Source organism: Aquella oligotrophica, assembly GCF_002892535.1.
Classification (GTDB): Bacteria; Pseudomonadota; Gammaproteobacteria; order Burkholderiales; family UBA11063; genus Aquella; species Aquella oligotrophica.
This window is the reverse complement of record NZ_CP024847.1, coordinates 1,384,114-1,441,784: the sequence shown is the minus strand read 5'-3', so window position 1 is coordinate 1,441,784 and position 57,671 is coordinate 1,384,114. Positions and strand designations below refer to the sequence as shown.

56 protein-coding genes and 1 tRNA gene (1 of these 57 running past the window's edge) are annotated in these 57,671 nt (G+C 36.1%); 19 read left to right on the top strand and 38 right to left on the bottom strand.

The annotated features are described in order from the left end of the window. From CUN60_RS06585 to CUN60_RS06570, 4 genes are all read right to left on the bottom strand, one after another. Positions 1–233, bottom strand: partial view of an ABC transporter ATP-binding protein/permease gene (locus CUN60_RS06585; protein WP_102951273.1) — the 5' portion only. 1,453 nt of this gene lie to the left of the window's left edge; the window shows 233 of its 1,686 coding nt (coding positions 1–233); it begins with the start codon at positions 231–233; its stop codon lies beyond the left edge, outside the window. Between the two features lie 13 nt (positions 234–246). Then, positions 247–1,617: a DNA repair protein RadA gene (radA, locus tag CUN60_RS06580; RefSeq protein ID WP_102951272.1), complete on the bottom strand. Its 1,371-nt coding sequence runs from the start codon at positions 1,615–1,617 to the stop codon at positions 247–249. Beyond that, complete coding sequence (locus CUN60_RS06575) at positions 1,618–2,151, bottom strand: DNA-3-methyladenine glycosylase (protein ID WP_102951271.1); 534 nt, start codon at positions 2,149–2,151, stop codon at positions 1,618–1,620. Positions 2,152–2,248: 97 nt separating this feature from the next. Continuing rightward, positions 2,249–3,046: a helix-turn-helix transcriptional regulator gene (locus CUN60_RS06570; RefSeq protein WP_102951270.1), complete on the bottom strand. Its 798-nt coding sequence runs from the start codon at positions 3,044–3,046 to the stop codon at positions 2,249–2,251. Positions 3,047–3,409: 363 nt separating this feature from the next. On the opposite strand from CUN60_RS06570, the gene CUN60_RS06565 reads away from it, so the two are divergent. From CUN60_RS06565 to mnmC, 3 genes are read left to right on the top strand one after another with little or no spacing between them, the layout of a single operon-like run. Continuing rightward, complete coding sequence (locus tag CUN60_RS06565; protein ID WP_158649319.1) at positions 3,410–4,030, top strand: class I SAM-dependent methyltransferase; 621 nt, start codon at positions 3,410–3,412, stop codon at positions 4,028–4,030. Next, positions 4,015–4,449: a ribonuclease HI gene (gene rnhA / locus CUN60_RS06560; protein ID WP_102951268.1), complete on the top strand. Its 435-nt coding sequence runs from the start codon at positions 4,015–4,017 to the stop codon at positions 4,447–4,449. Before CUN60_RS06565 ends, rnhA begins: the two co-directional genes overlap by 16 nt. After that, a complete protein-coding gene (gene mnmC, locus CUN60_RS06555) occupies positions 4,446–6,419 on the top strand; it encodes a bifunctional tRNA (5-methylaminomethyl-2-thiouridine)(34)-methyltransferase MnmC2/FAD-dependent 5-carboxymethylaminomethyl-2-thiouridine(34) oxidoreductase MnmC1 (protein ID WP_102951267.1) in 1,974 nt (657 codons plus the stop codon). Before rnhA ends, mnmC begins: the two co-directional genes overlap by 4 nt. Here the strand turns inward: mnmC and CUN60_RS06550 are convergent. The 3 genes from CUN60_RS06550 to CUN60_RS06540 are packed head-to-tail and all read right to left on the bottom strand — an operon-like array spanning position 6,412 to position 10,436. Then, on the bottom strand, positions 6,412–7,893 hold the full coding sequence (locus tag CUN60_RS06550; protein WP_102951266.1) for an efflux transporter outer membrane subunit: 1,482 nt from the start codon (positions 7,891–7,893) through the stop codon (positions 6,412–6,414). The genes mnmC and CUN60_RS06550 overlap by 8 nt on opposite strands. Before the next feature lie 11 nt (positions 7,894–7,904). Beyond that, positions 7,905–8,870, bottom strand: a complete 966-nt coding sequence (locus CUN60_RS06545) for an HlyD family secretion protein (RefSeq protein WP_102951265.1) — start codon at positions 8,868–8,870, stop codon at positions 7,905–7,907. A gap of 57 nt (positions 8,871–8,927) precedes the next feature. Next, complete coding sequence (locus tag CUN60_RS06540; protein ID WP_102951264.1) at positions 8,928–10,436, bottom strand: MDR family MFS transporter; 1,509 nt, start codon at positions 10,434–10,436, stop codon at positions 8,928–8,930. Positions 10,437–10,620: 184 nt separating this feature from the next. Between CUN60_RS06540 and CUN60_RS06535 the strand changes: the two genes are divergently transcribed. The 6 genes from CUN60_RS06535 (at position 10,621) to CUN60_RS06510 (ending at position 15,785) form a co-directional block, all read left to right on the top strand. Continuing rightward, positions 10,621–11,202: a chorismate mutase gene (locus CUN60_RS06535; protein ID WP_102951263.1), complete on the top strand. Its 582-nt coding sequence runs from the start codon at positions 10,621–10,623 to the stop codon at positions 11,200–11,202. 27 nt (positions 11,203–11,229) lie between these two features. Continuing rightward, positions 11,230–12,651, top strand: a complete 1,422-nt coding sequence (locus CUN60_RS06530) for a circularly permuted type 2 ATP-grasp protein (RefSeq protein WP_102951262.1) — start codon at positions 11,230–11,232, stop codon at positions 12,649–12,651. After that, positions 12,651–13,565: an alpha-E domain-containing protein gene (locus CUN60_RS06525; RefSeq protein WP_102951261.1), complete on the top strand. Its 915-nt coding sequence runs from the start codon at positions 12,651–12,653 to the stop codon at positions 13,563–13,565. Before CUN60_RS06530 ends, CUN60_RS06525 begins: the two co-directional genes overlap by 1 nt. Further along, positions 13,562–14,374: a transglutaminase family protein gene (locus tag CUN60_RS06520; protein WP_102951260.1), complete on the top strand. Its 813-nt coding sequence runs from the start codon at positions 13,562–13,564 to the stop codon at positions 14,372–14,374. Before CUN60_RS06525 ends, CUN60_RS06520 begins: the two co-directional genes overlap by 4 nt. A gap of 14 nt (positions 14,375–14,388) precedes the next feature. Next, the gene (locus tag CUN60_RS06515) at positions 14,389–15,123 is read left to right on the top strand and encodes a proteasome-type protease (RefSeq protein ID WP_102951259.1); all 735 of its coding nucleotides are present in this window, start codon (positions 14,389–14,391) and stop codon (positions 15,121–15,123) included. Positions 15,124–15,188: 65 nt separating this feature from the next. Continuing rightward, the gene (locus CUN60_RS06510) at positions 15,189–15,785 is read left to right on the top strand and encodes a TetR/AcrR family transcriptional regulator (protein WP_102951258.1); all 597 of its coding nucleotides are present in this window, start codon (positions 15,189–15,191) and stop codon (positions 15,783–15,785) included. Positions 15,786–15,856: 71 nt separating this feature from the next. On the opposite strand, the gene tyrS is transcribed toward CUN60_RS06510, so the two are convergent. From tyrS to CUN60_RS06450, 12 genes are all read right to left on the bottom strand, one after another. After that, positions 15,857–17,053, bottom strand: a complete 1,197-nt coding sequence (gene tyrS, locus CUN60_RS06505) for a tyrosine--tRNA ligase (protein ID WP_102951257.1) — start codon at positions 17,051–17,053, stop codon at positions 15,857–15,859. 26 nt (positions 17,054–17,079) lie between these two features. Beyond that, entirely contained in the window at positions 17,080–17,829 is a 750-nt protein-coding gene (rlmB, locus tag CUN60_RS06500) for a 23S rRNA (guanosine(2251)-2'-O)-methyltransferase RlmB (RefSeq protein ID WP_102951256.1), read from the bottom strand. A gap of 3 nt (positions 17,830–17,832) precedes the next feature. Further along, a complete protein-coding gene (gene gspN, locus CUN60_RS06495; protein WP_102951255.1) occupies positions 17,833–18,558 on the bottom strand; it encodes a type II secretion system protein N in 726 nt (241 codons plus the stop codon). A 247-nt stretch (positions 18,559–18,805) separates the two neighbouring features. Then, complete coding sequence (locus tag CUN60_RS06490) at positions 18,806–19,129, bottom strand: YbjQ family protein (RefSeq protein WP_102951254.1); 324 nt, start codon at positions 19,127–19,129, stop codon at positions 18,806–18,808. Positions 19,130–19,182: 53 nt separating this feature from the next. Further along, positions 19,183–19,734 (bottom strand): MFS transporter, encoded by a 552-nt coding sequence (locus CUN60_RS06485; RefSeq protein WP_102951253.1) that lies wholly within the window; start codon positions 19,732–19,734, stop codon positions 19,183–19,185. Then, positions 19,731–20,552, bottom strand: a complete 822-nt coding sequence (locus tag CUN60_RS06480; RefSeq protein ID WP_102951252.1) for an MFS transporter — start codon at positions 20,550–20,552, stop codon at positions 19,731–19,733. The genes CUN60_RS06485 and CUN60_RS06480 overlap by 4 nt, the downstream gene beginning before the upstream one ends. Positions 20,553–20,669: 117 nt before the next feature. Next, positions 20,670–21,833 (bottom strand): molecular chaperone DnaJ, encoded by a 1,164-nt coding sequence (gene dnaJ / locus CUN60_RS06475; RefSeq protein WP_102951251.1) that lies wholly within the window; start codon positions 21,831–21,833, stop codon positions 20,670–20,672. Positions 21,834–21,993: 160 nt separating this feature from the next. Beyond that, a complete protein-coding gene (locus tag CUN60_RS06470) occupies positions 21,994–22,482 on the bottom strand; it encodes a methylated-DNA--[protein]-cysteine S-methyltransferase (protein WP_102951250.1) in 489 nt (162 codons plus the stop codon). A gap of 3 nt (positions 22,483–22,485) precedes the next feature. Continuing rightward, positions 22,486–23,283, bottom strand: a complete 798-nt coding sequence (locus CUN60_RS06465; protein WP_102951249.1) for a hypothetical protein — start codon at positions 23,281–23,283, stop codon at positions 22,486–22,488. A gap of 26 nt (positions 23,284–23,309) precedes the next feature. Then, positions 23,310–23,606 (bottom strand): hypothetical protein, encoded by a 297-nt coding sequence (locus CUN60_RS06460; RefSeq protein WP_102951248.1) that lies wholly within the window; start codon positions 23,604–23,606, stop codon positions 23,310–23,312. Positions 23,607–23,619: 13 nt separating this feature from the next. After that, entirely contained in the window at positions 23,620–24,894 is a 1,275-nt protein-coding gene (gene serS / locus CUN60_RS06455) for a serine--tRNA ligase (RefSeq protein WP_102951247.1), read from the bottom strand. A 45-nt stretch (positions 24,895–24,939) separates the two neighbouring features. Continuing rightward, on the bottom strand, positions 24,940–25,761 hold the full coding sequence (locus CUN60_RS06450; protein ID WP_102951246.1) for an HAD-IIB family hydrolase: 822 nt from the start codon (positions 25,759–25,761) through the stop codon (positions 24,940–24,942). A gap of 405 nt (positions 25,762–26,166) precedes the next feature. Here CUN60_RS06450 and ssb point away from each other — a divergent pair, with 405 nt between their 5' ends. Beyond that, positions 26,167–26,598 (top strand): single-stranded DNA-binding protein, encoded by a 432-nt coding sequence (gene ssb / locus CUN60_RS06445; RefSeq protein WP_102951245.1) that lies wholly within the window; start codon positions 26,167–26,169, stop codon positions 26,596–26,598. 125 nt (positions 26,599–26,723) lie between these two features. Here the strand turns inward: ssb and CUN60_RS06440 are convergent, their stop codons facing one another. The 3 genes from CUN60_RS06440 to aspS form a co-directional block, all read right to left on the bottom strand. Further along, complete coding sequence (locus CUN60_RS06440) at positions 26,724–27,173, bottom strand: universal stress protein (protein ID WP_102951244.1); 450 nt, start codon at positions 27,171–27,173, stop codon at positions 26,724–26,726. Positions 27,174–27,272: 99 nt separating this feature from the next. Beyond that, positions 27,273–28,625 carry an adenylosuccinate lyase gene (purB, locus tag CUN60_RS06435; RefSeq protein ID WP_102951243.1) on the bottom strand — a complete coding sequence of 451 codons (1,353 nt, stop codon included), beginning with the start codon at positions 28,623–28,625 and terminating at the stop codon, positions 27,273–27,275. 39 nt (positions 28,626–28,664) lie between these two features. Beyond that, on the bottom strand, positions 28,665–30,428 hold the full coding sequence (gene aspS / locus CUN60_RS06430) for an aspartate--tRNA ligase (protein WP_102951242.1): 1,764 nt from the start codon (positions 30,426–30,428) through the stop codon (positions 28,665–28,667). A 240-nt stretch (positions 30,429–30,668) separates the two neighbouring features. Here aspS and CUN60_RS06425 point away from each other — a divergent pair, with 240 nt between their 5' ends. Continuing rightward, positions 30,669–30,932 carry an RNA recognition motif domain-containing protein gene (locus CUN60_RS06425; protein WP_102951241.1) on the top strand — a complete coding sequence of 88 codons (264 nt, stop codon included), beginning with the start codon at positions 30,669–30,671 and terminating at the stop codon, positions 30,930–30,932. 91 nt (positions 30,933–31,023) lie between these two features. Continuing rightward, a tRNA-Arg gene (locus CUN60_RS06420) sits at positions 31,024–31,098 on the top strand. Between the two features lie 60 nt (positions 31,099–31,158). Here CUN60_RS06420 and CUN60_RS06415 read toward each other — a convergent pair. Further along, positions 31,159–32,733 (bottom strand): hypothetical protein, encoded by a 1,575-nt coding sequence (locus tag CUN60_RS06415; protein ID WP_102951240.1) that lies wholly within the window; start codon positions 32,731–32,733, stop codon positions 31,159–31,161. A 212-nt stretch (positions 32,734–32,945) separates the two neighbouring features. Here CUN60_RS06415 and ppk2 point away from each other — a divergent pair, with 212 nt between their 5' ends. Beyond that, positions 32,946–34,106 carry a polyphosphate kinase 2 gene (gene ppk2, locus CUN60_RS06410; protein ID WP_102951239.1) on the top strand — a complete coding sequence of 387 codons (1,161 nt, stop codon included), beginning with the start codon at positions 32,946–32,948 and terminating at the stop codon, positions 34,104–34,106. Between the two features lie 41 nt (positions 34,107–34,147). Here ppk2 and purD read toward each other — a convergent pair whose 3' ends face one another. The 8 genes from purD to CUN60_RS06370 form a co-directional block, all read right to left on the bottom strand. Continuing rightward, on the bottom strand, positions 34,148–35,434 hold the full coding sequence (purD, locus tag CUN60_RS06405; RefSeq protein ID WP_102951238.1) for a phosphoribosylamine--glycine ligase: 1,287 nt from the start codon (positions 35,432–35,434) through the stop codon (positions 34,148–34,150). Between the two features lie 70 nt (positions 35,435–35,504). Then, entirely contained in the window at positions 35,505–35,708 is a 204-nt protein-coding gene (locus CUN60_RS13445; RefSeq protein ID WP_425266152.1) for a YhjD/YihY/BrkB family envelope integrity protein, read from the bottom strand. A 40-nt stretch (positions 35,709–35,748) separates the two neighbouring features. Beyond that, the gene (locus CUN60_RS06395) at positions 35,749–36,237 is read right to left on the bottom strand and encodes a YhjD/YihY/BrkB family envelope integrity protein (protein WP_279639060.1); all 489 of its coding nucleotides are present in this window, start codon (positions 36,235–36,237) and stop codon (positions 35,749–35,751) included. 98 nt (positions 36,238–36,335) lie between these two features. Next, entirely contained in the window at positions 36,336–37,406 is a 1,071-nt protein-coding gene (locus CUN60_RS06390) for an ABC transporter substrate-binding protein (protein ID WP_102951235.1), read from the bottom strand. 48 nt (positions 37,407–37,454) lie between these two features. Continuing rightward, positions 37,455–38,531, bottom strand: coding sequence for an ABC transporter substrate-binding protein (locus CUN60_RS06385; protein ID WP_102951234.1), 1,077 nt, complete (start codon positions 38,529–38,531; stop codon positions 37,455–37,457). Between the two features lie 9 nt (positions 38,532–38,540). Then, positions 38,541–39,317, bottom strand: a complete 777-nt coding sequence (locus CUN60_RS06380; RefSeq protein ID WP_102951233.1) for an ABC transporter permease — start codon at positions 39,315–39,317, stop codon at positions 38,541–38,543. Next, positions 39,304–40,215 carry an ABC transporter permease gene (locus CUN60_RS06375; RefSeq protein ID WP_245866375.1) on the bottom strand — a complete coding sequence of 304 codons (912 nt, stop codon included), beginning with the start codon at positions 40,213–40,215 and terminating at the stop codon, positions 39,304–39,306. Before CUN60_RS06375 ends, CUN60_RS06380 begins: the two co-directional genes overlap by 14 nt. A 1-nt stretch (position 40,216) precedes the next feature. Then, positions 40,217–41,305, bottom strand: coding sequence for an ABC transporter ATP-binding protein (locus CUN60_RS06370; RefSeq protein ID WP_102951232.1), 1,089 nt, complete (start codon positions 41,303–41,305; stop codon positions 40,217–40,219). A gap of 362 nt (positions 41,306–41,667) precedes the next feature. Here CUN60_RS06370 and CUN60_RS06365 point away from each other — a divergent pair, with 362 nt between their 5' ends. The 4 genes from CUN60_RS06365 (at position 41,668) to CUN60_RS06350 (ending at position 47,235) form a co-directional block, all read left to right on the top strand. Next, on the top strand, positions 41,668–44,166 hold the full coding sequence (locus CUN60_RS06365; RefSeq protein WP_102951231.1) for a glycoside hydrolase family 31 protein: 2,499 nt from the start codon (positions 41,668–41,670) through the stop codon (positions 44,164–44,166). Positions 44,167–44,241: 75 nt separating this feature from the next. Beyond that, on the top strand, positions 44,242–45,588 hold the full coding sequence (locus CUN60_RS06360) for a glycoside-pentoside-hexuronide (GPH):cation symporter (RefSeq protein ID WP_102951230.1): 1,347 nt from the start codon (positions 44,242–44,244) through the stop codon (positions 45,586–45,588). A gap of 17 nt (positions 45,589–45,605) precedes the next feature. Further along, complete coding sequence (locus CUN60_RS06355; protein WP_102951229.1) at positions 45,606–46,433, top strand: SDR family oxidoreductase; 828 nt, start codon at positions 45,606–45,608, stop codon at positions 46,431–46,433. A 58-nt stretch (positions 46,434–46,491) separates the two neighbouring features. Further along, a complete protein-coding gene (locus tag CUN60_RS06350) occupies positions 46,492–47,235 on the top strand; it encodes a helix-turn-helix transcriptional regulator (protein ID WP_102951228.1) in 744 nt (247 codons plus the stop codon). Here the strand turns inward: CUN60_RS06350 and CUN60_RS06345 are convergent. The 6 genes from CUN60_RS06345 to CUN60_RS06320 form a co-directional block, all read right to left on the bottom strand. Beyond that, complete coding sequence (locus CUN60_RS06345; RefSeq protein ID WP_158649317.1) at positions 47,232–47,960, bottom strand: hypothetical protein; 729 nt, start codon at positions 47,958–47,960, stop codon at positions 47,232–47,234. The genes CUN60_RS06350 and CUN60_RS06345 overlap by 4 nt on opposite strands. Before the next feature lie 35 nt (positions 47,961–47,995). Next, complete coding sequence (metA, locus tag CUN60_RS06340; protein ID WP_102951226.1) at positions 47,996–48,934, bottom strand: homoserine O-acetyltransferase MetA; 939 nt, start codon at positions 48,932–48,934, stop codon at positions 47,996–47,998. A gap of 348 nt (positions 48,935–49,282) precedes the next feature. Continuing rightward, positions 49,283–52,708: a DUF1566 domain-containing protein gene (locus CUN60_RS06335; RefSeq protein ID WP_102951225.1), complete on the bottom strand. Its 3,426-nt coding sequence runs from the start codon at positions 52,706–52,708 to the stop codon at positions 49,283–49,285. Positions 52,709–52,979: 271 nt separating this feature from the next. Next, positions 52,980–55,502 (bottom strand): choice-of-anchor D domain-containing protein, encoded by a 2,523-nt coding sequence (locus tag CUN60_RS06330; RefSeq protein ID WP_102951224.1) that lies wholly within the window; start codon positions 55,500–55,502, stop codon positions 52,980–52,982. A 326-nt stretch (positions 55,503–55,828) separates the two neighbouring features. Beyond that, on the bottom strand, positions 55,829–56,104 hold the full coding sequence (locus tag CUN60_RS06325; RefSeq protein ID WP_102951223.1) for a type II toxin-antitoxin system RelE family toxin: 276 nt from the start codon (positions 56,102–56,104) through the stop codon (positions 55,829–55,831). After that, positions 56,091–56,300 carry an anti-toxin gene (locus CUN60_RS06320; protein WP_102951222.1) on the bottom strand — a complete coding sequence of 70 codons (210 nt, stop codon included), beginning with the start codon at positions 56,298–56,300 and terminating at the stop codon, positions 56,091–56,093. The genes CUN60_RS06325 and CUN60_RS06320 overlap by 14 nt, the downstream gene beginning before the upstream one ends. 173 nt (positions 56,301–56,473) lie before the next feature. Here CUN60_RS06320 and CUN60_RS06315 point away from each other — a divergent pair, with 173 nt between their 5' ends. Together CUN60_RS06315 and CUN60_RS06310 are read left to right on the top strand one after the other, a co-directional pair. Further along, complete coding sequence (locus CUN60_RS06315; RefSeq protein WP_102951221.1) at positions 56,474–56,701, top strand: TA system antitoxin ParD family protein; 228 nt, start codon at positions 56,474–56,476, stop codon at positions 56,699–56,701. Between the two features lie 96 nt (positions 56,702–56,797). Further along, positions 56,798–57,127, top strand: coding sequence for a hypothetical protein (locus tag CUN60_RS06310; protein ID WP_102951220.1), 330 nt, complete (start codon positions 56,798–56,800; stop codon positions 57,125–57,127). A 289-nt stretch (positions 57,128–57,416) separates the two neighbouring features. Here the strand turns inward: CUN60_RS06310 and CUN60_RS13300 are convergent, their stop codons facing one another. After that, on the bottom strand, positions 57,417–57,539 hold the full coding sequence (locus CUN60_RS13300) for a hypothetical protein (protein WP_279639058.1): 123 nt from the start codon (positions 57,537–57,539) through the stop codon (positions 57,417–57,419). Positions 57,540–57,671 lie beyond the last annotated feature (132 nt).

Below are 57,671 nucleotides of genomic sequence, written 5' to 3'. Positions count from 1 at the left end.
GAACCTTTTACTAAGGCATGCAGAAACCCAACCTTGTCATAATTCTGAATTGTATTATAAAATTGTCCGTTCCATTCATTGAGCCAAACTGCGATATATACCGAAATAATGCTGTTTGCAAGAATTAGAAACAACCAGAATAAACCCCTCTTTTTTTCAGAGCTTTGCCAGTAAGGCTTTACTAATGACCAGACTTCTTTAACCCAAGCCAAACGTTTAATCGACCATTGCATAAATTATACCCATTTAATGAAAGCAATAATTAACCACCTGTACCAAATTATCTACCGGAATTATCTCTACCCCTTTGTATGTTTCCTTTGGTTGATTTGCTTTAGGCACAATAATTCTTACAAATCCGAGTTTTACCGCTTCTTTAATTCGATCCTGTCCTTTTTGTACCGTACGAATCTCTCCCGATAAACCAACTTCACCACAAACAGCAATCTTTTCTGCTAGTGGCTTATTTTTGAATGAAGATATAATCGAAAGTATAACCGCCAAATCAAGCGCGGGTTCGGTGATTTTTAACCCACCAACAATATTTAGAAAAATATCCTGATCATACAGCTGGATTCCTAGGTGACGCTGCATAATAGCAATTAACATCGAAAGACGATAACCATCCATCCCTACTGCCAAGCGCTTAGCTGGCATCATATGTGATTGATCAACCAAAGCTTGTACTTCAACCAGTAAGGGGCGAGTTCCTTCTTCACTAATTAAAATACAGCTCCCGGGTATATCATGGCGATAGGAAGAAAGAAATAATGCAGAAGGATTATTTACTTCCCGTAAGCCCTTATCGGTCATGGCAAAAATACCAAGCTCGTTTACCGCTCCAAAACGGTTTTTGACACTACGCAACATCCGAAAATTTGAATGCTGTTCACCTTCAAAATAAAGTACAGTATCAACAATATGCTCCAATACCCGAGGTCCGGCAATCGCGCCATCTTTCGTTACATGCCCAACCAAAATTACAATTATTTGACGACTTTTTGCTAATCTTGTCAAAATACTGGAACACTCACGTACCTGAGCAACCGAGCCCGGCGCTGATTGCAGCATATCAGAATATACAGTCTGAATGGAGTCAATAACAACCACATCAGGTTTTTCAAGATCGATTTGCGGTGTAATTGATTCAAGTCTTATTTCTGACATTAAGCGTAAATTAGGATAACTTGGAATCTCAAGCCGCTTGGCACGTAACGCCACCTGCTGGACTGATTCCTCACCAGTTATATAGAGTACTTTATTATCTTTAGCAATAAATGCCAAAGTCTGCAATAATAGAGTCGATTTTCCAATTCCCGGATCACCACCCAATAAAATTACTGAGCCACGTGCCAAACCACCACCAAGAACCCGATCAAGCTCATCAATATTGGTTGCCTTGCGTTCAACATCTTCTGCACTTATCTGATCCAAATTAACTACTATTGACGACTGGTTTAATGCATTAAAGCGATTACTATTCGCTGTTGCTTTTACTGGCTCATCGATTGTCTCAACAAGACTATTCCAAGCACCACAACCATTACATTTACCCTGCCATTTGCTATGTTTTTCACCACACTCACTACATTCAAAGATAAATTTTGTCTTTGCCATCTATTTGTCCCTAATTTTATCTGTAAATATAAATCGCCACGGTTTTAACGCACATTCACCTGCATAATCAACGCCAACACGCGGTGTAGCGATAATACTACCCTTATCATGAAGAAAACCATCATCCTCAATCCATAAGCCTGAGCGATAATCAGCAATAGCTCCATTCAATGTTTTATCAATTTGTAATTGCTTGGTAACCCTGCCCGGCCCGCTTATATTAGTTACTCCACGAATCAATATTGCTGAAGGAAAATCTTTTTCACCTGTCACAATATTAAGAAGCCAATGAATCCCATAACAAAGATATACATACCAAATCCCACCTTCCTGATACATAATCTGATTGCGCTCTGTTTTACCAAATCTTGCATGGCAGGCTTTATCATCTTCACCATGATAAGCTTCGGTTTCAGTAATTCTATGCCTACTAATTAGCCCATTCTTTAGTGTCCTAACTAGCATCTTCCCCAAAATATCCTGCGCTAGAAAAACCGTATCACTATTGCTAAAATAACGTTTATCCAAAATCATATATTTTATTAAACTAAATAATCCAAAATTGTAACTTACCCTCAAGTAAAATTACTTTGCTTTATTCAAAAACCCAAATATCGACAGTTAAAAATTTCTATAATTCCGATTCGACAATCATCTCAGATAAATCATGATTCAGAATAATCAAAGATGGACGCCACAATGACTGTGGTATATTTTTATACATTCCAGCATTGATTGCTGCTTCCATCAATAGCTTGGTATTAGCACCAGCAATATTAAATTTTGGGCACAGTTGATTGGAAACTACCGCTGCTATTGTTCCTCGTGAAATATTTAGAATCTGTGCAATTTGATCCTGTGTTGCACCGTTACTTAATAGAAATAATATTTCCAGCTCACGGTTTGTAAATTTCCCTTTTATGTCTGTCTGATTGCCACCATTTGGATCACTAATATGTCCCTGGAATCTTAACACATAGCTTTGAATTGAATAAGATTGTATCGCAACAACAGTCCCATCTGGATGTAACAATGGAGTATAGGTAGTTATATAATTAATGAACTGTTCATTATAGGGAAGCATATCAATAAATTGAACCACCCTACAACTTTCAAATACTATTTTCTGCAAAGTAATAAGCTTACGCGCATATTGCTCAATGTCATTTTGAAGTACTGAAAAATAAGCTTTTTTGAAAATTTTGCTAATAGCTTCCTTATCGCTAAAATTCAAAAATGAAAAACCACGTAAATCTTCCCAAGTGTTTAACCCAACTGATTGCGCCGATTTATTAGTACATATTTCAATTTGATGGCGTTGATTAATGATTAAGGAATATATATCTTTATCAATAATTTTTTTAAAGTTGGCAATTATGTGATTCTGCAAATAATCAGCATAATCATTATCTATGTCAGTAGACTGCATTGTAAATACTCACAAATACTCTAGCTAGCTATTATAATTGAGAATACACCAAAGAAAGATACTAAAATTGGTAGCTAGCAATTGATGCTAATTAGGAAGTCTGTTTATGATAACTAATTGTATGATATTTGTTCAAACCAAAGTTTACAACAGCTTCAGTTTTATTCAATAGCAGAAATGATATAATATCCCTCTTGATAATTAAACTTAATTGGTAACCCAGCAATGCCTCAATCGCAAAAGAAACAAAAGCACTTTTCCAACCAAATGGGGTCAGCTCTAAATTACGACTGCCATCAATTACAGCATTGGCTTTTGCATACTCCAATGGGTAGAGAGATACTACGTAAGGAACGATTTTTTTTGCATAATAATGTCCCAGGTATCTTTGGCTTGAACTCACTACAAATAGGCTTAGGAGAAATTAATCTTCTACAGGGAAATAAAATTCCAAATCATTATACAATCAACATAGATATAAAAGCTGACTTAAGATTTATCCCTCTTGCAACGAATAGTATTGATCTCATTGTCTGCCCACATGTTCTTGAATTTACCAATAACTATCATCATGTCCTACAGGAGTTTCATAGAATACTTTCCCCACAGGGAAAATTAATTATTACCGCATTTAATCGCTATAGCTGGTTTGGACTTTTCAAATCAAAAATAGACATATTAAAAAAGGCTAGATTAATAAAACTTGGTCAATTAAAAGATCAATTACAAACGCTAAACTTTCATCTTGAAGGTGGTAAATTCTTCAGTTATACCCCTCCATTTAAAGAGGCTAGAAAAATTCACAAATATCGCTGGATGAATAAAGTCGGCGATCGCTGGTTTCCTACTCTAGCAAATAGTTTTACAATTATTGCTAGCAAAGAAGTAATTACACCAACGCTAATCAAGCGAATGGACCGCGAAGCCTTCAAAATCCCTGAAACGGCTAATCTAGGCACTGCAAAAATATGCAACAAAAATTAATCATTTATACTGACGGCGCATGTAAAGGAAACCCAGGAATAGGTGGCTGGGGGGCAATACTTTTTTATGGCGAACATAAGAAAGAACTGTATGGTTATGCTAGTGATACAACAAATAACAGGATGGAATTAACTGCGGTAATCGAAGCACTAAAAGCTTTAAATCGAAGCTGTGAAATAGAGATTTATACAGACTCTCAGTATGTAAAACGTGGTATAACGGAGTGGATACACGGCTGGCTACGCAAAAACTGGAAAGATGTAAAAAACCCAGACCTATGGCAAGAATTGCTCAAACAAACTAAAGCACACACTATAAGCTGGCATTGGGTTCGTGGACATAATGGCGATATAAATAATGAACGAGCGGACGAGTTAGCCAACCTAGCAATAACAGAGGCAGGATCATCAGGCTCATGACATATTATGCAGAAATAAGTTGGAAAAATGATATCCCTATTTCCCAAAAATTTGGTGATGTATATTTTTCGAAGGCATCTGGGTTCGAAGAAACTAGATATGTTTTCCATAAACATAACTACCTAGAAGAGCGTTTTGCCAAATTAAGCGAAAATGAGGCTTTTACAATAGGAGAGACTGGGTTTGGTAGCGGGCTTAATTTTCTCGCAACACTACAGCTCTGGCAAGAAAAGGCTATAAATAATGCCAAGCTTCATTATATAAGTATCGAAAAATACCCGCTAAAGCCAAAAGATCTGGCGATAATCTTATCATATTTCCCTGAACTTAAATCTATCTCTATGGATTTAATAAATCAATACTACCTGCCATTACCAGCGATGCACCGGATTAGCTTTGCCCATAATGTCGAATTAACCCTAATTATTGATGATATAAAAGATGCACTGCCCAAAATAAATAGCAAAGTTGATGCTTGGTTTCTTGATGGATTTAGCCCAGCAAAAAACGCTGATATGTGGAACGAAGAAATTTTTCACCAGTTATCGCGACTAAGTACCCAAACAACAACTTATGCAACTTTCACATCTAGCTCACTAGTGAGAAAGGCTCTTATCGCAGCAGATTTTTCCGTCAATAAAACCAAAGGATTTGCCTTCAAACGCGAAATGATTTATGGAAAATATTTAGATTCAGGCACGCCTCCAAAATTAGATCAACCTTCATCCAAAAGACTAAAAACGTGGTTAAGTAGACCAGTTACGCAAACCACTACAAAGCATGCAATTATTATTGGTGCCGGGATTAGTGGAGCAGCTACAGCCTATAGCCTCGCTAAACGAGGTTACCAAGTAACGGTATATGAAAAAAATGCAGAAGCAGCAATGGAAGCCAGTGGTAATCATCAGGGTATGCTCTATGGCAGTTGGTCAGCATTTCCTTCGCCGATGATGGAATTAAGTTATGCTGGTTATCGCTATAGTCATGCATTAATCAAAAAGGTCTTGCAGGCAAATAAAGATTATGCAGAATGCGGTCTTATCCAGCTAGGATATAATGAAGAACAAGTAAAACGTCAGCAACAATTACTCAAAGCTTCATTACCGGATGACTTTATTAATGCAGTAGATGCAAAGGAAATTGAGGCACTAATTGGTCAAAGTTTTTGTTCTAATTTAGACGGAATATATTTTCGCTCTGGGATGTGGCTAAAACCAGCTAGATTGGTTAAATCACTATTAGACCATCCATTAATTACACTAAAATTAAACTCCGCAATTAGCTCTATCGATTTTATTGAGAACAAATGGCACATATACAATGATATCAATCAGATAGATAGTAGCCCTATTCTGATACTTGCAAATGCACATGCAGTTAATAATTTTAAACAGACCAGACATTTGCCACTAAGAAAAATTCGCGGACAAATAAGTTTAGTTAACGAAAAACATTCGGTTACTAGTGTGGTATGTGGTGATGGTTACCTTACCCCCGCAATAGATGGGAAATATACGATTGGAGCAAGCTTCATTTTTGAAGATGAATCCCTTGAAATTAGGGAGTCGGAGCATCATGAAAATATCAACAAATTTCGCACACTTCTTCCTAAGCTGATTAGCCAGATAAAAATTGATGAATTAAATGGACAAGTTAATTTCAGAACTAGCCCACATGACTATTTACCACTTCTGGGACCAGTTGCAAATTTTGAAACTTTCAAAGAAGTATATGCTAGGCTCGCAATAGACAGGAAAGCAAGGATTACTACCCCATGCCCCTACCTACCCAATCTTTTTATAAATGTCGGACACGGAGCCAAGGGGATACTTACCGCACCAATTTGCGGTGAGATACTAGCTGATTACATAGATAATACACCAATACCCTGTAGTGAAGAATTAAGGCAGGCGATTCATCCCAATCGCCTATACGCAAAATTAGTTTATACAGAATCACCTACTAGTTAATATCGTGATCGTCATTGAACTTCTTGATGGTAGTCAAACTGCTTTCATAGTTATAGCCACCACCAAGAACCTGATACAAATTAACAATACTATTTAGCTGCTGGATTTTTAACTGATTTAACCCAGCTTTAGTATAATCAATATTAAGTTTGAAACCAACTGTATTTGCTAGACTAATTGCGCCATTTTTATACTGTTTCTGTCCTATTGCATACATATTTTGGGCTTTCTGATAACCAGCCTCTTGAATTTTATACTGTTTGGTAAGGCTATCGTGTTTAGATAAACCATTATCAACCTGAGAAAATGCATTTCTCACTGTTTGGATATAATTATAGTATGCTGCATAATAGCCACCTTTAGCCTTATCTACATCAGCATATAATCCAAGATTAAATACTGGCATTGCCGCACCAAGAGCACCAAACCAGAAGTCGCCGCCAGCATTAAATAGATTACTCAATTGCATTGTCATTTGCCCCACATTTCCGGTCAAAGAAATTGTTGGAAAAAACTGGGAAGTAACAGCACCTATATTAGCATTATTAACTTGCAACTGATATTCAGCAACTGCAATATCAGGACGTGATTTTAATACCTCGGAAGGTAAATTAACCGGGATTATCCCATCAGTATTTATATTATCAAAGGTATTTCCCATCTGGATTTTACCAGGATTATTATTGGTTAAAACCTGAAGGGCATTTTCTGTTTGGGTAATACTATCTTCTATTTCAGGTATTTTAGCTTCAAGACTTGAAATAAATTGATCAAGACCTTCAAGATTTAACTGACCAATGCTACCTTTACGATACTGAATCTGGTTATACTTACGCAGGTCTCTTGCATCTGCAAGCATTTGCTGCTGTAATTCAAGCTGTTTATGCAAACCCAGAAGTGTAAAATAACTATTTGCCACCTGACTTATTACAGCAAGGCGCATCGCATTCACTGACTGTTTCTGCAAAGCAACATTTAATTTAGCAATCTCCCCCTGCTTGATAAGACTAAATACATTCAAGGTATAACTTGGCATAGCTCCAAAAGCATAGCCATCAAAATTCTGAGGATTATTCTGACTTACAGAATTCAAAAGTGGATAACTACTGTTATTTTGAAAGCCGGGGTTAAAATACTGACCCGCAAATCCAGTTCCACCTATGCTTAGCGTTGGCACCCATCCCATCTGGGCTTTTTTCAACGAAGCCTGTGCTTGGAGTAAATTACCCATTGCTACCTGAAGATTATTATTATGAACTAAAGCACTTTCAATTAACCTATTTAGCTGAGAATCATTAAATTTTTGCCACCAAGCCATATCTGGCATACTTTCAATTGACTGAGCTGTATTCCCATCTCTAGCACTCCATGCTTGCGGTGCATTTAACTGTGGCTCATGATAATCTGGTCCTAAAAGTGCACATGACGAGAGAATAATCGAGCTACTGATTAGAGCTATCTGTTTAAGTTTCATATTAATTCTCGCTATTTACTAACAGTATCAACTGTCACTTCACTACTTGCACCAACTCGCAATGGATATTTAGAATCATCAGCAAGTTTGACCCTTACAGTAAAACGTTGGGTAACCTTTACCCAGTTGCCAGTGGCGTTTTGAGCAGGTAATAAAGAAAAAGTATTACCGCTTGCCCGACTAATACTATCTACAACTCCAGTATATTCGTGATCATACATATCAAGCTTAATCATAGCTTTCTGTCCAGGCTTGATTCTTGCTAGCTGAGTTTCTTTGTAATTAACATCTACCCACCAGCTACTATCATCAACCAGCCCAAACAACATCTGACCTGGCTGTACTAATTGTCCTGGAATCAGATTAAGATTAGTTACGTAGCCATCAGCACTAGCCCTTACCTGAGTATAACCGCTATTATTCTGTGCATTAGCTAATTCAACCTTAGCTACATCAATTTGTGTTTTAGCTGCAGCATACTGGGAGTTAGCTTGCGCCAAAGCGACTTTTGCCTGATCCATAGCCTGTTTAGCTTGAGTTGCCTGATTTACATACTTTTGCATATCCTGTAAGGATCCAGCATTTTCTTTGTATAGCGCAGTATAGCGCGTTGCCATATCTGAAGCAAATTTATAATCTGACTTAGCCGATGTCAAAGTAGCCTCAGCGTTGGCTATTTGCTGCTTCACTGTATCTGCCTGCTGCTGCACCAGTATCAGATTTTGGTTAGATTTATCTACCTGTAGGGAGTAATCTTGTGGATCAATATCGACCAAAAGATCTCCTTTATGAACCACCTGATTATTTTTCACATAAACATTACGAACAAAACCACCAACTTTTGGCGAGATATTAATAAGGTTTGCATTAACATAAGCATTATCCGTACTGGGATAATTTATCGTATACCGATAATAACCATAGATAGCAGCAAAGGTAACAACAATAATTCCGCCGCCAATTAAAGCTTTTTTCATTTACTTGTCCTCATATATAAGTTTGCATTTATAGTTATAAAACTCTTCAAATTTAATTTAGTGCCCCATATGTGGTTTAGCATTCGGGTCCGGGCGCTTCAAAAATAAGGGCATCCAGCATAGCGCGATTAGTATAATCCCTGTCAGATAAAACATATCTAAATATGATTGTAATACGGCTGCCTGACGAACAAGAAGTGCACTAACCTGAATTTTTGTGTCAGAACTAGATAAGCCAATCAGACTTTGCGACCAGTAGCGAAACCCAGTAGCATATTCTGATACCTTAGATGAAAGATCATTCCAAACAACTTGCTGATTGCGTGCGATCATAGTTGCTGCAACAGCAGCGCCGATTGAACTCGAAAAATTACGAGCAAAATTGAATACTCCAGAACAATCACCACTTTCTGCATCAGGAACACCTATATAAGCAATAGACATCAGAAGTACAAAAACACCAATCATACCAAACCCCTGAAGTATTACCAATGTCAAAATCAAAGCATAACTGGGTAATGGACTCATAAAACTCATGGCAAGCGAAGATGCCCCTGTCAAAATCATGGCAAAAATCATCAGAATTCTAGCATCAATTTTTTTACTAAGCCCCATATATATCGGAGCACCAATGATAGCAGCGACTCCACGCGGAGCCTGTAAATAACCTGCTGTATCAACAGGCATCCCATAAACATTTTGTAACATTGCCGAAAAATAAGTTAGCCCGCCAGATAAAAGCGAGAAAAACGCAAACATAACAAAACATGAAAACACAAAATTAAAATTTGTAAATACCCTGAAATTTACTACACAGGAACCTAGTAAACCACGCCAGATAAAAAAACCAATAAATATAATTGCCAAAGCAAGAAAACAGATCATTTCAAAGGACTCAAACCAGTTATTGGTATTACCTTCATCAACAAAATATTCAAGGCAACCAATACCAATTGCCATAAACGCAAAACTAATATAATCAATCTTGATATCTTTTGTAACCACTTTATCCATAAAAATACTGATAAGTGCAAATCCAGCAATACAAATTGGTACATTTACATAAAATATCCAACGCCAATTCATATTCTGAACAATATAACCGCCCATAACTGGGCCAATGATAGGACCAAGAACAATACAGATTGTAATTACCGACATTATTTTAGGCTGTTCCTGCTCAGTATAATTCTCAACAACATAAGCCTGAGCAAGTGCAGGTAAAAATGCACCACCAATTCCTTGTATAAGCCGATAAATTATCATCTGGTGCAGGCTTGTAGCAGTTCCACACAATACTGACGAAATACCAAAGATTAAAATTGACATTAAAGCAACATTTCTTGTGCCATACTTAGTTGTCATCAAACCAGTTAGAGGGATACATATTGCAGCAGCTACAATATAACTTGTCATTGTTAGCGAGATGTCATTAATATTAGCTTCAAGTGCCCCCATCAGATCAGGAATAGCAACGGAAACGATAGTAAGATCAATAATCTCAGCCAATGCCAGCAGACTTAATGCATAGGCAACAATAGTTCGGCGTTCTGTCCACATACTCATACTAAATCAACTTTTAAACTAACAACGTTAATAAACTAGATTTTAAAACAAACGTTTGTTTTTTGTCAAATAATTATCAAATTTATATAAACACAATACCGACTATAGCTTATAATTGATGTTCACAGATTAAAAAAAATAAGTTTTTATTTTCAACCAGAACTACAATTTTCAGGATAATTAAATGTTATCAAAATGTTACAAAAAAACCACTAAGTTTATAGCTATTACTCTACTAGCCTTTAGCGCAAATTCCTATGCAGCACAATGTAACACCAAATCCCTTGATTCCATGTTTAGCCTTATGGCACAGCGTAACTCATTAATGATGGGTGTTGCAGCATACAAATATGTTAAAAAATCTGGGGTGTATGACGCAAAACAAGAGCTCAGTGTACTACAAAATAGCCTAAATATAGCAGATAGGTATCAGTTAAATGCAGATAAATTAATGGTTTTCATCCAAATTCAGATGGATATTTCAAAACAAATCCAAACTCAATTAATTGAGCATTGGAAAACTGTGCCAGCCGATGCCCCTGACCCGGCAATTACCCCAGACTTAACTACACTTCGCAGTCAGATAGCCGCAATTGATGCTAAGCTGTACCCACAAATTTCAAGCAATATTACCAATCTGAAACAGTGTAGTCAAGATACCATCTTGAAGCGATACACCAAAGCAATGCAAGATATAAAAGGTATTCCAGCTGACCCGGACTATAATTTGATTGTAATTGCAGCACTTAAAAACATCAGTAAATAATTAACATCTTTTTTTGGGGATTAGATCATGTTTGATGAGATTTTTAATAGTAGTGGTGATGCACGAGCTCACTATGTTCCCTACCTAGACTGGCTTAATAGCCACCCATCAGGCTACCTGAATGGAAAAATGGCTGAAGCTGATTTGTTATTCCGTAGAATTGGGATAACTTTTGCTGTATATGGTGAAGAACAAGGTACGGAACGATTAATTCCATCAGATCCGGTTCCAAGAATTATTGATACTAAAGAATGGGCTTTTCTAGAAAAAGGACTTGAACAACGGGTGCAAGCGCTTAATATGTTTCTTGACGATGTCTATCATGAAGGTAGAATTCTTAAAGAAAATGTAATTCCAGCCGAAAAAATCTATAATAACGCCCAGTTTCAGGCATGCATGGTAAACCATGATTTACCGCATAAAGTTTATTCTCATATTTGTGGAGTAGATTTAATACGTCATAGTGATGGTAACTATTACGTTCTAGAAGATAATCTAAGAGTTCCAAGCGGCGTTTCTTACATGCTACAAAATCGCAGAATGAGTCAGCGCCTATTTCCCGAACTCTTTAAAAACTATAATGTAGCACCTGTGGATCATTATCCACTATTGTTACAAACTACATTAAAAGAATGTGCATTTAGTGAAAATCCGACTATCGCAGTGCTAACACCTGGACCATATAATAGCGCTTATTATGAACATGCATTTTTAGCCAAAGAGATGGGCTGTGAATTGGTTGAAGGACGAGATTTATTTGTAAGAGACAATCGAGTCTGGATGCGAACAATTTATGGTCCCAAGCAAGTTGATATCTTATACCGTCGTGTTGATGATGCTTTCCTTGATCCATTGGCACTCAATCCAAACTCACAATTGGGCGTTCCTGGATTAATTGAAGTATATCGTTCAGGAGGGGTTGCGATTGCAAATGCTCTAGGTACTGGAGTCGCAGATGATAAATCAATTTACCCATATGTACCGCAAATGATTAAATTTTATCTTGATCAGGAGCCGATTTTACAAAATGTACCAACCAGAATTTTGAGTAATCCTGAAGACCTAGCTTATACCCTTGATAATTTGGATAAACTGGTAGTTAAAGAAGTTCATGGTGCCGGGGGCTATGGAATGCTAGTTGGACCTGCAAGCACTAAAGCTGAGCGAGAAGAGTTTGCAAAAATTCTCAAGACAAAACCTGATGGCTATATTTCCCAGCCAACATTAAGTCTTTCTACATGTGGGATCTGGCTTGATGAAGACCTAAAACCACGCCACATAGATTTGCGACCATTTGTACTATCCGGTTCAAAAACCAGAATCACGCCAGGAGGCTTAACCCGAGTCGCGCTAACTGAAGGCTCTTTGGTTGTAAATAGCTCTCAGGGTGGAGGAACTAAAGATACATGGATACTAAATGATATTAATCAAGCTAAGGAGGTTTTCTGATGTTAAGCCGTACCGCATCAAATTTATTCTGGTTAACACGTTACCTTGAACGAGCTGAATCTACCATCCGTTTATTAGACGCATGCTTTCAGCCGGGACTACCATTTGAAGGTGATATTAATCAGCTTTATTCTTTACCGTTACAAATACAGACCGCAGATGCTGATTTTAGAGCACAACACCCTAATGATCAGAATGACCTAAATATAGGTAAAGTTAGTAATTTTCTACTTAATGGGAATACTAACTCATCAGTTAGATTCTGTCTTGAAGCTGCACGCGAAAATGCCAGATCAGAACGTAGCCGTCTAAGTACTGAATTATGGGAAGCAATTAATCAAACTTGGCTTGAATTCCAGAAAACCCAGCATCTTCCATTAAAAGCAGTCAAAGAATGGTTACAACAATCACTATTCCTAATACAGGGAACTATCGATGTTACCATGCCAGAAACACTAAGTTACCGCTTCCTGAAACTGGGTACCTATCTTGAACGTTCGGATCAAACCTTACGAGTACTGGAAGCGCAAACAAAATTACAAGATATTGGTAACTACTCTGAATATTATACCTGGAATATGTTATTAAAAGCGGTAAGCTCATTTGAGGCATATCAGGAAACATTCATGGAAGTACCTTCTCAACAAAGAGTATTTAAATTTTTGTTATTTAATCGCAGCATTCCAAGAAGTTTACGTTACTGCAACGAAAGAATTCACACCATAGCTGATATAATTGGGGGTGATAAACGCAGGAATGTTATGCGTGTCAGTTCCCAGCTGCTTACAAAACTTCGTTATGACCAGCTGGAAGACATTGAAACGGCAACACCTGCAGAATATATCAAACAACTACAGAATGACGTATTAAAACTGGCTATTGCCATCCAGGAAGGATATTTTGTCACGGTATGATTTTGACGATTAAGCACACGACCAATTATAGCTATAGTGAACCTTTACGCGAAAGTATTCAATTATTGAGGCTGACTCCCTTCAATCACCACCGCCAAAGTATCATTGAATGGCATCTGGAAACCCCAGGTGCCCTTATTCCATTTGTTGACTGGTTTAATAATAAAAGCCACCTTTTAAACATTAACCGCCAAATCAATCTAATTGAAATAATCGCTTCAGGAAAAGTTGAGGTTGATAAAGACAAGCCCAATCCGGAAAAAGGAACTTTACCACTTGAATACTACCTTAATCATACAGAACTATCAAATTTACACTCAGGAATGATAGAGCTTAGCAATCAGATTAAATTAAGGTACCAATATTGTAATACTACCGATCTAGGTACAAAAGTATCAATGCTTGACTACTTATCAGCACAAATACTGGAGATTGTTCCATATACTAGAGGTGTTACACACTCTGCAAATACAGCCAGTGAAGCATTCATCCTTGGTGGAGGCGTTTGTCAGGATCACACACATATTTTTATTGCTTGCTGTAGGCTAATGAAATTCCCAGCCCGCTATGTAAGCGGATACCTATATACAACTGATGAAAGCCACACAGCAAGCCATGCATGGGCTGAGGTCTGGCTCAATAATGCTTGGTATAGCTTTGATATAAGTAACCAATGCCGAGCTGGTGAACATCATATTGAAATGGCTTATGGGCTTGATTATCTTGATGCTGGTCCAATTCGGGGTTGCAGAATTGGCGGCGGGAGCGAGCAAATTACTGTATCGTCATTAGTAAGTAATAATCAATAGAGGAAAAATTAATAATGACTTATTGTTTAGCAATGAAACTTGAATCTGGTCTGGTATTTGCTTCGGATAGCCGAACTAATGCCGGAATTGATAATATTTCTTTATTTTGCAAAACCCATATATTTTCACTGCCAGGAGTAATGGAAATTGTGGTATTGAATTCAGGTAATCTGGCAACAACACAAGAAATAATCTCCACTTTAAAACAAGATATTGAAAATAAGCAGGAAGGAAACTTATATACACTGGAATCAATGTTTGACGTAGCCAAAACAATTGGAAATTTAACCCGAAAAATTATTGAACGTCATACAAGGAGAGATAGTGGTACTGACTTTAGTTGCTCTTTACTCGTAGGTGGACAAATAAAAGGTGAAGTACAAAAATTATTTATGATCTATCCTGCTGGTAACTTTATCGAAGCAACACCTGAAACACCATTTTTTCAGATTGGAGAATTAAAGTACGGCAAGCCAATGCTTGATCGAACCATACACCATAACACATCGGTTGAAGATGCCATCAAGTGTGCTATTGTTTCCTTTGATGCAACAATGCGTTCCAATCTATCTGTTGGACTCCCGATAAAGATCAGCTACTTGCCAGATACAAAAACAGGAGAAAACATACCCTCAGTTCTCAGTTACACTATAGAAGAAGATGATGAAACACTTAATCGTATCCGGAAACAATGGAAAGAAGGATTAAGAAATGTCTTTAAAAGTATTGAGGCACCAAAATGGTGGTAAACCTGTCTTTCCAGATATGTGTGTTATAATAACTAGAAAATTTTACAGGCAGTACACAATAAATTATGGATAGCACATACAATAAACTGATTGATACAGGAATAAAACTCTTTGGCGAATATGGTTATGACACTGTATCGGTTCGTGATATCGTAAATGACTCTGGCGTTAACCTTTCAGCCATATCCTATCATTTTGGTGGCAAAGCAGAGCTTTATAAAGCTGTAGTTGTATTTCTGGTAGATGAGGTTGAACAATTATTAAATGAACTTAATGCTGACGCTTTTGTCTTATTAGATTCAACTCAAATGGAAATAAGACTACGTGAAATCATCTGGGCGTTTCACCAAATGTTTCTTTCAAGAAATGGACAAAGTCGCCTAAAAATCTTTGTCCGTGAAACAACATCTCCCGATCAGAATTTTTCACATCAGTATTTTACTAATATGGTAAATAATGTCAGGGACTTTTTCTATAAAATTCTTGGCATTTACTATTCGTCACGCAATGAACCTACGGAAAAAATTGATTTTGTGATTTGCGTATTGATGAATATGTTAAAAAATATTCCCCAGCAACAGAATTTGCCGTTACGCTGCCCGATAGACTTTGATGATCTCTTTGAGCGAATGATAAATCTTATTCTCTATAGCCGTATCTAAAGTAGGTGTGTTCCAGCAAAACTATATATTTATCAACAAAATAAGATTTATCACCAATAATTAAGTCAAATTCAAATTAAATTAATTCTGGCAAATTTCCTCTTGCCAACCTGAACGACAAAGTTACTACCTTTAGCTAACTGATAATTTTTATCACTAATTTTTTCGCCATCAATTTTAACTCCGCCCTGCTCTATCATTCTCATGCCTTCGCTACTTGAAGCAACTAATCCAGCCTGCTTTAATAACACACCAATAGTAATACTATCGGCTTCAAGAGCTAGTTCCTGCGTAGGTAGATCTTCAGGGATCTCATTACGCTTAAATTTAGTCTCAAAATCAGCTAAAGCAGCATTTGCCGCCTCTTCATCATGGAATCTAGCGACTAACTCCATTGCTAGTTTAACTTTTACGTTCCGTGGATTTTCGCCATTATTCACTGCAAGTTTAAGCTCACTAATTTCCTCTGGAGATTTTAATGATACCAAATCAAAATAGCGCCACATTAAATCATCGGAAACGCTCATGATTTTACCAAAGATTTCAGTAGCCGATTCTGCAATACCAATATAATTACCTAGGGATTTAGACATTTTATTAATACCATCAAGCCCTTCAAGTAGCGGCATCATTAAAACCACTTGGGATGGCTGATTATTCTGCTTTTGTAACTCACGCCCCATTAATAGATTAAACTTCTGATCAGTACCACCTAATTCAATATCAGCTTTCATCGCAACTGAATCGTAGCCCTGTAGTAATGGATACATAAATTCATGGATAGAAATAGACTGATTATTTTTAAAGCGTTTTGAGAAATCATCGCGTTCAAGCATTCTAGCAACCGTCTGACTGGCTGCAAGCTTTAGCATTCCAGCAGCTCCAAGCTCTGCTAGCCAAGTAGAATTAAAGCAGATTTCGGTTTTCTGTGGATCAAGAATCTTAAATACTTGTTTGGTATAAGTCTCAGCATTTATTTTAATCTGCTCTGGAGTTAATGGCGGGCGGGTAGCATTTTTACCAGTAGGATCACCGATCATTCCAGTAAAGTCGCCAATAAGGAACATAATATGATGCCCTAAATCTTGTAACTGACGCATTTTGGTAAGTAATACAGTATGTCCAAGATGTAAATCAGGAGCAGTAGGATCAAAACCAGCTTTTACTCTTAATGGACGGTTTTGCTTTAATTTTTCAATAAGTTCATTTTCAAGCAATAACTCTTCGACACCTTTTTTTATTATCGTTAACTGTTGATTAATATCCATAATTACAAACTATTACCCTAATTAAATTAATTTTTATTCTTTATGTATTTTGTGTATGACAAAACGACACCTGCCGCAACTGAAACATTCAGTGATTGAGTATTCCCTTCCATCGGAATACTAACCAAATAATCGCAGTTTTCAGCAACCAATCGCCGAATACCTTTATCTTCACTCCCCATGACCCAAACAATTTTTTTATCTGGAGTAAAATCAAATAACTCAACCGAGTTTTCAGCTAAGGTAGTCCCAGCAATCCAGTAATCATGTTCTTTTAATTCTTCCAATGTCCTCGCCAAATTATTTACTACAATTACTGGTACATAATTGACCGCACCTGCTGAAGTTTTAGCTACAGTAGCATTAACACTAGCCGAATTATCTTTGGGAACAATTACCGCATCAACGCCAAAACAGTCGCAAGTGCGAATTATTGCTCCAAGATTATGCGGATCAGTAATACCATCTAGAACAATAACTATAGAAGACTCATTGACTGATTTCTCTTTGAGAAAATCTTTAAAGCTAAGCTGTGGCAAAAATGAAGACTTATTTGCTACCATAGCAACTATGCCCTGATGGTTCACACCAGGTGCTTTTTTATCAAGAATATTTTTGCTAATATATTCGTATTTGATGCTAGCCTGATCTAATAACTCAACAAGCTGAATTACTCGTTTATCCTGTCTATGGTTATCAATATAAACAATCTCAATTTGCTCGGGATTATTTTTTAACAATGCTTCGACGCTATGAAGTCCAAAAATAAAATTCATAGACTAAAATACTTTAAATTGATATGAACCATCTGCCTGAGGTATTCCAAGCATGGTCATAAATTGTAATAATTGTTCTTTTTTATCTTCTTTAACTCTGGAACTCAACATTAAGCCATTAGCACTACCAGAGCCACTTATAGTGATAACTGAATCAGGATTACTATCAATATTAATACCAAGATTTGAAAGATCAAGTACAACATGATAGCTACCGATCGGATTAACTGGTGCCATTCCTGAAGCAACATTATCAAGTTTAATATCGATATTACCCTGCATTTTGTTAGATATTGTCAATTTATTTGCGGTCAAATGAACATTACCGGAAAGACTCAAACTATTTAAATTTTCAACAAGTGGAGTTATCTGATCTAGTGATAATGAAAGATTAACGTTATCAACCAACAAACCTGTTTTTGTCAATGCTGCATTTGCTATTGTCTGATTAGAAGAGGAAAAATTGATATCTATCAGCTTAGTTAGTCCGAGTCTAATTTTCCAGCCAATTACAATTAATGGAACTGCTGTTTTCCCTTCCCTATCAATTGCAATCAACATTGCTTTACCATTCCAAAAGGTTCCTTGTTCATTAATTGTATCCAATTTATGTTTGGAATACTTATAAACTAAGGTGCCAACCATCCATGCTGGCATATTTATGACAATACTACCAAGAAAAGCAAAAGCAAAAACACAAATCAGCAATATTTTTTGCCATTTTTTCATCTATAACTCTACTTTAATAATCTGTTTCTATTTATTTTTATTAAATTTTTAATTTACATTAAAATACCCCATTCCAGTATGGGGATTTATTCAATTAGTTTTATAGCTATAATTATATCATTTAGTACCAATAGCTGCATTTTTATCTACAGCAGACTGGACTTTCAATAAGATAAAAGTAAATAGTTTTTACATTTTAAATAAAGAAAGCCAGGCATTAACCTGGCTTTAGATAACTCGATAAAACTTATCTGACAATTACCGCTGTCCCATAACAGAAAACCTCATTTGCCCGAGTTTGATCACCGCCAACGCTATCAGAATCATAACGCATTGCCACAATTGCATTAGCACCCATTGCCTGAGCCTGGGCAATCATATTTTGGTAGGCATGTTCACGAGTCTGCTCACACATATCTGTAAATGCTTGATTATGACCACCAAAAATATTTTTGATATTACCCAAAAACCCCTGTGCTATGGTTGGTGTTCTAACTACGATACCATGTACAATCCCAAGAACCTGAGTAATTTCCTTTCCTGGCACGTCATTTGTGGTTGTAACTATCATAATAATTTCAATCTATAAAAAATGTATAATTACTCTATTATAACAATTCTCTACTATTTTATCCACTTTATCTCACGTTGAGAATAAAATAGACCATAAAGGAGAATATACACATAGCCAACTACAGGAACCCAGTATGAGTCAACGATATTACCAACATCGGCAATCTTACCCTGAATAACAGGTAATAGCGCACCACCAAGAATCATCATGACCAATAAAGATGCACCTTGCTCTTTATATTGCCCTAATTTTGCAATACCAAGATCGAAAATATTTGGCCACATAACTGAATTGAAAATTCCGATTGATAAGATCGCCCAAGCTGCAAACATAGTATTATGTAACATGATTGCTACAATAAGATTTGCAATATTTACAATTGAAAATAACACCAAATTTAAACGTGGGCTAGATTTACAAACAAGGAATAATATAATTGCAACTACTTGGAAGATTGCATAATATGTTAATTGTGCTTCGGCTGAACCAATTGAGTACATAAGAAATGCGGTTAATGCTGCACTAACAACGATCATCAATAACAATTTGCTGGTATTAGCTAATTTACCTAAAGCTATTGAACCAAGGAAGCGCCCAATCATAGCTCCCCCCAATAGAAAGCAAGTAATTTACCAGCTACATCTTCCTGTAACGAAACTGTTTCCGGAGATTTTAAAAACGCTACCAAATTAGTACCTATTGTAACTTCTGAACCTACATAGAAAAATATCGCGCCCATTCCAAAGATCAGATTTAGATGATTTAAGGCAAATAACTTACCACCAGTATCATGAGAAGCATATTCTTCTTTAGTGTGTAAAAATTTGTAAATCATGAGAGCCAATAGACCAAAAAAGCCTGCTAAGATAATATATGGATATTTAAGATTTTCAGAATTAGTTTTTACCTGAAGTAGTTCGTAAAACACCAATACGCCAATAATTGGTGCAATTGCCGTTGCCAGAGAATTAAACCCGCCTGCAAGATTTAAACGACTAGCGGCAGTATCTGGGTTTCCAGTGATAAGTACCAATGGATTAGCCGAGATTTGTAGAAAAGTAAAGCCAAAACCAATCGCAAAAAGCCCAGTTAAGAATATTCCATAGCTTTTATAAATTGCAGCTGGAACAAAAATTAGGCAACCAATTGCGGATAAAATCAGTCCAAAAAGAATCAGTCCTTTGTAGCCCAAATTTTCAAAAAATTTAATGCCAAATTTGGCTGCCATAACATAAATTAACGAACCGATAAAGTAAGCAGTAAAAAAGGCAAATGCTACCAGATTTGCCTGAAAATGAGAAATGGAAAATAAACCTTTAAAGATTGGCGTTAAAAGGTCATTCAGACAGGTTACAAACCCCCACCCAAAAAACAAACAGTATAAAACAATAAAATTAAGTGTATTATTTTGCTGCTTCATGAAAAAATCCTACAAAACGTTTGTAGGATTATATCATTTATGTAAAAGAATTAATCATTAATTAATGAATAACAGTTATCCAAAATTGGATAATTATTTTTAAGTATTTTCCATTACTCATTCACCAGCAAAGAACCCTTTTACCTTATCAAAAAAAGATGCTGATTTTGGATGATGTGGCGAATTTGCACCGCTACTGCTTTCTCCAAATTGCTTTAATAGATCTTTTTGTGTATCAGTTAGTTTAACTGGAGTTTCAACATAAATATGACAGTATAAATCACCAATTAATACACTACGTAGTCCCTTGATTCCTTTTTCACGGATACGTAATACTTGATTGGTCTGCGTTCCCTCTGGAATTTTAAGTTTTACTGTTTTACCATCTAAAGTTGGTACATCAACCTCACCACCAAGCGAAGCTACAATAAAAGTAATCGGTATTTCACAGTGCAGATCCTTGCCTTGTCTTGTAAAGACTTTATGCTGTTTTACAGTTACATGGACATATAAATCACCATTTGGACCACCGTTTAAGCCAGCTTCACCCTCACCTGTTAGACGGAGAGTACTACCGTTTTCAACCCCAGCTGGAATCGTAACCTTAACTTTACGATTTTCTTTGATTAAACCACTACCACGACAATCGGTACATGGGCTTTTAATTGTTTTACCCCTGCCATGACAGTCCGGGCAAGTCTGTTGTACTGAGAAAAACCCTTGGGCAAAACGAACCTGACCAACACCATTACATGTTTTACATGTAACAACATCTTCAGGTTTTTTAGTACCTTTTCCATCACAGGTACCACATTTTTCAGTGCGCGGGAATTTTATTTCTTTTTCTACGCCAATAGCTGATTCTTCAAGTGTAATTTGGATATTATACTCCAAATCGCTACCACGCATCGCACCATTAGGATTTCTTCCGCCACCGCGTCTGCCACCACCGCCAAAAATATCACCAAAAACATCAAAAATATCTTCAAATCCGGCACCGCCAGTAAACCCTTCAAAACCACCGCCACCAGCAGAGTTACCTCCAACACCGGCATGACCAAACTGATCATACATTTGGCGTTTTTGACCATCAGATAGTACTGCATAGGCTTCCTGTAGCTCTTTAAATTTGTCCTCAGCCTCTTTTTTCTCCTTATCTGGCAATGTAGAAACCCGATCTGGGTGAAATTTCATTGCTAGTTTACGATAGGCTTTTTTAATTTCATCATCTGAGGCACCTTTAGCTACACCTAAGACCTCATAATAATCACGTTTGGACATTTTATTAACCCTAATTAAATTTAATTGTTATAGTTAGACTAGATATGGTATCTTTCAAGATTTTTTCAAGAGTAAGATTTGAAATAATTTAGAAAATCAGGGAAAAATGATTTGGAGAAAAAATCCACCGATAGCAATGTGATGGAACTAAATTAAGCTATTAGGAAATAATAACACCTTCATGCTTCAACAACCATTTTTTGATATCAAGACTAAAAAATATATTACCAGAATTAAAACCACCAAGCTTGTTATTAGCAGCAATTATCCGATGACATGGAATAAATACTGGTAATGGATTTTTACCACAAGCACCACCAATAGCTCGTGGAGCAGAATGGATAAGACTTGCTGCATCGCTATAACTAATAGTATACCCGCGTGGGATCTGACGAATTATCTGCCAGACTTTTAGCTGATGAATACTACCATTAAAACGGTATGGAAGGTTGAACTGATAATCAGGATTTTGGCTATACTCATCCAGCTGTCGAATTATTTCGCTAGTTAACTCATACTTCACGCCCGAGACTTCCGGTAAAGAATCATCAGGTCTAGCAAAGTTTGCACGATAAATATAATCATGGTCATGCTCAACCTGCAACATAAATCCGGGAAAAGAGTAATTTAACCGAGTTAATGCAAACATAATTTATAGTCCTGTACAAAAATCTTTTAAAAATTTGTAATCCTGATTTTTTGGTTCTTTAACGATACTCTTAAACATCGCACAATATTTACGCCCATTACCACAAGAGTTATCATCCAGCATCACACCATCCTGATAACAGCCATCTTTAGTCGCCACATTTAGTATATCTGTTGCAGACATTTTGCCAAATTTTTGCTTAGCATCTGTAGTTTTTACCTTAGTAAGCTGACTAATTACACCATTTTCATAACGATAACTGACAGTAAAATCATCACCAAGATATGGATTATTTTGCGGCATTACCATTATTACCGAATTATTTTCCTGAATAATTGCAGTTAATGGTAAACATGAACCAAATGGCTTACTAATATCTAATTTATTGCTAATGGTCAGCATCACATATTGACGACTACACTGATTGCCACCCTGATCAAAACCAAGAAGCATTACTTGCTTATTATCAATACTAAAGCCCTTAATCAGTTCAATCTGCGAAACAGTTGTTAAGCCAGTTGGCTTATCATCAAGCATCAGCGAGTATTGACCAACACCCTTAACTTCTTCAAGCCTAGTACTTTTAATTACTCCAGCCGTGGTTTTAATTCCTGCTTCAAGCATCGTCGTTAGACTTAATTTTTCAATCGTCCCAGCACTAGCTGCCAATAATTGCGACTCAGAATGATTGACTACCTGTGAATACTCAACCGCACTAATATCCTGATTATGATTACGTAAATATAACCAAGCACCAGCAAGAATAGCCGCTACTAAAGCAACTCCAATAATTTTTTTCATTAAAATCTTACACTATCAGAAATTAATTATTTTGGCATTGGCGCCATACCTTGTGCGCCCTGCTGTTGTTGCATCATCTGACGGCGTTTAGGAAAACATTCAAGATGGCTTTCAAAAATCTGACGATTTTGCATCATTAGTTTACCCATAGTGCAAGCATCTTTTTTATCGTAAGCAGCATCAATTGCCTGATGATTTTGCTTCATTTGTTGGTGATATTGTTTACAAGAAGCAGGCACACTTTCAGCCATCATTGGTGCACTTGGTGCAGCAAATACAGATCCAACACTCATAAACCCAGCTAAAATTAATAATTTTTTCATACTAAATCCTTTATTATTTAAGAATATCACAACCCATGTACGAACGTAAAACTTCTGGTATCGTTACCGAGCCATCAGCATTTTGATAGTTTTCTAGTACTGCAACCAAAGCGCGACCAACCGCGAGTCCAGAGCCATTTAAAGTGTGAACTAGGCGATTTTTACCAGCGCTATCTTTAAAACGCGCTTGCATTCTTCTTGCTTGAAAATCAGTCATATTTGAGCAAGATGAAATCTCACGATAAGTATTTTGTGATGGAACCCAAACTTCAAGATCATAAGTTTTGGCTGAACCAAAAGTCATATCACCACCGCAAAGAGCAATAACTCGATACGGTAATTTTAATGCTTTTAATACGTTCTCAGCACATTGAACCATCGCTTCCAGCGCTTCAAATGATTTATCTGGGTGAACGATATTAACCATCTCAACTTTATCAAATTGATGCATCCGTATCATGCCACGAGTATCGCGACCATAACTACCTGCTTCACTTCTAAAGCATGGCGAATGGCAGCTATACTTAAATGGTAGCTCTTCTTCTTTGTAGATTTCGCCAGCAGCAAGATTAGTAACTGACACTTCCGACGTTGGAATTAAATACATATCATCATCACCACGTTTGGTTTTGAATAAATCTTCTTCAAATTTCGGTAATTGTCCGGTGCCATATAATGCATTTGCATTTACTAGATACGGTGAATAAATCTCAGTATAACCATGTTCAGTAGTATGTAAATCAAGCATAAATTGGGCCAATGCACGATGAAGCTTAGCAATATTGCCTTTTAGAAAAGCAAAGCGGCTACCTGAAACTTTAGCTCCAGCTTCAAAGTCAATCGCGTTATTAAGGCTAGCACCAATATCAACGTGATCTTTTACCTGAAAATCAAAATCACGAGGAACACCTACCCGACGAATTTCGACATTAGCAGTTTCATCATTACCAACTGGTACAGACTCATGCGGTAAATTTGGCACAGTAGCCAGATAAGCGTTTAATTGGTTGGCAATATTATTAAACTCAGTCTCAACAGCTTTTAATTCATCGCCCAAACCAGCAACTTCTGCCATAATTGCCGAAGTATCTTCACCTTTGGCTTTTAATTGCCCGATTTGCTTAGAGCTGGTATTACGTTTTGCCTGTAGCTCTTCTGTTTTAACCTGCAACTGTTTTCGTTCTTGCTCTAGCCGATTAAATAATTCTTTATCAAACTTAAATTTTTTAATAACCAGACGTTCAGCAATCTCATCAAGGTTATTACGTAATAAATTCACATCCAACATCTTAATAGCTTTCCACTTAATATAAATTATCAGGTAAGTATTTTATCACTTTCCTAGTATGACATTAACAACAGTCTTAAAATTAGTAAATAAATCATCATTGTAAGGAATCTGGATTTTTGCGTATTGAGATAGCTCCTGATGATGCCCAAGCATGATACTATTTGGCAGATTTTGCATTAGTTCGAGATCATTTTGATCATTACCAAACACATAGATATTATCAGGATCAGGTAAAGAAAGAATACTTAAACCGTTATATTTATTAACGTTAGCAGGCATAATATCAAAACACTTATCATAAAAATGACATTTTATGGTTAGCGATTTATCAATGATATATTGCTGAAAATGACCGAGCCATTCAAAATCAAGGATAAGTATTTTATAAGCACCATCACAAATTACATGATGTGCACTTTCGGCTTTTACTTTACCTGTTAATCTTACTATATCCTGATAAAGCCAGTGCTCTTTCGATGGGTGATAAAAATTGCTCTGCCCATCAACCAGATAGTGAACGTGATTTTTCTCAAGAAAATCAATTATTTCATGTAAATAACTTTCATCAATAAATTGCTGAAATTTTATCTCATCATTGGCAATAACTAACCCACCACCAAAAACAACACTTGGTTGACAAACTGACCACTCAGGAATTACTGGGATAAAATCACGAAATGATCGCCCAGTAGCATAAATAATCTGATGCCCGGCATCTTTGATGTCTAGTAATAGTTGATTAAATTTTTCATCTACTGGCTTACCATTATAAACTATGGTACCATCGAGATCAAAAACAAAAGTCTTAACCACTTCTTTTTTTATGATTAATTTTTCGTCAATAACCGTCTTATTCAATAACACATGAAGTCTTTCTCAGTAAACATGTAGCTGGATTATATCATATACTTAAATAAGCCGAAGTTTACTAGCTATTATTTTCTAAAATACTTCATACCTTGCCGTTTAAGGCTATTTATTTCATATTAATCAATAACAATTACAATCTATCCAATATTATCAAGAGAGGCTATAAAATTACAATAGCCATGACATAACTACTGGCAAAATCGTTACTAAATACAACGTTTTTTATTGATTTTTAATTATTTCACATGGGTATATTGCTAACCACACACAATATCATACTGATATAAAACATAATTTTAGTATAACCACCAAGTCATCAAAGTTGAGCAAAATAGTAGCTTATGATAAACTCATGTTTAGATATAAAATTACATACTTGATATAATACCTTGGGGGCTTATGGCGCGCGGATCGGTGAATAAAGTGATTTTAATTGGGAATCTGGGTGGAGATCCGGAAGTTCGATATATGACAAATAGTGAGCCAGTGACTAGCTTTAGTTTGGCCACGACAGAAGCTTGGCGAGATAAGGCTAGCGGTGAAAAAAAAGAACAAACAGAATGGCATAGAGTTGTTGTTTATGGCAAACTCGCAGAAATAATTGGTAAATTTGCCAAAAAAGGTAGCCATATGTATGTTGAAGGTAGATTACGTACCAGAAAATGGGTCGATCAGCAAAATAACAATCGGTTTACTACAGAAATTGTTGCTAATGAGGTGCATATTCTAGCAAATAGAAATAATGGGCTAGATGATAGCGTAAACGATGATGAGCTAGATGACATATCTTTTAATCAGGATTACGCACATAATTATGAATCAAGCTACTAAGTAGGTATATTTTACAGCACAGTTATTTCTGCTTGATTAATTTCAAGCATGCTTTATGCCGTGCTACTCCAAAAATTAACTAATAGAAATAGCAAATAAAAGGTAGCCGAAGCTACCTTTTATCATTATTTTTGCTTGTGTTTAGTTATTAATAAGATAGGAATTTGCGTGTCATGAGCCAATTCCTCAGCAATACCACCAGTAATAAAATGTGAGAATGAACCAAGATGATGTGACCCAAGGATAAATAGATCGGCACCAAACTCACGTGCATCTTCAGAGATTAATGTTGCGATATCTGAACCATAATTTTCAATTAGTTTAACATCTGCATTTACACCAGATTGAGAGATTTTAGCTTTTACTTGATCAATAAGAGTCTTACCAATATTTAATAGTGCATCTTTCAATTCAGCAACCCCAACCATTTCAATACCAAAGGTAATTTGCTCTAGGTTAACTACATGACTAATCCGTAATTCAGCGCCTGTTGCTTTAACCAAATCAATTGCTTCAGTTAAGACTTTATCAGAGATGTCTGAATTATCAATTGGAACATAAACTTTTCTAAACATTTTCGCCTCCTAAGGACTATATTTCATACAACATAATTATAATCAAAATTCACCATTAACATCAAACTAAATCAGGTTTATTTATTTGACCCAATTAAATCAGTATAATTTATTTGCCAATCCAATATAGTTATGTGGCGTTAGTGAAGCTAGCTTGGTTTTTTCACTATCTGGTAAATCAAGCCCAGCAACAAACTCCTTAATTCCTTCGGCATTAACTTTTTTACCACGAGTAAGTTCTTTCAACTGTTCATAAGCATTGGCAACATTACATTTACGCATCACAGTCTGAATTGGCTCCGCCAAAAGCTCCCAATTATTATCTAGGTCATGATTTATAGCATTTAAATTAATTTCAACTTTCCCTAGTCCTTTTAATAATGAACTTAAGCCAAGTAAAGTATAACCAATCCCAACACCAATATTTCTCTGAACTGTTGAATCAGTAAGGTCACGTTGCCAGCGTGAAATTGGCAGTTTTTCTGATAAATGCCCAAGAACGCTATTGGCTAGTCCAAAATTACCTTCAGCATTTTCAAAGTCAATCGGGTTAACTTTATGCGGCATAGTACTACTTCCAACTTCCCCTGCTTTTACTTTTTGTTTAAAATAATTTATCGAAATATATGACCACATGTCACGCGATAAATCAATAAGAATGGTATTAATTCGGCGGAGATTATCATAAATCTCAGCTTGATAATCATGTGGTTCAATTTGGGTTGTATATGGATTAAAATGAAGTCCAAGTCGTAATTCAATAAACTCTTTAGCGAGCGTATCCCATTGTAATTCTGGATAAGCAACCAAATGAGCATTATAATTACCGACTGCACCATTGATTTTAGCTAGTATCTCTTGTTTTTCTAACTGCTTAATCTGACGCTCTAAACGATAAACTACATTATATAACTCTTTACCCATTGTTGAAGGTGTAGCTGGCTGACCATGTGTCCGACACATTATCGAAACATCACGATATTGATCAGCTAATTCAGTAAGCCTTTGTTGGAGTTTACTTAATTCTGGAAGAATAACCACATTTTTTACATCTTTTAGCATTAGCCCATAGCTGGTATTATTTATGTCTTCCGATGTGCAGGCAAAATGGATAAACTCACGATATTTATCTAGATCTGGATTATGCGCAATTTTTTCTTTGATATAGTACTCAACCGCTTTTACATCATGATTAGTTGTTGCTTCAATTTCTTTGACTCTAAGCGCACCAATCTCATTAAAATCATTGACTATAGAATCAAGTAATTCAATATCTTTAGCTTCAAGACTTGGTAAGCCAAATTCAGGTTTACTAAATAGAAATTTAAACCATTCGATTTCTACCATAACGCGGTATTTAATTAATCCAAACTCCGAAACCGTTTCGTTCAGGCTTTTCACCTTATCCGCATATCTACCATCTAACGGACTTATTGCAAATATATTACTCATTAATTAACCTTGTAAACTTTTTAAATAAACGTACATTATCTAGTTAGCCAGTAGCGCAATTCCAGCTTCCTGCAATTGTCCTTCTTCAACAGTATTTGGTGCATTAGTTAATAAACATTGACCAGTTGTTGTCTTAGGTAATGCAATTACATCTCGAATAGAGTCAGCTTTACACATTATGGTCGCAATGCGATCTAGCCCAAATGCTATTCCACCATGAGGTGGAGCACCAAACTGAAGATTATCAAGCAGATACCCAAATTTTTGTCTAGCCTCTTCATCAGTAAGATTCATTGCTTTAAATACTTTTGTCTGAACTTCTGCATTATGTATCCGTACTGAACCACCGCCAATTTCCCAGCCATTTAATACCATATCATAAGCTTTTGCCAAGCATTTTTCTGGTTCGGTAGTTAGCAGTTCAACATGCTCATCTTTTGGTGCTGTAAAAGCGTGATGCGCAGGCATATACTTGCCTACTCCCTCATCATATTCAAACATTGGGAAATCAATTACCCATAATGGCTTCCATTCGCCTTTAGCCAAGCCTTTTTCATGCCCAAGTTTTAGACGAAGCGCTCCCATTGATTCATTGACTACCTTAGCCTTATCCGCACCAAATAATAATATTTCGCCACTAGAAGCTCCTGTCGTTTCAATTATTGTTTTTAAATCATCAGCTGATAAAAACTTAACTATCGGCGACTGTAAGCCTTCTTCACTCAATTTACTTACATCATTTACCTTAATATAAGCTAGTCCTTTAGCTCCATATTTAGCTACAAATTGAGTTAATTCATCAATTTCTTTACGTGACAATGTCACTGAAGCTGGTAACTTCAAGGCAACGATTCGTCCATCCCCACGTTTAGCTGCGTCATTAAATACCTTGAAACCACAATCTTTTAATTGTGCGGTTAAATCAATAAATTTAAAATCTTCTAATCGCAAATCAGGCTTGTCAACACCATAATAATACATCGCATCAGCATAAGTCATTACCGGTAGCTTCGGTAAATCAACATTCATAACTTCTTTAAAGACCTGAATAATCATTTTTTCATTTATTTCACGAATTTCTTCTTCAGATAGGAATGAAGTCTCAATATCGACTTGGGTAAATTCTGGTTGACGGTCAGCGCGTAATTCTTCGTCACGAAAACAGCGCACGATCTGATAGTAACGATCAAAGCCTGAGACCATAAAAAGCTGTTTAAAAACTTGTGGTGATTGCGGCAATGCATAAAATTTACCCTTATTCATCCGTGAAGGAACTAGGAAATCACGCGCACCACCAGGAGTTGACAAGGTTAAGAAAGGTGTTTCAATATCTAAAAATCCATTTTCATCATAAAATTTACGAATAGAATAAGTTAATTTGGCTCTTAAACGAATATTATGCTGCATTTTCTGACTACGCAAATCAATAATCCGATGTGTAAGCCGATTCACTTCACTAACATTATTATCATCAACTAGAATTGGAGTTGGTTTTGCAGTATTGAGGATTTTTATCGTAGTAGCAACAATTTCAATCTTTCCAGTATTTAGCTCATTATTCGGATTCGGACGGGATCTTACATTACCGCTAATTTCTACCACATATTCGTGTTTTAGCTCATTAGCAATATTAAAACAGCTTGCATCTGGCTCGGCAACAACTTGAACCAGACCTTCACGATCACGCAAGTCAATGAAGATTAACCCACCCAAATCGCGACGGCGATGAACCCAGCCCTTAATGGTAACATCCTGATTCAAATAAGCTTCTGTAATAAAGCCACAGTAGTTTGTACGCTGCATTAAATACTTGTCCTTTTGCTAATAATTTGTGATCACGTTAGATTTGTTGAAGATAAACAACAAAACCAATATTTTATCATGTATTTTTGATAAAAATTTTGTATTTATAAATAGGTATGCTATAATGATGTTAGACTAGTTCTTAAGCCATGCTTAATGCCTGTATGATTGTCGGTTATTCATCATTTTGTTGGTCTTATAGAATTGTGTGTTAATTTTTGTTTTATTATAGGTTATTTGATGAGTAATACGAAATTATTTGTAGCTGGTTTAGATTGGTCTATAGATACCAATGAGTTAAAACAGATTTTTGGTCAGTATGGTACTGTTATTTACGGTAAAGTTGTAACTGATGAAAATAAACGTAGTCGTGGTTTTGGCTTTGTAGAGATGTCAAGTCATGAAGAAGCTCAGGCATGCTTAAACAACCTGAATTCTAGCGTACAAAAAAAACGTCAAATTGTTGTAAAATGGAAAGAAGATAAGCCTGCTGGTCAAGCATAAGCTTTGAATTTTCGATCATAAAAAGCTCAGTTTTAAAACTGAGCTTTTTTAATCTGTGATAAAATGATGACCGCTCTATAAAATCCAATATGCATCCGTAGTTCAATGGATAGAATGTCAGTTTCCGAAGCTGATGATACAGGTTCGATTCCTGTCGGGTGCACCACTTTTTTGATATCTCGTTTATTACTCAAGCAGAATAGTATTTCTAAATCCTCAACATATTCTAATTATTAAACCATTGTTGTGGAATATAATCATACATATAAATTCCCATTCCACAGCCTCCTGGGAAATTTGTACTATCACATCCCTGTGATGTTAAGAAACTACTTGCAACTGACTGAAATTGTGATAAATAATTTCCCCAACTGCCAAAACCATTTTCATCACCACATGAAGCTTGTGGATTATATTTGGAAGCAACACAACTACAATTTGTTCCATCAATACATTGTTTACCTGAGCCAGCATAAGAACCAACTGGACCAATATACTGAGTTGATAACAAATAGACTACAGAGCTATTTTGTGGGATAGACCATCCTGTAGCAGGAGGAATTGCTCCATAAACATTATTACCTAATGGACTATCTACAGCATTATTAAAAATATGACCAAAGCTTTGCATTATTTGCTGGTCTGGGGTTGCATTTATATCTACATTATTGGTATATGTACCATCACAGCCATAATCGCTGCTTCCATGATTGATTGCACATTGATAGATATTTGCCCCAACCATTCCTGATTCAAAATCAGATTCAGCATTTCCGGGAGCTAAAGTCAATAATTTTTGTGGACCAGGAAATGAGCCAGTTAATGTATCTACCCCATTGGCATAATTTACGGACATTCCAATATCTTGCCCTTTGGTTGCCATGTTATAAATTGTAGTAAGAGTATCAACACCATCAGGTGCTACTGTATCAAGTCGTGGTGTGGCGTAGTCATTACCTTTATCCAAATCATATACCTCTATAAGGTTCAGATTTACCCATGACTTTAAACCTGAACTAATCCAGCCGAGGTTTAAATTATCCGCTGACTCTTGATTATATAACCATTCACGATTTAGATCAGTATCCTGCAATGCACTTTTTTGTCCATCATAAGCATTACCAACAATTGAATTTGATGCATATCCATCTTTAACTATAAGTTTATTTACATAGCTTGCCCAGCAAACAGATTTCAACATATTTGCATGATTTAAATCATTTTGACTTACCACATTATTACAGCTAGGAATATTAACAGAATCCGCTGGAACGCTCCAAGCACCCCAACCATATTGATCACCTGCCTCTACATCGGTAAAAGCATAGATTTCAATTTTATTTTGGGCGGTTAAATTATATTTAGCAACTGACTCAATAAATTGAATAGCAAGACCACTATTAGCAACAGTAGTATTTAATCCATAGATATCCGGGTTCTGTGCAGGATTATCAACATTCAATAGAATCCGACTAATTTTTAGACTAGACTGATTTGTTATTCGCGTAAGTAAATCATTATAAAACTGCGCCGCTGGTTTATCACCTGCTGTATTGTACGGTGCACCAACAATCATTGTGTAGCCCGAAGTTTGTGGATCTTTCATTCCACCTGATATATTTTGGGTATTTTGGATGTGCTGATTAGCTGACATTTTGCTTGAAGCCGAAATTGCTAATGAATTACTATTAGTGTTATTATTGTTATTTGCGTTTCCACCACTATTGCATGCAGTTATACCAAATAAAACAGCACTGGCTAATGTCATTTGTTTGATTAAACTTAGACTTTTATGATTCATGAAATTCCCCCCTTTATTTTGCTTAAGGACTCATTGTAAAAGATTGCAAACAAATTTAACACCGCGTTTTTACATGGGAAATTAAAAACCTTATAAAAAATCATGTTTTCCACAATTAACCACAATAAAAATATGGTAAAATAACTGTATTGTTTATTAATAATAAGGTAAGCTACCCGAAAAGGCTTCTTCAACTTCAATAAGGAAACATTATGGCAAAGAAAACGCCCATGACTAAGAGCACCCAAACCAGAAAAAATTCCGAAATAACAAAAAAAATTAATACTAGAGTAAGAGCAACTAAAAGTGGAGATGTTACTCCTACTTCATCAACTGGAGCAATAGAATCATACCAAATCACCAGCGCCTCAATTGCTGCAGACGGCTTACATAACGAAGCAATAAAAGATGCCATTGACAAAATGAATGGTAAAGTTACAGATCAGGGAGTAAATTCAATAAAAAGTATTCTGGGTGGGTTATCCCCTGATGAGATTGAAGCATTAAAAAAATCTTTGTTCACTGAAGAATCATCAAATCATATAAAAGCGAATCCTGATGATATTTTAAATAAAAACTGGCGTAATGGTGGTTATCCATACCTAAACCTGATGTCACGTAAAAACTATGAAAAACAAAAGTATCGGCTTCAAGTTGAGTTACTAAAATTACAGGCGTGGGTAAAAGAAACTGGACAAAAAGTCGTAATCCTTTTTGAGGGTCGTGATGCCGCTGGTAAAGGTGGTACAATCAAACGCTTTATGGAGCATTTAAACCCACGCGGCGCACGTGTTGTAGCACTAGAAAAACCATCGGAGATCGAAAAAGGACAGTGGTATTTTCAGCGTTATGTACAACACTTGCCAACCAGAGGTGAAATTGTATTATTTGACCGTTCATGGTATAACCGGGCTGGAGTTGAACGTGTAATGGATTTCTGTAGCGAAGATGAGTATCAAGAATTTATGCGTCAGACTCCTGAATTTGAACGGATGCTTGCAAGAAGTGGAATTTTCTTGATTAAGTTCTGGTTCTCAGTAAGTCAGGAGGAGCAACGACGCAGATTTAAAGAACGTAAAGTTCATCCTTTAAAACAGTGGAAGTTATCTCCAGTTGATGTTGCTTCACTTGATAAATGGGAGAATTATACCAAAGCTAAAGAAGCAATGTTTTTTGCAACTGATACTGCTGATGCACCTTGGACAGTAGTTAAATCAGATTGTAAGAAACGTGCCCGCCTTAATGCACTTCGTTATATATTAAATAAATTACCATATAAAGGAAAAGATCCGGAACGCATTGGACAAATTGATCCACTAATCGTCGGACGCGCACAGACTGTCTTTGAACAGGGTGAAAACGTTATTGTATAAAATAAAGGCAGGGTTGATTGCCCTGCCTTATTGCTTAAATATTAGCTGATTTTACCAATATCACTGCGATAATACATGTCTTTAAAACTTACTGAATTTATTGCTTTATATGCTTTATTTCTAGCTTCATCAAGAGTACTTCCTTTAGCTACAACGTTTAACACACGCCCACCAGCAGTAACAAAATCATCATGTTTTTTGCTCACTCCAGCAGCAAAAAGATAGCTATCTGCCAAATCAAACTTTTCTAGCCCAGTTATCGCATAGCCATTATGATGTTTTTCGGGATAACCACCTGAAGCTATTACTACACAGCAAGTTGCTCCACTATCCCATTCAAGAGTAACCGAATCAAGTTTACGATCAATGGCTCTATTTATCACTGGAAATAGCTGATTCTTCATCAAAGGTAGTACGGCTTGAGTTTCTGGGTCGCCCATCCGCATATTATATTCAAGAAGGTAAACACCATTTTTAGTAATCATCACACCAAAAAAGATTACTCCGGCAAAATCCATCTTTTCCATCTTAAGACCATGTAAAGTTGGTTCAAGGATATCTCTAACAAACTCCTGATTAATTTGATCTGTTACGTATGGATTAGGTGCAATAACTCCCATACCTCCAGTATTTAGACCAGTTTCACCATCTCCAATCTTTTTATGATCTTTGGCACTTATTAACGGAATAATTACTCTACTATCCGTAAAAGAGAGGATGGAGGCTTCTACACCTTCAAGAAATTCCTCAATAACCACTTCCGACCCTGAGTCGCCAAACACCATACCTAATAACATATCAGCCAATGCGGTTTCTGCTTCATCATTATTATGGGCTATAATTACACCTTTTCCAGCAGCAAGACCACTAGCCTTGATTACCACCGGAAATGTAACTTGTTTCAGATATTTAAGCGCGGCAGCATAATCAGTAAAATTTTGATATTTTGCTGTTTTTACACCATATTTTGTCATAAAATCTTTGGCATAAGCCTTACTACCTTCAAGCATTGCAGCCTGCTTATTGGGTCCAAAGATCTTCAAGTTATTAGCTTCAAATTTATCAACAATACCTTTAACTAAAAGTTCTTCACTTCCCACTACTGTAAGATCTATCTTATTTTGCATAGCAAAGCCAACCAAATCTTCAATTTCAGTTAAAGCAATATTACTAACATTTGGCACTAATTCACAGCCTGCATTGCCTTCTGCAACAAATATCTCGGTTTTAGGATCATCAGATGCAAACTTCCAAGCTAGCGCATGCTCCCGTCCACCTTTACCAATAATTAATATCTTATTTACTTTTTTGCTATCTTGATTTTGCATAGTACTTTCCTAAAATATGGAATAATTTTAATATATTATCACTCAACTTGAATAAATCTTTTTTAATTTTCTATCTTTTCTTTTTTCCGCTACATAAAATAATTTGTGCACAATAAAGAAAAATAAAGGAATTTAGATAAATCCAAAGCAGAAATATTGGTAGTGTTACTAATGAACCATATAAAAGGGAATATTCCTCTTTTAAATTCATCATTGAAATCACAAATACCCAACGTAAAAGTGAAAAGAGCCCTGCTGCTATTACACCTGAGATTACAGCATACTGCCAGCTTACTCTTTTATTTGGAATAAACTTATAAACAGCAATAAAAAGATGAGGTCGTAATTAGAACTGATAAGCACTCTGATATTATATACTGTATTTCTACTGGAATATCTAATTTGGCTGATATAAACCGATAAATATACGCAATTGAATAAGTAATAATCGGACCCAAAATAAAAAAACAGCTAAAAATAAATAATGTCTGTAAAATTTTTCTTTGTCGTTTTAAGTGCCACATTTGATGAATATGCTGTTCAATTGCAAACATCATGCCATAAGTAGTTACCAGTAGAGAAATAACACCAACAATTGATAACCTTGTCGAATGCTTGAAAGAAAGTTTAAACAGATCATAAATATCTGTACCAGACTGTGGTAGAAAGCGAGAGAAAAAATAAGTTTGGACTTCATCTACTAAACTGTTTGAAAATGGCAGCCAATCACTGATACTTGCAGTTGCAATTGAAAATGGGATGAAGGCCAACAGAAATGTATAGGCAAGACTATGGGTACAAATAAACCCACGGGATTTCTGAAAATTAATAAAAAGTTTTTAGCAGAAAACTATAACTTGGCCATAATAAAGGTGGCACCTTCCGGCTTATTTTTCCCAGCTTAATAATGACACTCCATTTTTAATTCGGTCCACATTTCATTTGCCATAACGCGAATCTTTGGTGGGTATGCTGTAAAGCCAAAGATTAGATTATTCTGTTGCGGATAAATCCAAGTATTACTTACGATATCGCTAGGTAAAGAAGCTAAAGCCTGCCAATTTGGTACGCTAGCACCTGTTTCATTACTCAAGGCAATAGCACTTTTGGCTTCCAAAACCGTATCGATAAATAGATAATCGAGATCAATATTTTTAGTATTTGCAGTAATTACAACATTATCTAGCTCAACCATATTCCCCTCTTTTTGTAGCATCCCCGCAAAAGTATAGTTCAACTTAATCTTTTTAGTATCCTGAAGAGTATTATATAAATCATTTGAATAACTCATAGCAACCCAGATTTCACCATCCAAAAGAGAGCGATAATAAATTGTACTATCATAACGAGCCCAATAGTGCGAGGCTCGCTCAATCAATTTACGGGCACTTTCCAAGTCCTTTAGATTAGTTGAATTTGGATCCTTACCAAGATACAGCAATGCCGCTGCAAAAACATTACGTTGCGAATCAAAAACTGTAACTTTTCCTCGTAATTGTTTCAAATATTTTTCGTCAAAGATAACTGCCCAACTATCAGGAACAATCCCTAATTTATCGAGAACCGTCTTATTATAAGCAAGAAAAACTGGAGTATAGGCATATGGAATTGAAAATGAATTTTTAGGATCAAAAGGCTGATGCATGAATTTTGATTCAATATTAGCCAAATTATGAATTTTATTTAAATCAAGTTGGGCAAGTTTGCCAGCATTATTGATATCCTGAAGCGCGTAACCAGTTCCAATAATAACATCATAACCACTAGCACCAGCTACAAGCTTTGCTGACATCTCCTGTGGGTCACTAAAATAATTCAAAAATAGTTTGCATTTGCAGCGTTTTTCAAAATTGCTAACAGTACTATCAGCAATATAATTTGAAGTAGTATAAAGATTAATCACATTTTCAGCAAAGGCGGAATTATATGAAGACATCAGGAGCAAGTAAATAATACCACACCATGATTTCATTAGTCTAACTCCTCCTATTAATTCTCTGACTTAACCCAGAGTCAATAACTAGAATACCCCGCAGTTGCCACTCATTTTCATTTCTGTCCACATCTCATTTACCATAATTCTGGTTTTGGGATCATACGCTTTAAAAACATACATTTTCTTCATGTTTTTCGGATAAATCCAGTCAATATTGGTAACATTTTTATCTAGTTTGGCAATCGCAGTAGGATTGGGTACACTTGACCCAGTCATTGAGGATAGCTCATAGGCACTTTGTGGGTCAAGGGCTGTATTCATAAAATCGTATGCCAGTTTATCATTATTATTGAAAACTGGAATTACCATATTATCCAACTCATACATATTTCCCTCTTTTTGCAACACTGCCTCTATTTTGATCTTTGAGTGTGAGGCTTTAGCATCCTCTATAGTTTTAAAGATATCTATTGAATAGCTCATTGCAATCCAGACATCACCACGCAAAATGCCACGATAATAACTATCGCTATCGTAACGAGCCCAATAAGGTGATGCTCTATCAATTACCTCACGCGCACTTTGTAAATCTTTCCAATTGGTTGTATTTGGATCTTTGCCAAGATAAAGTAAAGCAGCAGCAAGAACATTTCGTGCTGAATCAAAAACAGTCACATGTCCTTTAAGTTTTACGAGATATTTCGGATCAAAAATAACTGCCCAACTATCGGGAGTAATACCCAACTCAGTCATTTTATCCTTATTATAAGCAAGAAAAACTGGAGTATAGGCATAAGGAACAGAATATTTATTGTCCGGATCGTACGGTGGATTCAAAAACTGCTTGTCAATATACTTCAGGTTTGGTAGTCTCGTTTTATCTAGCGGTTTTATTTTACCCATATGTGCTAATTCTTCTACCGCATAACTAGTAGCAACAATAACACTATAGCCATTGGCACCAGCAGCAATTTTGGCAAGCATTTCTTCATTATCATTGAAAAAATTCTGATTAAGCGTGCAGCTATAAGTTTTCTCAAAACGGTTAACTGTACTATCGGCAATATAATTTGAGCCAATATATAAATTAACTGTTTCAGTGGCAAAAGCAACTCGACTAATAATGAGAAGCCCTAGAAAATATTTAAAAATCTTTTTCACCAGTACTCTTTATTTAAATAGTTGAGGAGAAAGTTTGGTTGCAACAGAAGTTAACACCAATGTAACCAGAATAATTATGGTAGATGCCGCATTTACTTCTGGAGTAACCCCCATTTTTAACATTGAATAAATGGCTAAGGGTAAAGTACTTGAACCTACACCAGCAGTAAAGAAAGTTATCACAAAATCATCGATAGATAATGTAAATGCCATTAGCCAGCCTGCTATTACCCCCGGTAAAATTGTCGGGATAAGAATCAGGAAAAATGATTTAACCGGGCTAGCACCCAAATCACGGGCTGCATCAAGAAGACTATTATCCATGCCATGCATACGTGTTTTGACTGCTATGGTTACAAACGAAACACAAAAAGCAATATGTGCCAGCGTAATTGATGCCATACCTAAAGTAAAGTTTATTAAAATAAAAAATAACAGAAGTGAAACACCAACCAGAAGCTCAGGAGCGGCAACAGGAATCATCACTAACGTTGAAAGCAACGGAACTTTATACTTATGTAATGCCACGCCTGCCAAAGTACCAAGAATCACCGAAACAGTACTTGCAATCAAGGCAATTATTAATGAATTAATCGCAGCATTTATTAACTGTTTGTCAGCAAAAAGGACTTTATACCACTTTAGGGTAAACCCGACCCAACCTACATTAACCCGTGAATCATTAAAAGAATAAACAATTAGTACAATTAAAGGTAAGTATAAAAATAAATATACCAATGTACCCGTAACACGCAAGCTTTTTGAAATTTTATTACTTCCTTGCATATTTCAAACCTCCACTACGGCTCGCCAAAAAACCAACAAATAGTGAAATACTTAAAACAAGCAATGTCATGACAATTGAAGTTACACTACCTAGAGGCCAATTCATTGTCTGTAAAAATTGCTGCTTAATAAGATTTCCTATCATCATTGAACAGTTATTTCCAACTAGTTCAGGAATAACGAACATTCCAATACACGGAATGAAAACCAGACCGCAACCAGCTAAAATACCAGGCATACTCAGGGGTACTGTTATTTGCCAGAAAGAACGAGATTTATTCGCACCCAAATCACGGCTAGCCTCAATCAGGGCATAATCATGTTTTTCCAAATTAGCATAAAGCGGTAAGATCATAAATGGTAAGTTAATGTAAACGAGACAAATAATCACTGCTGCTGAAGAAAATAGTAGATCAAGCGGCTCTAATCCAAATAAGTGGCGAATACTATTTACAACATTACTTATCGCCGAATTTGGACCTAAAAGTATCATCCAGGCATAGACACGAATCAGAAAATTACTCCAAAATGGAATAATCACCAATAACAATAATAAGTCACGATATTTTTTTGCACTTTTAGCAATCAATAAAGCTAGTGGATATCCAATCAAAAGACAGCAGAAAGTGGTCAAGATTGAATATAGCATTGACCTTAAAAATAGTTTCCAGATAAAACTACTACTAAAGGCATAACGAAACCCATCCAAGGTCAGATTAAGTGAGGTGCTTCCATTATTATGAGTAATAAGGGGAGCAACTCCGCCGTAATCACCCGGTTCCCGAAAAGCGATAAATATCATTAGTATCGTTGGAATTAAAAATAATCCAACCAGATAAATCACTGGAGGCAAGGATAAGACCCACTTCTCTTTACCCGCATTATTCATATGTATCATACTATTTCACCAAAAAATTACCAGCTAGTGGATTGATTGAAATATATACCTCATCATTATCCTGAAAGAATGCAGCCTGATGTGGTCGGCTATTAGCCAACATACATTGTAAAACAGTACCATTTTCCAGCGTAAACTCATAAAGGGTGCCGTCGCCATAATAATAGTAACCTTTGACTACTGCCTTAAAATTGGCAATACCATCTTCACTGCGAGGATCCCAGTTAGCCTTGATTTTTTCTGGACGGATGGCAAACCACCCTTCCTGCCCAACTTTTGTAATACCAGTTTCATTTGGAAGCGATAATTCAAAACTATCCGCAATCCTGATTCTAAGTGTATCCGGTTCAATTTCGGTAACTTTGGCTTTCAATAAATTACATTTACCAATAAAATCAGCGACATAATAGGTTTTGGGGCGAGAATAAATATCTCTTGGCGTTCCAAGTTGTTCAACATTACCATGATTCATGACCGCAATCCGACTAGATAGCGCTAATGCTTCACTTTGGTCATGGGTAACATAAATGAAAGTAACCCCGGTCTCTTCCTGAAGTTTGACCAATTCAACATGCATATGTTCACGTAATCTAGCATCTAATGCGGATAAGGGTTCATCCAGAAGTAATAATTTAGGTCTATCCACCAATGCCCTAGCAATTGCTACCCGTTGGCGTTGCCCACCAGATAATTCATGCGGGTAACGATCAGCAAATTTTTCCAGCTGAACATCTTCCATCAATTCAGCTACTTGAGGAATTATCTTGTCTTTATTCCATTTTGCCATCTTTAAGGGAAATGCAATATTTTCTTGTACCGTCATATGAGGAAAGAGAGCATAGCTTTGAAATACTGTATGTAATGGTCTTTTTTCTGGTGGTAGTGCATTTATATTTTTACCATCAAGCAGGATCTCCCCTGAATCAGGACTTTCAAACCCAGCAATCATTCTTAATAACGTTGTTTTACCACACCCTGACGGTCCGAGTAAGGTAAAAAATTCGCCCTGCTCTATACTCAAGCTAACATCATTAACCACAGTTGTATCACCAAACTGTTTAATAATATTTTTCAATTCCAAAATAGCCATAAATAGCCACTTTCATAAAACTGGTAAATTAGAAATATTCTGCATTCCCATGCACACCAAGTGGGGTATTTTAGCAAAAATTATTTTCTATCGCCCAAATTTTAAACCTTTTGAAAAAGTTAATTTACAATGAATATTTTAAGTGATATAACTCAATCTGTTAGATCAATATATTGCAATGCAAAAAAACAACAATGTCTGATATTTTCATCAACAGAGGAAATCCTTCATTAACTCTGCTATAAAAGTTTTCCAGACAAGCAAATTACCTGTTAAAATCTTAGGAGTTATTAATCACGAGTCTAATTAAGCGCACCCATGGTTTTATATGCAAAATAAACCTCTTTAAGCAGAAAATATTTATGAAACTACCCAAACAACTAATTACCCACACCGTAAATCGAGATAATAGTATTACCCTTGAATGTGATGCCTGCTATGTCAAGATCTATCTACTAACAAACGACATAATCCGTATTCGGACAGCCTTTAATAATGACTTTTCTGAAGAATCGTATGTACTAACTACCGTAGCTTGGGAAGATCGCTTTGATTCATTACTTGGTAATGAACGCCAGAAAATAACTGCAATTACACCACAGATCACCGATTGTGAAGATAGTTTATACTTCAAGACTGATTCATTAAAAATAATTATCAATAAATCCCCTTACTACATTCAGATTTTCAATAATCAAGAGCAATTGATTTATTCTGACCTAAAATCAAAGCCTTATGTTGAAGATCAGCTTGGACGAATTTATCATTACACAGAGATTGATATTGAAAAAGATTATTTTTATGGCTTTGGTGAAAAAACAGGTAGCTTAAATAAACTACGTAGAAGATTAGTCCAAAATGCCAAAGATACGCTTGGCTATGACCCGGAAAATAGTGATCCCTTATATAAACATATCCCGTTTTATATCAAGCTAAATGCTGTAACCAAACATGCTATTGGGCTGTTTTATCATAATACTTATGAAGCAGTATTTGATATAGGAGTTGATCATAGTAATTACCACCATCGCTATAGTTATTACTCTGCTGATGGCGGAGACCTTGATTTATTTGTAATTAATGGTCCAAGTTTAGCCAAGGTTATTGAAGGTTATACCTCTTTAACTGGTAAATCAGCTATGCTTCCAGCCTACGCCCTTGGCTATCTTGGTTCAACGATGTATTATGTCGAACTTCCCAAGGATTGTGATCAGGAAATAATCAGTTTTGTTGAGAAATGTCGTAATGAAGATATCCCTATTGATAACTTTCATCTATCTTCAGGATATACGGTAGATAGTCAAAATAAACGCCAGCTATTTACATGGAATAACCAAAAATTCCCGGAGCCATCGAAATATTTTGCTAGCATGCATAAGCTAGGGGTGCCAGTTACACCCAATATTAAACCGGGAGTTTTAACTTCCAATCCTAACTATCAAACTATGGCAGATCAACGAATATTTATCACAACAGCTACAGACCACGCTACGCCTTATGTTGATTACTGGTGGGGCGGGATGGGTTCATTTGTTGATTTCACTAAAAAATCCTCACGCGATAAATGGCAGCAATATGTAACTGATAGCCTACTTAAACATGGTGTAACCTCTCTTTGGAATGATAATTGTGAGTATGATTCTCTGGCTGATAAAGATGCCTACTGTGATTTTGATGGTAAAGGCGCTAAACTTGCCAAGCTAAAATCAATCCAACCTAATCTGATGGCTTACGCGGGCAGACAAGCCATGCTTAAATATAATCCTAATTTGCGTCCATACTCGGTAAATCGTGGTGGTTTTGCTGGCATTCAACGCTATTCACAAACTTGGGCTGGTGATAACTATACCTCGTGGCAATCATTAAAATTCAATATTGCAACTATCCTTGGTATGGGGCTATCCGGTGTAGCCAATAATGGCTGCGATATCGGTGGTTTTTGGGGTCCGCACCCAGACCCAGAGCTCTTTGTCCGCTGGGTACAAAATGGTATTTTTCAGCCACGGTTTTCAATCCATTCTTGTAATACCGATAACACTGTTACCGAGCCATGGATGTATGGTGAACATACCCAGCAAATTCGTGATGCGATTAAACTCCGCTACCGCTTAATGCCATATTTTTATTCGCTAATGCGTGAAGCTCATCTTTTTGGCACGCCGATTATGCGACCACTAGTTTATGAATTTCAAAATGACCTGAATATCTATAATGAAGGTGTTGATTTCATGCTCGGCAGTAGTTTATTTATAGCTAACATAGTAGAACCCAAAGCAACTTCACGAGAGGTTTATCTGCCAAATTCAGCGAGCTGGTATGACTTTAATAGTTACCAAAAATATCCTGGCGGCACTAAGATTAATCTAGCTGTAACTCTCGATTCAATTCCGATGTTTATTCGGGATAACTCAATAATTGCCTTATCTAATGATGAAGCTAAACTCAATGATGGACAATTCCAGCATTTGGAATTGATTATTGGTGGCAAGGATGGCGAATTTAACTTATATCAAGATGATGGATTAACTAATGACTATTTAAAAGGTAGTTATAGAAATACCTTAATCCGTGTCAATAGGATTGGCGAACAGACAAAAATCAGTTTCAAACATGAAGGCAATTTCATACCGCATACCAATATAATGGAATTAAAACTGATAAATCAGGATAAAGGACCATTCTTTGTTACAATTGATGGGCGTAAGATTAAACAATTCCTACACCGTGATAAATTTAATGAAATAAGTGAAGGCTGGTACTATAGCACCAGTAAGGGCATAGTTGAAATAAAAACCACTTTCCCCAATAAAGATAGTGAAATAATTGTTAGCTTCGCACATTTTGACTTAATTGGCATGTAAAGGGATAAATATTTGTGTGTAATATCAGATTCGAATAATAACAAATACACACAAGACTTATATTAAGGGGTAATCATGACAAAAAAACTTAGCTTTAGAGAAAAAGCGGCTTATGGTGTTGGCGATCTTGGTAACGGCTTCACCTTTGATCTTGGTCAAGCATATTTGCTAAAATTCTATACCGATGTTTGCGGCATTAGTGGTGCGGCAGCTGGTGGTGTATTCCTATTTAGTAAAATTTTTGATGCCTTTATGGATGTTTTGGCTGGCTCATATATTGATAAACGAAAAGCTAGTAAAAATGGCAAATACCGCCCAGTTATGATTAATTCGGCATTTATTCTTGCAGCCTTGACCGTAATTACCTTTATCTTTCCAGATGTCTCAGTTCAAGGAAAATTAATCTACGCCTATGCTAGTTATATGATTTGGGGACTTTGTTATTCTATGGTTAATATCCCCTATGGTTCACTTGCAGCAGCGATGACGCAGGATGTCAATGATCGTACGCAATTAGCATCATTTAGACAGGCTGGTTCACTGATTGCCTTACTAATTACTGGCGTAGTTTTTATGCCAATTGTATTACTCTTTAATGATAATAAAATTGGCTTCCCAGTAGCTGCTGCGATAATGGGGGTATTAGGAATAATTTCTCATTATACCTGCTATAAATTCACCAAAGAAAACATTACCCCACCCGCAAATGAGAAACTTCGTACTCGTGATCTCTTAGGTGCTCTAAAAGGCAATAAGCCGCTTTGGATTTTGATTATTATGTCTTTATTTACGATTTCTGCATATAATATCAAGATTGCGATGCTAGTATATTTCTGTGAATATAATTTGAATGATGTTAAGCTTCTTGCAATTATTAATTTCATTATTATCGGTAGCTCGATCTTGTCAATATTTGCCATTCCACAAATGGTAAAAATCTTCGGTAAAAAGCAAAGTATGCTAATTGGCTTCGGGATTAGTATTACTGCAGACATCATTAATTTTTTTATTCCTTCAAACCCGATCAGTTTTACAATTCTTGCAAGTATTGCATTTATCGCAATAAGTATTCCTAATGGCATAGTCTGGGCACTGATTTCTGATATTATCGATTATGGCGAATGGAAAACAGGTAAGCGGGCTGCTGGCGTTACCTATGCTGCTTTTAGCTTTTCGCGTAAAGTTGCCCAATCAATCTCCGGATTTTCGGCAGGTCTTGGTTTGACATTAATTGGCTATGTACCCAAAGCTATCCAAAGTAGTGCTTCACTGGCCGGAATTAAGGGCTTACTACTATTATATCCGGCAATAACCATTGGTATAGCTGCAATAATCATAACTTTATGGTACGAATTAACCGATGATCGCTGTCAAGAGATTGTACACGAAATTGCAGCACGCAAACAATTATCAGCAAATTAAAAAGTAGAGGAATTAAGATGACGAAAAAAGTAGCAGTAGTTACTGGTGGAAGTGGTGTACTTGGTAATGAGTTTTGTAAAGCTCTAGCTTATAATGGCTATAAAGTAGCGATTATTGGACGCGATAAAGAGAAATCAGCTGATCTAATTAAAGAGATCGAAGCAAATAATGAGATTGCAATTGCAGTTAGTGCCGATGTTACTGACCGCAAAAGCCTAGAAGATGCCGCAGAATTTATAGAAAAGACACTTGGTAGTTGTGACTTACTTCTAAATGGTGCGGGTGGAAATCATCCTAAAGGAACTAGTAGCGAAGAGTATTACTCAGAAGATATTGCTAATAAACCAGATGCTACCAGTTTCTTTGATCTTGAAGCAGATGGGATTGATTTTGTATTTCGTCTTAATTTCATGGGTACCTTATTACCATGTCAGGTTTTCGGTAAGCAAATGCTTAATAAAGCTGAAGCGACTATCATTAATATCTCATCAATGAGTGCATTATGCCCGCTAACTAAGATTCCTGCCTATAGTGCAGCGAAAGCAGCAATTAATAATTTCACCCAGTGGCTAGCGGTACACTTTGCTAAAACTAATATCCGGGTAAATGCTATTGCCCCAGGATTTTTTCTTACCCAACAAAACCACAAATTATTAAAAACTGATGAGGGGAAATGGACTAGTCGCGCAGAAAAAATCATTACTCATACGCCAATGGCTCGATTTGGTGAAGCTCACGAATTGGTTGGTACCCTACTCTGGCTAGCGGACAGTAAAGCTTCCGGCTTTGTAAATGGAGTTGTAATACCAGTTGATGGTGGCTTTGCCGCATATTCTGGAGTCTAAATATCTAATATCTATTACAATATAGATAAATTCTATTCAATTAAGGGAGATATCTCATATGAGTGGCGGAGATAGTATCAGTTTAAATGATCATGACTTCCTTGAACTAATAATTAATTCGTTCAAGAATTTTGATCAGGTTATCCGTGGCTGGTGCACATTAATTAGGGGTACCGATTTGTCAGTAAAATACGCAAGCCCATTATACATAAAAGTGTTTCACCCAGAAAAAAATGATAATTTTGAATTTGTGCAGACAAATCCAAAGCATTTACAAGAGCAACAAAATATTGATCTTAATCAGGTAATAAAAGAACGAAAAAAAGTTAGAAGCTTTGCAATTACTGAATTTGACGATAAATTGCAGCCGTTCTCATTGGAAAAGTCGCCAATAATCAATCCTGCAACTGATAATGTTGTCGGGATATTTTGTAGTTATCGAACGCTTTCATTTATCAGTATGCAGTTACAAATAATTAGAAGCCTAGGAGTCTTTGACTGTGATTACAGTATTGATATAAGTAAATATAAATTGACTACACGTGAAAAAGAAGCAATATTCTTATTCTTATCTGGACTTAGTAGTAAGGATATTGCTTTCACTTTATCAAAAATAACTGGACGAGATATTTCAAAAAGCACAATTGACAGCTTATTTCGAGATCAACTATTTGTTAAATTTGAAGTATATAACCGTGATGCTCTTTTTGCGAAATTGATAAGGCTCGGTTTTGATCGCTATGTACCTACAGATTTGTTGCCCAAAGTTGAAATGCCAGTTTCGGAGTTGATCGCTTATTAAAAAAGGACACCAAAATTCACTCCAAGTGCGTTTTGGACATAATTATTCATCAAGTACTGGCTTGAGCTAACACCAATATCTGGATAGTTTACATTTGGAGAGTTCATACTATTGCTAAAGTTATAATTAAACTGGTAATACCCAATAATAGTAAATTTTTCTGCAAAATTCCACTGAATTGCTGGAGTAGCAGTAAAGGTATAAAGCGTATAATTATAATGCCCAAGACTACCATCAGATGAATTTGGAACTACAGACTGATGATCACCTATATTGAAATTTAAATCCAGTGCTATTTTTAGTTTTGCAGGAATTAATATCATTTCATTTTTAAGCCCAAATGAATAATTATATGCAGGATCTTCGATAATGAACTGCTGAATACTATTTTCATTAACAGCAAGCAACTGATTAGTATATGAAAATCCAACATGCGGAATAACATTATATTTACCATCGATCAAAAATGCGTATCCACCTGTTAGTCCAAAGCTACTTGCCGATGAATTATTATAAGTTTTACTAACACTGCTATTGTTGTTGTTATCAAAATTAAATGACAGTTTTGTCGCTGCCAGAAGATTAAGCCAAACTCCATTATTAAATAATGCTTGACCATTTGCATTCAGATTTGATGCCCAATAGTTACCTGGCGAAGAAATAACGGCTATCCCCGCAGAAATGTTATTGTCAAATTTCTGGAAAGGACTCGATTCATTTGCCATTGCCTCTGAATAGGGAATTAATAAAGCTAGAGGACTTAAATAGAGTAATCGCAAACTAATCCAACCTCCGATAAACTAAATGGTGTTTCCTGATAAACACAGTAATTAAGCCAATTGGCAAAAAGTAAGTGCGCATGTCCGCGCCACAAAGAAGCTGGTTTTTTGCTAGGATCATTCGCAGGGAAATAATTTATCGGCATATCTATGGTAAACCCTTTACTCAAATCACGAAAATATTCGTCGCTAAGGGTCATAGTATCATATTCAGAATGTCCGGTAATAAAGACCTGGCGATAATCAGAGGTTGCTAGAAGATAAACACCAGACTCATCAGATTCAGCAAGAATTCTCAGCTCTGGATGTAAGAGAATATCTTCTCTTTTTACCTCAGTATGGCGCGAATGAGGAACCCAAAATACATCATCAAAACCTCTTAATAATTTACTTAACTGATGATTTACTTGATGCGGAAATACCCCAAACATTTTTTGAGCAAGATTATATTTTGGAATTTTATAGTGATAGTAAAGCCCAGCTAATGTTCCCCAGCAAATATGTAAACAGGAAAATACATTATGCTTGCTCCACTCCATTATTGAACACAATTCGTCCCAAAAATCAACTTCTTCAAAATCAATTTGCCCCAATGGTGCGCCAGTAATAATCATACCATCAAATTTATCATTCTTAATATTATCAAACGAATTATAAAAATTCTCTAAATGCTCATTGGCAGTATTCTTTGACGCATGAGATTGCGGATGTAAAAAAGTAATCTCAATTTGTAGTGGAGTATTCCCTAAAAGACGCAAAATCTGCGTTTCAGTAACAATTTTATTTGGCATTAAATTCAGTATTACTATTTTTAATGGACGAATATCCTGATGCGCGGCCCTATCCTCAGACATTACAAAGATATTTTCTGAATTAAGTATATCTGTAGCTGGTAAATTATTAGGTATTTTTACAGGCATAATCTAGCTCCAAATTATAAAATTGCCATAAAGGGAGTTATTTTCGCACAAATTCATGAACCAGCAGATAATAATGACCTTTAGACCAACCTTATATTACTACACTGCTAGTATTTTTATCCAAACATAATCTTAGCTACTAACGCGAACTCGGGATAAGGTAATGTGAATAAATAAAAGAATCCATCATGCTCTAAATTGTTAAAATGGTATTATAAAAAACTCGGTCGTAAACGACCGAGTTTTTTATAAACGGATTATTTGCTACTACTGCAAGCTATTTTAAACACTTACAAGCTAAATAAAGTGAGATTAGAAACTAACCCTTGCTTTATCAAGACATAGAAGTTAACCAGCAACTAGCACTGCAGGGGCATCACCACCAGCATCAACCTCACCATCAGTATTGGTAATATCCGTATTACGCACCCTAATTGCTGCAAAATCAAAGCGTATCATAGAAAGCTTGCCACCAGAGTTTATTACATTGCCAGTAAAATTATAAACGCCACTATTAGTCTCTAAATCTAGCCCATATCTTTTAAGATAAGTAAATGTACCATCTTCACCATAGTTCTGAAGTGAATGGTATTCATTAATAGTCGCTACATGCCAGCCAGTAACACCACACATTGTCATATGATTATAATCTTGTACAGTTTTTAATAGTGCAGAATATTTACCACTAGGAATAAGGGTTTTGAACCAGATTTTACCCGTGCTATTATCTTTAACACATCTTGGATCAGATTTAACATCTTCAAATGGAACGCTTGGACGCTCTTTACCACGCTGGGTTTCACCATCACTACCAGTTACACCAAAAGGATTTGTTTGACCAGTTTTCCAGATTGTAACAATTGGCTTAACTGTTGAGTCATGCCGTACTGGTAGCAAATACGAACCAACACCCAAAAAACTTAATGGGAAATATGGAATATTTTCATGTAAACTAAAAACAATATACCTTCCAGCCTGACCAAGCGTTGATGAAAAAAAGCCAAACCGATTTAGTCCGGCAACATTAGGACCGTTATTATCAGCCAACCATTGAGGGAAATTACTGGAGCTATAGTTAACCAATGATTTTAGTTCATTAATATTTGGTAAAACCCAATCGCTATAGTCACAGAAATTTTCTTGATTAAGAGCTTCAATGCTATCCATAGCTTCTTTTATAGTACGAATTGGTTTATTACTAATATCAGAAAGGGGGTCGGTAGGCCACATTAGACCAGTAATTTTATCTAAAACACATTTTCCGTTCCTAACAAAATCAGCTGGACGATTGTCCCCAACTACGGCAAAATCCCTAAATTTTATATTTAGATCTTTATTAGATAGCGATAAACCGCCAGTACTTACAAATGATGCCTTACGACTTTCTCCTAGCAGGCTATAGTCCGTATCGGTCAAAATATCACAAGTCATTTTTTGATAATCTAGCGTGCATGAAGGATTATTCCATATCAGACCATCAGAATTAATATCAATGCTATGAGCTATCTTTACTTCATACCCAGGCATACCTGGATAACCGTCATCAATACGAAAAGTAGTAGTTAATTTACTACCTGGAAACACATCGTCTAATTGACCAATTGCACCTGATACGTGAATCAAATTTGGCATTTGATAAACTACTACATTTTTTGTATCAGTCCCAAGCTTGATACTATCAGTATCATTAGCATTTCCGTAACCATAGCTGATAGTCACATCTTGTTCTTTTAACTCCTGCTGACCTACACTGCTATAAGCGTGGCTAAATTTCACTTGACAGCTATCACCTTTAGATAGCTGCCTACTCTGACAATTGGTGTCATCAATAGTCCAGCCATTAGAACTAGTAACACTGATATTTTTGGCAATCCCATCTCCTGTATTAGTAGCTTTATAGCTAAATTCAATAGTATTATCTTTATGAACCCAGTAACCACTGACATCCTGAGTCTGATTACCACTAACTTTATCAAACGAAACAACAAGACTTGGCTTACTCGGGCTAACTGCGGCATACTCAACTACACTTGTGGCAAATTCACTTGTCGCTGAAATGTCGTTATTATTAAGCTTAATAACCTGTAGCCTCAAGCTACTCATCATGCTATTTACCATGGTAGCTTTAGGGTCATAGTTTACAGATAATTCACAAGAACTTTGTGGTGCAATAGTTAGGCATTTTGCCGGATCAGCAATAGTAGCATCCGGAATAGCTGGCGTAAAAACCGGGCTACCAAGAGATATGCTATACTTACTGTTATTTTCGATTTTGATAACAAAATCTTTAGGCTCTCCAGCTATTGTTTTTAGCTCAATTTTATTCCCATCATTTATCTGAATAAGGCTTGCTGGCGTAAAAGGAGCGGAATAAGATAGCGCCAAAGGATAGGCAAGTGAGCGCTCGGTATCAGTTGCATCAATATAGCTACCAGTAGCGGTAATATAAAAAATGGCTGGGTTAGCTAATTGAGTCATCGGCTTATAACTGATAGTTATGTGGCATTCTTCACTACCATCACTAGCTATACTTATCTGATTACCCTTGCATAAGCCAGCTGGATCAGCCGCAACTGTAAAATCACTATTACTATCGTGTGATAACTTAATCGCAGAGAATTTAATATTTTTGGCTTTGAGGATAAAGGTTTCGCTTACTTCATCATGGACTACTGAACCTTCAAAAATATTGCTTGGTGGATTATCCCATTCCAATGCTGGTTCATCACGATTTATTATATGCATGAATTGCTGCACCAGCGTTCTTTTAGCCGACGTATAATCGTGCGAAAGCTTAAGGATACTGCTGCCATTGGTGCTCACACCATTATAACTAATCTCAATATTACAGTTACCATATGCGGCAAGATCTGTACCACAGCCAGCTGGCAATAGGGTTACCCCAGCGGCAAGCTTTGATGAATCGATAGTAATTCCCGTTGCTGGCTGATTACCTATATTGACAATACTGATTACTGATTTTACAGGAGCAGAACCGGGTTTAAGCTCGACATCCTCAGGTACAGACATTAATAAAAAAGGCGTGCCAGATTTACTAATAAGTGATTTACCAGATACTTCTACATCACGATTATCTGCTGTTACTGCACTTAGTTTGCTAAGTAACAATTCATCTTTACTTACCTGACCATCCTTATAATAAGTACAGCTACTACCAGCATGGTAGCCATTGCGACAGTAAAGAGTTCCCTCACTAACGCTTACTTTATTAAAATCTTTACCAAAATAAACTGGTACTGCCAGATGATAGATACCATTATGACTATTTACCGTACTTAGAAATGAATAATTAATCCCATTAGCGCCGCTTTTATTCTGATCACTAATTAGAAAGCTTTTGATAGTATGTTGTTTGTGACTACTATCCTCAACTACTGTAGTTAATGTGTAGCTCGCAGTATTATTTGCCGGGAAATTAAGAATAAATCCACATTGCGAGTGTCTAGTAATGGTGCTACAATTATTTTTATCCAACGTTGCTAGAGCTTTATTTTTATCACTAACTAAAAGTGGAGAAAGTGTTGCTGAAACTATTTGGTAACTATCATTACTATCATTATGCAGACGGATAATATAATTACTGGGAGTTGCCACCTTGGGTATAGCAGCGAATGTATCAAAATAAACCTTGCTATCATTTGCTGTAGTTGTTACATCAGGTACTTCAACTAAAGCACCTTTTGCTCCTGGTGCTGCAGAATTACATGCAGCAAGCACAGTACCTACAAGTACAAATAGTAATATATTTTTCATATACCTTCCTCAAAACATTTGAAAATAGATTTTAAATCAAGAAGCTGACTGTATCTACAGAGATGATTATATAGTTTTACCCTGCAATTTAAAACCCGCTTAAAATTACACATGTATCTTTACCCCCTATTTATTTAGGGGTGTAAAAATAGAATAATTGATTGGGTATAGGGCTTACTTATACTTATAGCTCATAAATTAAAGCATAAAAAACCCAGATCAAAAATCTGGGTTAACATGATTGTAAAATCTTGTTTAAATCAAGCACCCCTTAGACAGTAAACTTAACAACTCTATGCTGTTTAAGATTAGCATCGCTTTTTGGTGTGATCGTTACATCAAGAGAATGTTCGCCTTTAGGAAAAGAAGCAGGTAATTTAAGAACTGTACATTCTTTCAAAGAACCAGCCGCTACATCACAGCTTAATTTTGGATCAGGGATACCTTTAATTGTAGCAGATACAGTAATCTCAGTATCTGTTTTAGATACCAGTTTATTTAGCCCAGCATGTTCTACATCTAGAATAACATTATTACCATCCATTTTAGGTGTAAGAGTTAAACCTTCTGCTACATTGGTAGAAATTTTTACTTCAACCGGATTGGTAGTTTTCTCTTCATAAGTAGTTGTGGCAAGGTTTTCATAGCTATATGGTAAAACCAGATTATCAGTAAAATCAGCACCATTTAGCATTCCGGCTGCGAAATACTTCTCTTTAGGAATATTTACCGAAACATCACATTTATCATCTTTTGCGAAAACTCTTGAAGTTTCACCAATTGGACAATTAGTGTTATCTATATCAATTGCAAAAGATGAAGAAATTCCACTGACTGCAACATTGAAATTATTAGCCGCCCCAGGCCCCTTATTTTCAAAAGTATAGTGTAATGATACCTTTCTACCACTAAACATGCCAAAAGAAATTCTCGTTGCAGCAAACATATCATCGGCGTCTACAACAAATGAGCCACCTAAATTACCCTCGTAAGGGAAAACTATTGGACCCACTACTGTAATATTCGGCGCATCAGCAGCATCTGCTTTCGAGAATAAATTAGCTTTTAATTCGAGATCTTCTCCTGCGCTACCATTAGGTCCTGAAGCTGGTACAGTTATTGCAATATCTTTGATATTATGGTCTACTTTTGGCGCAAAGATAGCCCCGAGTTTACAACTCCCGCCATTAGCGTTCAGAGTTGTTTCACATCCTTTATCCAAAGTAAATTCGCCAGCAGTAGAAGCCACATTAGTTGAAACTTTTGCCGCACTAAGTGTTGAAGCATAGTTACTTACATTGGTGATTGTATAATCATGGCTGACTGAAGTACCAGTTTTTGCAACAAAATTATGCCCTAATTCTGGCGATACCTTAAAACTAGTAAATGCATTAAGCGCTGAGTAAGTAATTGGAGTAGCGGCATAGATTGTTTTATCAGTAGTAGTTTGACCTTCTTTTGTCGTGTATTTACCAGTAACTGCAAGATTGGTATTACCTGAATTTACCGCTTGTGGATTATATGTAACTGTAATATCACATGTTTCGCCACTAGCTAGTGCACTTGGACACAAACTATGACTAAAATCAGGAGCATCAAGTCTAATCTGAATGCCAGTCAAGGTTTTATCACCACTATTCGTGAGGGTGTAAATAGCTGTTCGCGGCTGATCTCCGATCACCATACTGTTAAAATCTGGGTTACCTTTAGGTGTAAGCTCAAGTTTGGTATCTAGATTTAGCGCATCATAAAATAGTTGGGTACTTGCAGATTTACCTCTATTATATTCAAACGTAAGGCTACCGCTAACACTTACTTGCTCATCGCTATTTGTTACGCTCACCGGAATAGCACAGCCGGTACCACCACCAAGTTCTGTACCGCAAGTATTAGTCGCACTGAAGCCTACTGAGGTTTTTACATTGATATCTGTCGCTGCTACATTCCCAAGATTATAGGCAATTACGCTAACTGGATCATGTGCTGAACCATCTTTTTTTGCAACGATATCTGCTGGCTGAGATAATAAAACTTTCGTATAATTCATATTAGCACGCACTAAAGTATTTGATTTTAGTAGCTGCTCTTTAGTACCATCTTTCTTATGCGTACCCTCGATATTGGTCGCAACTAAAGTCTTATCGGCACTGATAGAGCCATTTAAGATATAAGTACATGAAGAACCTTTGGATTTACCTTCACAATCAAGTAAACCATTACTTACTTTCATCGCTGAGAAATCATCATCGAGTACCACAGGTAATGCCAAAGTATAGTTAGACTTTTTGTCTGCGACAACTTCACTAATATCATTGGTAAAGTAAATACTATTGTGTGATTTAACTTTATCGCTAATACGGATTAGTTGGCTTACTACTTCTTGCTTACCATTAGCCGATAAGGTCGCTTTGATGATGAATGCAGCAGATTTATCTACTTGTGGCGTAATTTTGATCGCGCAGTAGCTATTTTTAGCAACTTTTTCGCATAGATCACGATTAACGCTAACTTTATCAAGCGCACTTCTACCAGTTAGTGGATCAATCACTTCGATTTTATCCAAGCTATAGTCATTTGCCGAGCTATTAGAGATACGTAAAGTAAACTGATGCCCTACACCAGTTAATGGAATGGCTGCCATTGGCGAAATGCCAACTGGTGACTGACGAACTTCAGTTGCCGTCTCAGTAGCAGTTGATGAACCAGCCGAGCTAGTCCCAGAATTACAACCAGCAAGAATAGATGCTGAGATAACTAGTGAACTAAGTAATAATGAGATTTGATTTCTTTTCATGATTTCCCTTTTTTATGTTTTGTTAAACTAATTTAGCCAAAGTTAGTCAAGCTACTGCTTAAACTAAGCTTTGATTTGCTACGGGAGCTATTGTATGAAATTCCCCCAGATTTTAAAACCCGCATAAAATAACACAAATAGATTTACCACCCAAAGAATTTGGGTGGGTAAAAATGTGGTTGCAAAATAGATTTGCTAAAGCTAGGAATTGATTAATGGATGTCGATTTTACCTGCTAGAAATACAAAAATCACCTGTCTTAGGTGAATTTCGATACTTATAGTTGTCCAAGTATGACAATTATAGCTAGCTAAATTAGGTTGGAATTAGTTTAAGTCAGTATGATAAACTTCTTTACGATGAGCAATTCGAACAACAAGAATTAATAACTTTTGCTCTTCAGGTTGAAATACAATTCTAAAATCACCTATTCTGAATCTCCAGAAATCTTTAAAATTTCCAGTTAACTGTTCAGCAAATAATCTGGGATCTGCACCACTATCCAGCCGAACTCTCAACCAGGAAAGAATCTGCCGGGCATGCTTTGGATCGAGTTTTCTTAATTCTTTAGCAGCTTTCGGCTTAAACTCAATCTGCCACATGAGCAAATTCTTTCTCTAATTCATCAATGCTAATTGAGCCTTCATCTTGTAAGGCTTTATGAGCATGATAATAATCTTCCAGATCTTCTAGCATTCTCAAAATATATGGTTTTACCAGTTCAGTTTTAGTTGTATGAAGTTCATGGGCAAAATAATTTAATTTTTGCTCCAATTCATTATCTAGTCTGATATTCATTTTTTATCCTCAATGATTTTTGTAACACAAACGTATCACACAATTATTATACTGCATACATCCAGACAAATACAATGTATTTCTTTAATATTTTGGCGCATCTCCTCATATGATGCTGACTAATTAATTTGAAATGTGCTACTATTATGCTATATTATTGTAAGGAAATTACCATGAGCTTTCACTCAATTAAAATCGAAGATGAGCTTTATACTGTAGCCAAAAGGCATGCTATTGCTGAGCATAGATCAATATCTTCACAAATTGGGTATTGGGCTAAGCTTGATAAGTTAGCATCAGAAAATCAAGATTTACCCGTAACATTTATCAAAGATATTCTACTTGCTCAAAACTTAAAAGAAGATGCCGAGCTATTTGAATATAGAGCTGAACAAATATAAAAATATTTAAGTGCTAGTTTGCCCTGTAAGATGGGTTAATCGACTGACATTGACTTACATAATGGATTAAAATATTCTCATTAAAAGGATTGATTAATGTCAAAGACATTATCGATAGTTGATTATATACACGAGCTAAAAGAAGCTGGTTTTACTGATAAGCAAGCAGAAGTTCAGGCTAAACGCCTAGAACAAATTATCGCTGAAGTAAAAGCTGATATAAAACAAGATCTAGAAACAAAAGAACTTGCTGATAAAGGTGATGATATGCTATTAGTTAAGCGGGATATTAGTGAGGCTGAATTACGCTTAACTGCTAAAATTGAGCAGTACCGTTACGACAGCTTAAAATTTACGGTATGGACAGGAATAACAGTAGTAATTACCATAGGCGGTATGCTCGCTAAAGGCTTCCATTGGTTATGATTCACCAGTTAGTTAGGAAAACGGTCTAATAAAAAACCACTTATTAAGTGGTCTTTTTTTCTAGGAAAGCTAAACATGCCGGTGTTTAGATTTCTGTTTTGCGTTTTTAACTGCTAAGTGTAGTAAATAAAAAGCCCCAGCAATAACCACTACATTTAGAAAGATTAATTTAAGTAGTTCCACCTTTTTGTTCCTCCTCTTTTTTTATCGTCTTACTTACTTTAAGCAAAGCAAAGGATATATATTGAAGCACTAGCCATCCTAATATAACGGTAATAGCTTTATTTAATCATTGGATGTTAAATCCCAGATAGCCAATACCACCAATTGCCCAAGAAAGAATATTTATTCTTTCTGACATTAATTTAACTGTATCGCTATCAAAATCAATTTTGACCATCTTTAATTTCATACAATATTATACCCTAAAATAATAAATTAAACCAGATTTTTACAGTTTCAGATTTGGGTAAATGGGTCGAAAAACATCATGCTTTATAAAGCAATTGACAAGAATTAACGTTACTGATATAATTATCTGTAT

Coding starts and splice junctions, on each gene's coding strand:
- radA (WP_102951272.1), bottom strand. CDS start 1,617: ATGGCAAAGACAAAATTTATCTTTGAATGTAGTGAGTGTGGTGAAAAA.
- CUN60_RS06575 (WP_102951271.1), bottom strand. CDS start 2,151: ATGATTTTGGATAAACGTTATTTTAGCAATAGTGATACGGTTTTTCTA.
- CUN60_RS06570 (WP_102951270.1), bottom strand. CDS start 3,046: ATGCAGTCTACTGACATAGATAATGATTATGCTGATTATTTGCAGAAT.
- rnhA (WP_102951268.1), top strand. CDS start 4,015: ATGCAACAAAAATTAATCATTTATACTGACGGCGCATGTAAAGGAAAC.
- mnmC (WP_102951267.1), top strand. CDS start 4,446: ATGACATATTATGCAGAAATAAGTTGGAAAAATGATATCCCTATTTCC.
- CUN60_RS06550 (WP_102951266.1), bottom strand. CDS start 7,893: ATGAAACTTAAACAGATAGCTCTAATCAGTAGCTCGATTATTCTCTCG.
- CUN60_RS06545 (WP_102951265.1), bottom strand. CDS start 8,870: ATGAAAAAAGCTTTAATTGGCGGCGGAATTATTGTTGTTACCTTTGCT.
- CUN60_RS06540 (WP_102951264.1), bottom strand. CDS start 10,436: ATGAGTATGTGGACAGAACGCCGAACTATTGTTGCCTATGCATTAAGT.
- CUN60_RS06535 (WP_102951263.1), top strand. CDS start 10,621: ATGTTATCAAAATGTTACAAAAAAACCACTAAGTTTATAGCTATTACT.
- CUN60_RS06530 (WP_102951262.1), top strand. CDS start 11,230: ATGTTTGATGAGATTTTTAATAGTAGTGGTGATGCACGAGCTCACTAT.
- CUN60_RS06525 (WP_102951261.1), top strand. CDS start 12,651: ATGTTAAGCCGTACCGCATCAAATTTATTCTGGTTAACACGTTACCTT.
- CUN60_RS06520 (WP_102951260.1), top strand. CDS start 13,562: ATGATTTTGACGATTAAGCACACGACCAATTATAGCTATAGTGAACCT.
- CUN60_RS06515 (WP_102951259.1), top strand. CDS start 14,389: ATGACTTATTGTTTAGCAATGAAACTTGAATCTGGTCTGGTATTTGCT.
- CUN60_RS06510 (WP_102951258.1), top strand. CDS start 15,189: ATGGATAGCACATACAATAAACTGATTGATACAGGAATAAAACTCTTT.
- tyrS (WP_102951257.1), bottom strand. CDS start 17,053: ATGGATATTAATCAACAGTTAACGATAATAAAAAAAGGTGTCGAAGAG.
- rlmB (WP_102951256.1), bottom strand. CDS start 17,829: ATGAATTTTATTTTTGGACTTCATAGCGTCGAAGCATTGTTAAAAAAT.
- gspN (WP_102951255.1), bottom strand. CDS start 18,558: ATGAAAAAATGGCAAAAAATATTGCTGATTTGTGTTTTTGCTTTTGCT.
- CUN60_RS06490 (WP_102951254.1), bottom strand. CDS start 19,129: ATGATAGTTACAACCACAAATGACGTGCCAGGAAAGGAAATTACTCAG.
- CUN60_RS06485 (WP_102951253.1), bottom strand. CDS start 19,734: ATGATTGGGCGCTTCCTTGGTTCAATAGCTTTAGGTAAATTAGCTAAT.
- CUN60_RS06480 (WP_102951252.1), bottom strand. CDS start 20,552: ATGAAGCAGCAAAATAATACACTTAATTTTATTGTTTTATACTGTTTG.
- dnaJ (WP_102951251.1), bottom strand. CDS start 21,833: ATGTCCAAACGTGATTATTATGAGGTCTTAGGTGTAGCTAAAGGTGCC.
- CUN60_RS06470 (WP_102951250.1), bottom strand. CDS start 22,482: ATGTTTGCATTAACTCGGTTAAATTACTCTTTTCCCGGATTTATGTTG.
- CUN60_RS06465 (WP_102951249.1), bottom strand. CDS start 23,283: ATGAAAAAAATTATTGGAGTTGCTTTAGTAGCGGCTATTCTTGCTGGT.
- CUN60_RS06460 (WP_102951248.1), bottom strand. CDS start 23,606: ATGAAAAAATTATTAATTTTAGCTGGGTTTATGAGTGTTGGATCTGTA.
- serS (WP_102951247.1), bottom strand. CDS start 24,894: ATGTTGGATGTGAATTTATTACGTAATAACCTTGATGAGATTGCTGAA.
- ssb (WP_102951245.1), top strand. CDS start 26,167: ATGGCGCGCGGATCGGTGAATAAAGTGATTTTAATTGGGAATCTGGGT.
- CUN60_RS06440 (WP_102951244.1), bottom strand. CDS start 27,173: ATGTTTAGAAAAGTTTATGTTCCAATTGATAATTCAGACATCTCTGAT.
- purB (WP_102951243.1), bottom strand. CDS start 28,625: ATGAGTAATATATTTGCAATAAGTCCGTTAGATGGTAGATATGCGGAT.
- aspS (WP_102951242.1), bottom strand. CDS start 30,428: ATGCAGCGTACAAACTACTGTGGCTTTATTACAGAAGCTTATTTGAAT.
- CUN60_RS06425 (WP_102951241.1), top strand. CDS start 30,669: ATGAGTAATACGAAATTATTTGTAGCTGGTTTAGATTGGTCTATAGAT.
- CUN60_RS06415 (WP_102951240.1), bottom strand. CDS start 32,733: ATGAATCATAAAAGTCTAAGTTTAATCAAACAAATGACATTAGCCAGT.
- ppk2 (WP_102951239.1), top strand. CDS start 32,946: ATGGCAAAGAAAACGCCCATGACTAAGAGCACCCAAACCAGAAAAAAT.
- purD (WP_102951238.1), bottom strand. CDS start 35,434: ATGCAAAATCAAGATAGCAAAAAAGTAAATAAGATATTAATTATTGGT.
- CUN60_RS06390 (WP_102951235.1), bottom strand. CDS start 37,406: ATGAAATCATGGTGTGGTATTATTTACTTGCTCCTGATGTCTTCATAT.
- CUN60_RS06380 (WP_102951233.1), bottom strand. CDS start 39,317: ATGCAAGGAAGTAATAAAATTTCAAAAAGCTTGCGTGTTACGGGTACA.
- CUN60_RS06375 (WP_245866375.1), bottom strand. CDS start 40,215: ATGATACATATGAATAATGCGGGTAAAGAGAAGTGGGTCTTATCCTTG.
- CUN60_RS06370 (WP_102951232.1), bottom strand. CDS start 41,305: ATGGCTATTTTGGAATTGAAAAATATTATTAAACAGTTTGGTGATACA.
- CUN60_RS06365 (WP_102951231.1), top strand. CDS start 41,668: ATGAAACTACCCAAACAACTAATTACCCACACCGTAAATCGAGATAAT.
- CUN60_RS06360 (WP_102951230.1), top strand. CDS start 44,242: ATGACAAAAAAACTTAGCTTTAGAGAAAAAGCGGCTTATGGTGTTGGC.
- CUN60_RS06355 (WP_102951229.1), top strand. CDS start 45,606: ATGACGAAAAAAGTAGCAGTAGTTACTGGTGGAAGTGGTGTACTTGGT.
- CUN60_RS06350 (WP_102951228.1), top strand. CDS start 46,492: ATGAGTGGCGGAGATAGTATCAGTTTAAATGATCATGACTTCCTTGAA.
- CUN60_RS06345 (WP_158649317.1), bottom strand. CDS start 47,960: ATGGCAAATGAATCGAGTCCTTTCCAGAAATTTGACAATAACATTTCT.
- metA (WP_102951226.1), bottom strand. CDS start 48,934: ATGCCTGTAAAAATACCTAATAATTTACCAGCTACAGATATACTTAAT.
- CUN60_RS06335 (WP_102951225.1), bottom strand. CDS start 52,708: ATGAAAAATATATTACTATTTGTACTTGTAGGTACTGTGCTTGCTGCA.
- CUN60_RS06330 (WP_102951224.1), bottom strand. CDS start 55,502: ATGAAAAGAAATCAAATCTCATTATTACTTAGTTCACTAGTTATCTCA.
- CUN60_RS06325 (WP_102951223.1), bottom strand. CDS start 56,104: ATGTGGCAGATTGAGTTTAAGCCGAAAGCTGCTAAAGAATTAAGAAAA.
- CUN60_RS06320 (WP_102951222.1), bottom strand. CDS start 56,300: ATGAATATCAGACTAGATAATGAATTGGAGCAAAAATTAAATTATTTT.
- CUN60_RS06315 (WP_102951221.1), top strand. CDS start 56,474: ATGAGCTTTCACTCAATTAAAATCGAAGATGAGCTTTATACTGTAGCC.
- CUN60_RS06310 (WP_102951220.1), top strand. CDS start 56,798: ATGTCAAAGACATTATCGATAGTTGATTATATACACGAGCTAAAAGAA.
- CUN60_RS13300 (WP_279639058.1), bottom strand. CDS start 57,539: ATGAAATTAAAGATGGTCAAAATTGATTTTGATAGCGATACAGTTAAA.